At 43.4% G+C, this 57671-nt stretch carries 58 protein-coding genes, 1 other RNA gene and 1 other annotated feature (1 of these 60 running past the window's edge); of the genes, 13 read left to right on the top strand and 46 right to left on the bottom strand.

Features of this window, described 5'->3' with window-relative positions; all coding sequences use genetic code 11:
* The coding region (locus JOC94_RS16685) for a hypothetical protein (protein WP_205179935.1) at positions 1 to 335 on the top strand (335 nt) is incomplete at its 5' end.
* 132 nt (positions 336 to 467) lie between these two features.
* On the opposite strand, the gene mtnN is transcribed toward JOC94_RS16685, so the two are convergent.
* The 19 genes from mtnN to JOC94_RS16775 all read right to left on the bottom strand — a co-directional run bounded on the left by mtnN (position 468) and on the right by JOC94_RS16775 (position 19959).
* Entirely contained in the window at positions 468 to 1160 is a 693-nt protein-coding gene (gene mtnN / locus JOC94_RS16690; RefSeq protein WP_077110585.1) for a 5'-methylthioadenosine/S-adenosylhomocysteine nucleosidase, read from the bottom strand.
* Positions 1161 to 1182: 22 nt separating this feature from the next.
* A complete protein-coding gene (locus JOC94_RS16695; RefSeq protein ID WP_077110583.1) occupies positions 1183 to 1818 on the bottom strand; it encodes a YrrS family protein in 636 nt (211 codons plus the stop codon).
* Positions 1819 to 1880: 62 nt separating this feature from the next.
* Positions 1881 to 3644 (bottom strand): peptidoglycan D,D-transpeptidase FtsI family protein, encoded by a 1764-nt coding sequence (locus JOC94_RS16700; RefSeq protein ID WP_077110581.1) that lies wholly within the window; start codon positions 3642 to 3644, stop codon positions 1881 to 1883.
* A gap of 174 nt (positions 3645 to 3818) precedes the next feature.
* Positions 3819 to 4295, bottom strand: a complete 477-nt coding sequence (greA, locus tag JOC94_RS16705) for a transcription elongation factor GreA (RefSeq protein ID WP_077110579.1) — start codon at positions 4293 to 4295, stop codon at positions 3819 to 3821.
* Between the two features lie 181 nt (positions 4296 to 4476).
* Positions 4477 to 5112, bottom strand: coding sequence for an O-methyltransferase (locus JOC94_RS16710; RefSeq protein ID WP_077110577.1), 636 nt, complete (start codon positions 5110 to 5112; stop codon positions 4477 to 4479).
* Positions 5113 to 5124: 12 nt separating this feature from the next.
* The gene (mltG, locus tag JOC94_RS16715) at positions 5125 to 6231 is read right to left on the bottom strand and encodes an endolytic transglycosylase MltG (RefSeq protein WP_205179938.1); all 1107 of its coding nucleotides are present in this window, start codon (positions 6229 to 6231) and stop codon (positions 5125 to 5127) included.
* A gap of 922 nt (positions 6232 to 7153) precedes the next feature.
* Positions 7154 to 7438 carry a DUF1292 domain-containing protein gene (locus tag JOC94_RS16720; protein ID WP_077110575.1) on the bottom strand — a complete coding sequence of 95 codons (285 nt, stop codon included), beginning with the start codon at positions 7436 to 7438 and terminating at the stop codon, positions 7154 to 7156.
* A 5-nt stretch (positions 7439 to 7443) separates the two neighbouring features.
* Positions 7444 to 7869, bottom strand: a complete 426-nt coding sequence (gene ruvX, locus JOC94_RS16725; RefSeq protein WP_077110573.1) for a Holliday junction resolvase RuvX — start codon at positions 7867 to 7869, stop codon at positions 7444 to 7446.
* Positions 7870 to 8139, bottom strand: a complete 270-nt coding sequence (locus tag JOC94_RS16730; RefSeq protein ID WP_077110572.1) for an IreB family regulatory phosphoprotein — start codon at positions 8137 to 8139, stop codon at positions 7870 to 7872.
* Positions 8140 to 8210: 71 nt separating this feature from the next.
* A complete protein-coding gene (gene alaS, locus JOC94_RS16735) occupies positions 8211 to 10838 on the bottom strand; it encodes an alanine--tRNA ligase (RefSeq protein WP_077110570.1) in 2628 nt (875 codons plus the stop codon).
* A 328-nt stretch (positions 10839 to 11166) separates the two neighbouring features.
* Positions 11167 to 12237, bottom strand: a complete 1071-nt coding sequence (locus JOC94_RS16740; protein ID WP_077110568.1) for an AI-2E family transporter — start codon at positions 12235 to 12237, stop codon at positions 11167 to 11169.
* A 456-nt stretch (positions 12238 to 12693) separates the two neighbouring features.
* On the bottom strand, positions 12694 to 12882 hold the full coding sequence (locus tag JOC94_RS23005) for a hypothetical protein (RefSeq protein WP_077110566.1): 189 nt from the start codon (positions 12880 to 12882) through the stop codon (positions 12694 to 12696).
* Positions 12842 to 13372: a PRC-barrel domain-containing protein gene (locus JOC94_RS16745; RefSeq protein WP_077110564.1), complete on the bottom strand. Its 531-nt coding sequence runs from the start codon at positions 13370 to 13372 to the stop codon at positions 12842 to 12844. The genes JOC94_RS23005 and JOC94_RS16745 overlap by 41 nt, the downstream gene beginning before the upstream one ends.
* A 39-nt stretch (positions 13373 to 13411) precedes the next feature.
* The gene (gene recD2 / locus JOC94_RS16750) at positions 13412 to 15808 is read right to left on the bottom strand and encodes an SF1B family DNA helicase RecD2 (RefSeq protein ID WP_077110562.1); all 2397 of its coding nucleotides are present in this window, start codon (positions 15806 to 15808) and stop codon (positions 13412 to 13414) included.
* A gap of 29 nt (positions 15809 to 15837) precedes the next feature.
* Positions 15838 to 16500, bottom strand: a complete 663-nt coding sequence (locus tag JOC94_RS16755) for a tetratricopeptide repeat protein (RefSeq protein WP_077110560.1) — start codon at positions 16498 to 16500, stop codon at positions 15838 to 15840.
* 74 nt (positions 16501 to 16574) lie between these two features.
* Complete coding sequence (gene mnmA, locus JOC94_RS16760; RefSeq protein WP_077110558.1) at positions 16575 to 17690, bottom strand: tRNA 2-thiouridine(34) synthase MnmA; 1116 nt, start codon at positions 17688 to 17690, stop codon at positions 16575 to 16577.
* A 14-nt stretch (positions 17691 to 17704) separates the two neighbouring features.
* Positions 17705 to 18853 (bottom strand): cysteine desulfurase family protein, encoded by a 1149-nt coding sequence (locus JOC94_RS16765; protein WP_077110556.1) that lies wholly within the window; start codon positions 18851 to 18853, stop codon positions 17705 to 17707.
* Between the two features lie 21 nt (positions 18854 to 18874).
* Positions 18875 to 19294, bottom strand: a complete 420-nt coding sequence (gene cymR, locus JOC94_RS16770; RefSeq protein WP_077110554.1) for a cysteine metabolism transcriptional regulator CymR — start codon at positions 19292 to 19294, stop codon at positions 18875 to 18877.
* On the bottom strand, positions 19291 to 19959 hold the full coding sequence (locus JOC94_RS16775; RefSeq protein WP_077110552.1) for a YczE/YyaS/YitT family protein: 669 nt from the start codon (positions 19957 to 19959) through the stop codon (positions 19291 to 19293). The genes cymR and JOC94_RS16775 overlap by 4 nt, the downstream gene beginning before the upstream one ends.
* A 119-nt stretch (positions 19960 to 20078) precedes the next feature.
* On the opposite strand from JOC94_RS16775, the gene JOC94_RS16780 reads away from it, so the two are divergent.
* Positions 20079 to 21347, top strand: coding sequence for a replication-associated recombination protein A (locus tag JOC94_RS16780; RefSeq protein ID WP_077110718.1), 1269 nt, complete (start codon positions 20079 to 20081; stop codon positions 21345 to 21347).
* 42 nt (positions 21348 to 21389) lie between these two features.
* On the opposite strand, the gene JOC94_RS16785 is transcribed toward JOC94_RS16780, so the two are convergent.
* The 5 genes from JOC94_RS16785 to JOC94_RS16805 all read right to left on the bottom strand — a co-directional run bounded on the left by JOC94_RS16785 (position 21390) and on the right by JOC94_RS16805 (position 26387).
* Entirely contained in the window at positions 21390 to 22154 is a 765-nt protein-coding gene (locus tag JOC94_RS16785; RefSeq protein ID WP_077110550.1) for a tRNA threonylcarbamoyladenosine dehydratase, read from the bottom strand.
* Positions 22155 to 22443: 289 nt separating this feature from the next.
* Positions 22444 to 22630: non-coding RNA, 6S RNA (ssrS, locus tag JOC94_RS16790), on the bottom strand.
* Between the two features lie 106 nt (positions 22631 to 22736).
* Positions 22737 to 24566, bottom strand: a complete 1830-nt coding sequence (gene aspS, locus JOC94_RS16795; protein WP_077110548.1) for an aspartate--tRNA ligase — start codon at positions 24564 to 24566, stop codon at positions 22737 to 22739.
* A 17-nt stretch (positions 24567 to 24583) separates the two neighbouring features.
* A complete protein-coding gene (hisS, locus tag JOC94_RS16800) occupies positions 24584 to 25852 on the bottom strand; it encodes a histidine--tRNA ligase (protein ID WP_077110546.1) in 1269 nt (422 codons plus the stop codon).
* A gap of 77 nt (positions 25853 to 25929) precedes the next feature.
* Positions 25930 to 26158, bottom strand: a binding site (T-box leader).
* Positions 26159 to 26213: 55 nt separating this feature from the next.
* Positions 26214 to 26387, bottom strand: coding sequence for a hypothetical protein (locus JOC94_RS16805; RefSeq protein ID WP_171973848.1), 174 nt, complete (start codon positions 26385 to 26387; stop codon positions 26214 to 26216).
* Between the two features lie 160 nt (positions 26388 to 26547).
* On the opposite strand from JOC94_RS16805, the gene JOC94_RS16810 reads away from it, so the two are divergent.
* Complete coding sequence (locus JOC94_RS16810; RefSeq protein ID WP_083717377.1) at positions 26548 to 27813, top strand: N-acetylmuramoyl-L-alanine amidase; 1266 nt, start codon at positions 26548 to 26550, stop codon at positions 27811 to 27813.
* A gap of 765 nt (positions 27814 to 28578) precedes the next feature.
* Here the strand turns inward: JOC94_RS16810 and dtd are convergent.
* From dtd to JOC94_RS16845, 7 genes are all read right to left on the bottom strand, one after another.
* The gene (gene dtd / locus JOC94_RS16815; protein ID WP_077110544.1) at positions 28579 to 29034 is read right to left on the bottom strand and encodes a D-aminoacyl-tRNA deacylase; all 456 of its coding nucleotides are present in this window, start codon (positions 29032 to 29034) and stop codon (positions 28579 to 28581) included.
* 16 nt (positions 29035 to 29050) lie between these two features.
* Positions 29051 to 31240, bottom strand: coding sequence for a RelA/SpoT family protein (locus tag JOC94_RS16820; RefSeq protein WP_077110542.1), 2190 nt, complete (start codon positions 31238 to 31240; stop codon positions 29051 to 29053).
* Positions 31241 to 31712: 472 nt separating this feature from the next.
* The gene (locus JOC94_RS16825; protein WP_077110540.1) at positions 31713 to 32225 is read right to left on the bottom strand and encodes an adenine phosphoribosyltransferase; all 513 of its coding nucleotides are present in this window, start codon (positions 32223 to 32225) and stop codon (positions 31713 to 31715) included.
* Positions 32216 to 34582 carry a single-stranded-DNA-specific exonuclease RecJ gene (gene recJ / locus JOC94_RS16830; protein ID WP_077110538.1) on the bottom strand — a complete coding sequence of 789 codons (2367 nt, stop codon included), beginning with the start codon at positions 34580 to 34582 and terminating at the stop codon, positions 32216 to 32218. The genes JOC94_RS16825 and recJ overlap by 10 nt, the downstream gene beginning before the upstream one ends.
* A 77-nt stretch (positions 34583 to 34659) precedes the next feature.
* Positions 34660 to 35577, bottom strand: coding sequence for a cation diffusion facilitator family transporter (locus JOC94_RS16835; protein WP_077110536.1), 918 nt, complete (start codon positions 35575 to 35577; stop codon positions 34660 to 34662).
* Positions 35578 to 35664: 87 nt separating this feature from the next.
* On the bottom strand, positions 35665 to 37932 hold the full coding sequence (gene secDF, locus JOC94_RS16840) for a protein translocase subunit SecDF (RefSeq protein WP_077110535.1): 2268 nt from the start codon (positions 37930 to 37932) through the stop codon (positions 35665 to 35667).
* Between the two features lie 91 nt (positions 37933 to 38023).
* A complete protein-coding gene (locus JOC94_RS16845; RefSeq protein WP_077110533.1) occupies positions 38024 to 38338 on the bottom strand; it encodes a post-transcriptional regulator in 315 nt (104 codons plus the stop codon).
* Positions 38339 to 38455: 117 nt separating this feature from the next.
* On the opposite strand from JOC94_RS16845, the gene spoVB reads away from it, so the two are divergent.
* The gene (spoVB, locus tag JOC94_RS16850; protein WP_077110531.1) at positions 38456 to 40000 is read left to right on the top strand and encodes a stage V sporulation protein B; all 1545 of its coding nucleotides are present in this window, start codon (positions 38456 to 38458) and stop codon (positions 39998 to 40000) included.
* Between the two features lie 445 nt (positions 40001 to 40445).
* Here spoVB and JOC94_RS16855 read toward each other — a convergent pair whose 3' ends face one another.
* A complete protein-coding gene (locus JOC94_RS16855; protein ID WP_077110714.1) occupies positions 40446 to 41108 on the bottom strand; it encodes a DUF421 domain-containing protein in 663 nt (220 codons plus the stop codon).
* Positions 41109 to 41702: 594 nt separating this feature from the next.
* Here JOC94_RS16855 and JOC94_RS16860 point away from each other — a divergent pair.
* Positions 41703 to 42095 carry a TIGR04086 family membrane protein gene (locus tag JOC94_RS16860; protein ID WP_077110529.1) on the top strand — a complete coding sequence of 131 codons (393 nt, stop codon included), beginning with the start codon at positions 41703 to 41705 and terminating at the stop codon, positions 42093 to 42095.
* 67 nt (positions 42096 to 42162) lie between these two features.
* Here JOC94_RS16860 and yajC read toward each other — a convergent pair whose 3' ends face one another.
* Genes yajC through ruvA form a run of 6 tightly spaced genes read right to left on the bottom strand, consistent with a single transcriptional unit; the run spans position 42163 to position 46503 of the window.
* Positions 42163 to 42423 carry a preprotein translocase subunit YajC gene (gene yajC, locus JOC94_RS16865; RefSeq protein ID WP_077110527.1) on the bottom strand — a complete coding sequence of 87 codons (261 nt, stop codon included), beginning with the start codon at positions 42421 to 42423 and terminating at the stop codon, positions 42163 to 42165.
* A gap of 31 nt (positions 42424 to 42454) precedes the next feature.
* Positions 42455 to 43594, bottom strand: coding sequence for a tRNA guanosine(34) transglycosylase Tgt (gene tgt / locus JOC94_RS16870; RefSeq protein WP_077110526.1), 1140 nt, complete (start codon positions 43592 to 43594; stop codon positions 42455 to 42457).
* Between the two features lie 29 nt (positions 43595 to 43623).
* Positions 43624 to 44652: a tRNA preQ1(34) S-adenosylmethionine ribosyltransferase-isomerase QueA gene (queA, locus tag JOC94_RS16875; protein ID WP_077110524.1), complete on the bottom strand. Its 1029-nt coding sequence runs from the start codon at positions 44650 to 44652 to the stop codon at positions 43624 to 43626.
* Positions 44653 to 44655: 3 nt separating this feature from the next.
* Positions 44656 to 44853 carry a DUF2905 domain-containing protein gene (locus tag JOC94_RS16880; RefSeq protein ID WP_213089098.1) on the bottom strand — a complete coding sequence of 66 codons (198 nt, stop codon included), beginning with the start codon at positions 44851 to 44853 and terminating at the stop codon, positions 44656 to 44658.
* A 5-nt stretch (positions 44854 to 44858) separates the two neighbouring features.
* Entirely contained in the window at positions 44859 to 45860 is a 1002-nt protein-coding gene (ruvB, locus tag JOC94_RS16885) for a Holliday junction branch migration DNA helicase RuvB (RefSeq protein WP_077110520.1), read from the bottom strand.
* Between the two features lie 22 nt (positions 45861 to 45882).
* Positions 45883 to 46503: a Holliday junction branch migration protein RuvA gene (gene ruvA, locus JOC94_RS16890; protein ID WP_077110518.1), complete on the bottom strand. Its 621-nt coding sequence runs from the start codon at positions 46501 to 46503 to the stop codon at positions 45883 to 45885.
* Between the two features lie 276 nt (positions 46504 to 46779).
* On the opposite strand from ruvA, the gene JOC94_RS16895 reads away from it, so the two are divergent.
* Together JOC94_RS16895 and JOC94_RS16900 are read left to right on the top strand one after the other, a co-directional pair.
* Positions 46780 to 47187 (top strand): hypothetical protein, encoded by a 408-nt coding sequence (locus JOC94_RS16895; protein ID WP_077110516.1) that lies wholly within the window; start codon positions 46780 to 46782, stop codon positions 47185 to 47187.
* 569 nt (positions 47188 to 47756) lie between these two features.
* Positions 47757 to 48374, top strand: coding sequence for a YktB family protein (locus JOC94_RS16900; RefSeq protein WP_077110513.1), 618 nt, complete (start codon positions 47757 to 47759; stop codon positions 48372 to 48374).
* Positions 48375 to 48451: 77 nt separating this feature from the next.
* Here JOC94_RS16900 and JOC94_RS16905 read toward each other — a convergent pair whose 3' ends face one another.
* Entirely contained in the window at positions 48452 to 49252 is an 801-nt protein-coding gene (locus JOC94_RS16905; protein WP_077110712.1) for an ABC transporter ATP-binding protein, read from the bottom strand.
* 303 nt (positions 49253 to 49555) lie between these two features.
* A complete protein-coding gene (locus tag JOC94_RS16910) occupies positions 49556 to 50056 on the bottom strand; it encodes a spore coat protein (protein ID WP_077110511.1) in 501 nt (166 codons plus the stop codon).
* Positions 50057 to 50259: 203 nt separating this feature from the next.
* Between JOC94_RS16910 and JOC94_RS16915 the strand changes: the two genes are divergently transcribed.
* Positions 50260 to 50355, top strand: a complete 96-nt coding sequence (locus JOC94_RS16915) for a YjcZ family sporulation protein (RefSeq protein WP_077110509.1) — start codon at positions 50260 to 50262, stop codon at positions 50353 to 50355.
* Between the two features lie 60 nt (positions 50356 to 50415).
* Here JOC94_RS16915 and JOC94_RS16920 read toward each other — a convergent pair whose 3' ends face one another.
* Positions 50416 to 50589, bottom strand: coding sequence for a hypothetical protein (locus JOC94_RS16920; protein WP_171973845.1), 174 nt, complete (start codon positions 50587 to 50589; stop codon positions 50416 to 50418).
* 175 nt (positions 50590 to 50764) lie between these two features.
* Between JOC94_RS16920 and JOC94_RS16925 the strand changes: the two genes are divergently transcribed.
* The 3 genes from JOC94_RS16925 (at position 50765) to JOC94_RS16935 (ending at position 52750) form a co-directional block, all read left to right on the top strand.
* Complete coding sequence (locus tag JOC94_RS16925; protein ID WP_077110507.1) at positions 50765 to 51151, top strand: DUF2512 family protein; 387 nt, start codon at positions 50765 to 50767, stop codon at positions 51149 to 51151.
* A gap of 41 nt (positions 51152 to 51192) precedes the next feature.
* Positions 51193 to 52041, top strand: coding sequence for an MBL fold metallo-hydrolase (locus JOC94_RS16930; protein WP_077110505.1), 849 nt, complete (start codon positions 51193 to 51195; stop codon positions 52039 to 52041).
* Positions 52042 to 52474: 433 nt separating this feature from the next.
* Entirely contained in the window at positions 52475 to 52750 is a 276-nt protein-coding gene (locus tag JOC94_RS16935; RefSeq protein ID WP_077110501.1) for a YqhV family protein, read from the top strand.
* Positions 52751 to 52772: 22 nt separating this feature from the next.
* Here JOC94_RS16935 and JOC94_RS16940 read toward each other — a convergent pair whose 3' ends face one another.
* From JOC94_RS16940 to JOC94_RS16950, 3 genes are all read right to left on the bottom strand, one after another.
* On the bottom strand, positions 52773 to 53375 hold the full coding sequence (locus JOC94_RS16940) for a phosphatase PAP2 family protein (protein ID WP_077110499.1): 603 nt from the start codon (positions 53373 to 53375) through the stop codon (positions 52773 to 52775).
* A gap of 88 nt (positions 53376 to 53463) precedes the next feature.
* Complete coding sequence (locus JOC94_RS16945; protein ID WP_171973844.1) at positions 53464 to 53637, bottom strand: hypothetical protein; 174 nt, start codon at positions 53635 to 53637, stop codon at positions 53464 to 53466.
* A gap of 146 nt (positions 53638 to 53783) precedes the next feature.
* Positions 53784 to 55748: an aconitate hydratase gene (locus JOC94_RS16950; protein ID WP_077110497.1), complete on the bottom strand. Its 1965-nt coding sequence runs from the start codon at positions 55746 to 55748 to the stop codon at positions 53784 to 53786.
* A 425-nt stretch (positions 55749 to 56173) separates the two neighbouring features.
* Here JOC94_RS16950 and JOC94_RS16955 point away from each other — a divergent pair, with 425 nt between their 5' ends.
* On the top strand, positions 56174 to 56494 hold the full coding sequence (locus JOC94_RS16955) for a YbjQ family protein (RefSeq protein ID WP_077110495.1): 321 nt from the start codon (positions 56174 to 56176) through the stop codon (positions 56492 to 56494).
* Between the two features lie 4 nt (positions 56495 to 56498).
* Positions 56499 to 56726 carry a hypothetical protein gene (locus JOC94_RS16960; RefSeq protein ID WP_077110493.1) on the top strand — a complete coding sequence of 76 codons (228 nt, stop codon included), beginning with the start codon at positions 56499 to 56501 and terminating at the stop codon, positions 56724 to 56726.
* A 374-nt stretch (positions 56727 to 57100) separates the two neighbouring features.
* On the opposite strand, the gene JOC94_RS16965 is transcribed toward JOC94_RS16960, so the two are convergent.
* Positions 57101 to 57655 (bottom strand): phosphoribosyltransferase family protein, encoded by a 555-nt coding sequence (locus JOC94_RS16965; RefSeq protein WP_077110489.1) that lies wholly within the window; start codon positions 57653 to 57655, stop codon positions 57101 to 57103.
* A gap of 11 nt (positions 57656 to 57666) precedes the next feature.
* On the bottom strand, positions 57667 to 57671 hold the 3' portion of the coding sequence (locus JOC94_RS16970) for a guanine permease (protein WP_077110487.1). Its footprint extends 1066 nt past the window's final position; 5 of the gene's 1071 nt are visible here — the last part of the coding sequence; its start codon lies beyond the right edge, outside the window; the stop codon is at positions 57667 to 57669.

Raw genomic sequence — 57671 nt, forward strand, 5'->3', positions numbered from 1 at the left:
TTGATGATCGGTTCTACGGCCTCTTTTCGAGGATGAGGCATCATATACTAAAGCTTATTATCGAGCCATTCACACCGGATTCTCTCCATGTTCACGATCGTATTCCAAATATTGATGATCGGTTCTACGGCCTCTTTTCGAGGATGAGGCATCATATACTAAAGCTTATTATCGAGCCATTCACACCGGATTCTCTCCATGTTCACCACCGCATTTCAAATGTTGATGATCTTTTCTTCAAAAAGTTCTTCGAGATTAAGGCATCATATACCAAGCTTATTGAGCCATTCACCGGGTTTTCTTCCCAGGTTCGGCACCAACACCAACTTGGATAATATTTATCGAATCGGCAAGCATCATGAGTTATCTGAATAACCTTCCATTTTGGCCGCTATACTTATTTGGTTTCTCCCGAAAGAGAAAATAAAAAACGGGGCGACCCCTTTGGATCAAACCCCATTTCCTTTTTACAAAAGCTTGATCATTTCAATGACGAGTGCAGCGGAATTGGCCGATGCTCTTTCAATGAATTGATCAAAAGATATTTCAGATTTTTTTCCAGCGATGTCAGACAGTGACCGGATGATTACAAACGGCGTGTTAAATAGGAAAGCCGCTTGTGCTATGGCGGCGCCTTCCATTTCAACCGCCTGCAGATTTGGGAATTTCCCCCGGACAAATTCTACCTTTTCCGGGTCGCTCATGAACGAGTCTCCGGTTGCGACCAGCCCTTGTTCCGTAGTTATTCCCGTTATTTTTTTTGATGCTTTTAGGGCCGCTTCCATTAAAGCCGGATCAGCTTTAAAAGCAGCAGGCATTCGCGGCACCTGTCCATACTCATAACCGAAGGCGGTAGCATCCACATCATGGTGGCGCACTTCGTTTGATATGACCAGGTCTCCGATGTTTAAGTTCGGATTGTATCCTCCAGCAGACCCTGTATTAATGACTGCATCAGGCTTATATTTTTCTAATAAAATGGCAGCTGACATGGCTGCATTTACTTTTCCAATTCCCGACTTTAACAAGACGGCCTCTTTTCCCGCCAGCAGGCCTTCCGTAAATTCGAAACCGCCGATCACATCCGTTTTTGCATTGTCCACTTTTTTTCGCAATAAGGCAACTTCCTCTTCCATTGCCCCGATGATTCCTATTTTCATGGAAATATACTCCCGTCTGTCCTTATTTCTTATCGTTTTGTATTAATTTTTTTACTTCAGTCGGCTTCCAGCCTTCACCATCAACCCACTCAATCAAGACCCTGTATGTATCCGCACTGCCCTTGGCTGACACTGTGGCGATAGCCTGATTTTGCCTGTCAGCTCCACCTTCAATCCACCAAAGAATCATGTTGTCTTGCGGAATGTTAACAGCGTAGGAAACTGCATTCAACTTCTCGTTCCAATCCACTGTACCTTTGTTAAACGATGGCTGATGGCCATTGGCCTGTTCTGTCCCGACCGGTTCCCAACTCGGGTCAACGATGACCTTTTCTACGTTTGGTTCATCACTTTCTTTTTCAATTATTTCTTCGGATTCCTCTTCAGGATCTTCCTCGGGTTCTTCTTCTGTCGCTTCATTTTCTTCTGCAGGTTCATTTTTTTTATCACTGTTCTTTTGCTTAGCTGTATTTTTCGAGTCTGGCGGATTAGAAGCAACATCCGGTTCATTCGGGTTGTCCCCGCCGAAAAAAATTCTCCCGCCCACAATTAGAATAAGAATTATTACGATCGCGATAAGCGTATTTAAAATGATGTTTGTCTTTCTTCTCTTCGCCCTGAGTTCAGAGCGTGAACGTTGATTAAAGTCAACCGGCATGGTATCCCTCCGTTTCTCGTTGACAATATCATATCATGACCGGAGTTATACGTGAATTATTTTTATTGGGTTGAAAGATTAGAGTGAGCTTTATTCTCCTCGTAAACCATCGAAACGATATCACCAAATAGCATATTGATCCCCCCTTCATCTGAAGGGACATCCAAATTGACAACCACAAGGGCATATTTCGGGTTATTAAATGGAAAATAGCCCGCAAACCATTTGTGATGCAACTGCTCGCCATCTTTCTCCCTGGCAGTTTCAGCGGTTCCGCTTTTACCCGCCACCTCATAAGCCAGAGTTTGGAATACATTCCCCGTTCCGTTTTGTGCTGTTACAACCTTTCTTAAAAGCTGTTGTAATTGCATGGCAGTATAAGGGGACAGTTCTCTACCTTTTAATTTTTTTTCAGCAAATGTGGCCATCACCGTTCCATTTCCATATTGGATTTCGGAAGCAGTCTTAACGGCCATTTTTTGACCTCCACGGGCGATTGTCGCCATCATGTTTGCCACCGAAACGGGTGTTAAGCGAACCTCCTGCTGGCCAATACCAGTTTGAAAAACATAATTGCGATCACGTCTACTCTCCTCATTTGCGAAAACTCTTCCATTGTCATGGTCAAATTGTCGAAAATGTTCCATCTGAAAAAGTTGGTCTTCCCAAGAAACAGAACCAATGGCACCCATTTTTTCGGCATACTCCTCTAATTTTTCGGGATCTTCTTTAACCAATTTCCATGCCAGTTCCGCAAATGTAATATTGCAGCTTTGAGCAAAACTGTCCTCAAAATTCAAGTTGCCCAGTTGTCTGCTTGCGGCTTCCCCTCTGAGTCCCGCATTGCAATTATATAGTTCTTCCTTGTTAACAAGCCCTTCTTCTATCGCAGCGGCCGCTACGACTGTTTTAAATACTGATCCAGGGATAAGCTGCTTAAACATCCAGTTCACCGAGCCTTCATCAGAAAAAGGGGTTTTACGATCAATATGTGGCCGCGAAGCCGCCGCTAAAACTTCATTCGTCTGGACATCGAGCAAAATGGCTCCGCCTTTTTTAATATGGTGCAAATCAAGCAAGTCTTCTATCTTTTCCTGATATGGGCGACGAATCGTTGTTTTCACTTGCAAAGGGTAAAAAGGGTTTCCGTCTCCCGTATATTTTACTTGAATTCCGAATAATGGGTGGCCAATCCCGTCCACATGATAGACAAGTTTTGATTCACGCTCGGGAAGTAAAAATTCATCAAACTGTTTCTGTAAGCCGGTCAAACCAAGCTTTACATTCGATCTATCTTTTTTAGGGTAACGTTCTTGGAACATTTCCTCATTTTCACCGTAAATGCCAATCAACTGGGCAGCCAGCGGTTTTTCAGCAGGGAATTTTTTTTCTACGGCAAAAACACCCGGCACATCCAAACGCTCAATTTGTTCTGTTTGCTTTCCCGTCAGAATGTACGGCTGTTCCAATCCGGCCACAAACGGCTCTTCCGCATATTCCACCTGCTTTTGAAGTTCTGCTTGGGGAATATTTAAAATTTGGGCCAATTCCCCGCTTTTCCAATCAAGTGTTTTAATGAAAGGGAATAGTACGAGAACGGTTTTCTTTTCAAACGAGAGCGGGCTTCCTTCCGAATCCAAGAATTGCCCCCGTCCATCATCAAGCACAAGCTCCAACGTCCTCTGTTTTACGCTTTCCCTGATCAGGTTAACACGATGCTTTGAAAAATGTTCCGTTTGAAATAATTGTATTTGCATAAGCCTTCCCAGTAAAACCGCAAACATAAAAAATATGGCCATCACAATGACTAGAATCCGCTTTTTCATGGTACAGCACCTCATCCCCATTGTTGCCGCGGAATCCATGTGATAACCGTTGAATCTGAAAACTTTGCAGGTACCAACCCTTTAGACACAAGGTGCGATTGCCGACCAGAAGTTCACCAAGCATTTCAATGAAAAAAAACACGGCCGCCATTTTTTTAGCTGCCGTGCATTCCATTATTTGATCGAGATGATTCGAACCCGCATTTCACCACCCGGTGTTTGAACGGTTACTTCATCATTGACCTTTTGCCCGATTAAGCTCTTGGCAATCGGAGAGTCATTGGAAATTTTCCCTTCAAATGGATCCGCTTCCGCGCTGCCCACAATGGTATACGTCTCTTCATCACCATCGGGAAGTTCAATAAACGTTACCGTTTTTCCAAGCGTTACTTGATCTGAATTCAACTCATCATCTTCAATAATTTTCGCGTTGCGGATCATGTTCTCCAACGTGGTAATCCGCCCCTCGACAAACGCTTGCTCTTCTTTTGCCGAATCATACTCCGAGTTTTCGGATAGATCCCCGAAACTTCTGGCGACCTTAATCCGTTCAACGACTTCTTTTCGTCTCACAGATTTTAAATATTCAAGTTCTTTTTCAAGTTTCTCTTTTCCGTCCTTTGTCATTGGAAATACTTTTTCCGTTGCCATATCCCTCACTCCTTATTCTTCTCATTTCCCTTTTATAACCGGGAAATTGTCCTTTTAATACATGACAGCGCGCCAAATGAATGGCGCGCCTTCGTTTCCTGCCAATTTATATTATATTATCTATGCTATCGTAATATAAAAATGATTTTTGTTCAAGGAAATATCATCCTGTTTCCTGGATTCAAATTTTTTTACTGACTGCAAGCCCGTCGCCAATCGGAATAATGGTCGTTATAAAGTCTGTTTTATCCATTATCGACTGATTATATTCCTTTAATTTTTTTACGATTCCTTCTAGTCGCTTATTTTCAACATGGTCATTTGCAACGAGTCCTTTGAATAAAACGTTGTCTGAATACACACAACCGTCATTTGTCAGCAACGTGCTATACATGTTAAAAAAATTCATATATTGGCCCTTCGCCGCATCAATAAAAATGGCGTCAAAAGGGGCATATGACGCCACCTCATCAACCAAATCCAACGCATTTCCCTTGAGCAACGTGATTCTGTTTTCCATGCCAGCAAGACGAATATTTGCTAGAGCTTCCTCTGCCCGCTGCTCATCGAGTTCAATTGTGACAATACTTGTATCAGGCAGGGCGTAAGCCATTCTTAAAGCGGAATAACCGATGGCCGTTCCTATTTCCAAAATTCGTTCCGGATTTTGAATCCTCATAAATTGAAGCATCACATGAAGAGACATTAATTCCATGATCGGAACATTGTTTTTTTCTGCAATGCGTTCCATTTTCCGTAAAAGCTCATTTCTGGGCGGAAGAAAAGATTCCACATATTGATGGACGACTTCATTCATGGAAAAACCCCCTTAATCTCTTTTTTCCGTAATATACTTCGCCTTCAGCTTATTGTGCTCCTCCAATGTCTTGGAATAATGAACTTCCCCTGTGCCATATTCCGCCAAGAAATAAAGATATTGGCTTTCGGCGGGGTTCAATGCCGCTTTAATGGAAGCTTCTCCCGCATTGGCGATCGGACCGGGTGGGAGGCCTTTCACCTTGTATGTATTATACGGAGAATCGACCTCCAAATCTTTGTACATCGTTCTTTCTTTATGCTCGCCCAATGCATATAAAACAGTCGGGTCGGTTTGCAGAGGCATATCCTTTTGAATGCGATTATAAAATACGCTGGAAATAAGGTGGCGATCGGCTTTTTCTGTTGCCTCTTTTTCAATTAAAGAAGCCAGGGTAAGCAATTTGTGAACGTCCATCTTTTTTTCTTTCATTTGTTCATCATATTTGGTTACTACTTCGTATGTTTTTTGGATCATCGGATCAATGATAGATTCCAATGGCGGGTTTTCTTCATAATAAGAATAGGTCGCAGGAAACAAATATCCTTCCAGCGGATGTTTTATATTTTTATTCAACAGACTGTCAGTCAGAAGATCCGGATACTTTTCCTGTAACTGTTTAATCGTTTCTTGATCATCCAGTTTCTCCATGATCTCTTTCTTTGTGTAGTCGGTATGCTTTTCGATCGATTCGGCAATTTGCTCCAGTTGGTACCCTTCCGGGACAGCTATTTTAAAAATGGCCTCCCGGGCCAATGTCCCTGTTTGCAGTGTTTGAGCTATCTCACTCAGTGTCATAGATGGCGCCATGTCGTAAACACCCGCTTGAAAACCGGCAACATTATTCAATTTGACATAATATTTAAAGACGGTGGCATTTTTTATAATGCCTTTTTCCTTGAGCGTCTGTCCAATTGTGGATGTTGACGATCCTATGGGAACCTCAATTTTGACCGTTTTATTGTTTTCCGGATCAACCGGTTTTAAGGCTGATTTTATATAAATGATGCCTCCCAGAATGGTTACTGTCATCAAAATAACGGTAATAAGAGCGATAATAGCCACTATTTTTCTAATAATAATCGCCTCACTTTTTCTTTCTAGCAGATTTTCTCTCATCAATTCCGCCTTTTTTTCTTTATCGAGCTTGGTTCCTTCTTTTCTCACGACGGGAATCCCCTCCCGGTATTCTGTTTTTATACGTTTTCTATTATACAATAACTTTGTTATTTTTCACTCTTATCATCTAGTTGGATAAAAAATGCCAAGCCGGCAAAACATGAACAAATGGCGAAGGCGGCTTTCAGACATCCAGCAAAGCAGCTTGACTCTCATCACATATCGTGAGCACAATCTTTACATGCACTTCTCGGAGCGTTCCTGATAGTGAGTTTATTCGATGGGCAAACATCATTAATAGCTTTACCTGTTCCCTGCCTGCGATGAGGGCTCTTTTATTGTGCTAAAGCAATTGAACAGTATCTCCTGGTTGCCATGCAGGTTTACAGCGACGTTCTTGAAAAAATTTGCGCCTCTCCTTTGTACGATCATTTACTGTGGGGGTCACATTGGACAGGCGATTCACCATAGGGACGTACTCTCCGGAGGCAGACTCAACCCGCGACATTCTCGAACAGCTTGCACCTTTTCTTTGTGCAATCATTTACTGTTAAAGCCCTACTGGTCAGATGATTCACCATAGGGACGTACTCTCCGGAGGCAGACTCAACCTGCGACATTCTCGAACAGCTTGCACCTTTTCTTTGTGCAATCATTTACTGTTAAAGCCCTACTGGTCAGATGATTCACCATAGGGACGTACTCTCCGGAGGCAGACTCAACCCGCGACATTCTCGAAAAAGCTTGCACCTTTTCTTTGTACGATCATTTACTGTTAAAGCCCTACTGGTCAGATGATTCACCTACATATGGGTATACTGTCTTTCGAAGCTGGATTTCGTCACATCCTAATTGCCTCATTATATGATAAAAATGAATAAAACCGATCCCGTTAACGGGATCGGTTTGTTATAGATAACACTCACTCTTCCTCTTCAGCAAGAAAAGTGTTTAGCATTTCTTCGATCATATCCCATTCTTCTTCTGTTTCAATGGGCTGCAGGCTTCCTTCTTCGCCTTCTTCATTGGGAACAAAAGCGGAAGCATGAATTTCAATTTCCTCGGTTTCGTTCTCTTCAGTATCTACCGGAAAATACAGCACATATGACTTGTTAAATTCATCAGAGTCAAATGTAAATAGAATTTCATGCAATTCTTCATTTCCTTGTTCATCTACGACAGTAAAATATTTTTCATCATTTTCCATTTTTTTCACCTCATTATTTGTTGGCTGTCCAAGAAATTTTGCAGGATCATGGTTGCGGCCATTTTATCAATCACTTTTTTCCTCTTCTTTCTGCTTACGTCCGCTTCAAGCAAAACTCTTTCGGCGGCCATCGTACTCAGGCGCTCATCCCAAAGGATTACAGGCAGTTGAAATTTTTCGGCGAGAAGATCAGCATAGGCTTTGGTTGCCTCACCACGAGGACCAATTGTGTTATTCATATTTTTTGGCAGGCCCACGATGATTTTCTCAACACCGTATTCTTTAATAATTTCACCAATCCGCTTAAATCCAAACATGTTTTTTTCTTCATTGATCGATATTGTTTCAACTCCCTGGGCAGTCCATCCCATTTCGTCACTAATGGCCACGCCAACTGTCTTGGAGCCAACATCGAGGCCCATCACTCGCATTTATTTTCCCTCACGATGTTGTGTTAAATACGACTTGACCAGCTCTTCAATGATCTCGTCACGTTCCAATTTTCTCATAATATTCCGAGCATCCTGATGCCTGGGGATATAGGCCGGATCCCCGGAAAGCAAGTATCCGACGATTTGGTTAATTGGATTGTAACCTTTCTCCTGAAGCGCCCCGTACACATGGAGCAAAACACCTTTGACATCATGGTCCATTGGATCCTCTTGAAAATTAAACCTCATCGTTTCGTCAAAAGAGCCCATTTTACAACACCTCTCTCATGCGGCCGTTCATGAAATGACCTGTCTTCATTGTACATGATTTCGACTTGGAATCAAATGGATTTTATCCAATCCGTGACAAAAGATAAGGCCTCATCCAATTGACCGGGGTTTTTGCCTCCAGCTTGAGCCATATCGGGACGGCCGCCGCCTCCACCGCCGCAACGTGAAGCGACTTCTTTGACAAGTTTCCCCGCATGATATTTTTTTGTCAAATCTTTTGTAACGGCGGCAACGATATTTACTTTATCATTTTGTGCAGATCCGAGTACAACAATACCTGAACCAAGCTGTTGTTTCAAATCGTCTGCCATACTTCTTAACGCGTTCATATCGGCGCCTTGAACTTTGCTGGCGATCACTTGTATGCCATTCACTTCGACTGCCTTGTCCAACAAGCTTCCCGCTTCCAAATGGGCCAATTTATCTGTAAGAGATTCATTTTCCCGCTGAAGCTCCTTAAGGTCATTTAACAGGATTTGGGTTCTTTCGACAGCATTGCCCGGCTTCGTTTTCAGCATGTCGGCAATCATCCGAAGCTTTTGTATCTGCCCGTTCATGTAACGGTAGGCATGTTCACCTGTAACGGCTTCTATTCTCCTGATGCCTGCGCCAATGCCGCTTTCAACAACGATTTTAAAGAGCCCGATTTCGGCTGTATTCGATACGTGACAGCCACCGCATAATTCCAGGCTTTCTCCCGCCTGCACAACCCGGACCGTATCTCCGTATTTTTCTCCAAAAAGAGCCATTGCTCCCATCTTCTTCGCTTCTTCCAGACTTTTATATGAAATATGAACAGGGTCATTTGTCCAAATGTTTTCATTCACGAGCGTTTCAACTTTTTCAAGTTCCTCTTCCGTAACGGCTCCAAAATGCGAGAAGTCAAAGCGTAGGCGGTCAGGTCCCACATAAGATCCCGCCTGATTGACATGTTTGCCTAGGACATCTTTCAATGCCTTATGCAACAGATGGGTGGCGGTATGATTTTTAATCACTTGCCGTCTCATCTGCTCATCAATGACAGCCAGCACTTCCAAGCCTTTTTGAAGCGTTCCTTCTTCTATGACACCGGTATGAAGATGTTGTCCGTTTGGCGCTTTTTTGACCTCCGATACTTTTACTTTCAGGCCTTCTCCGACGACTATTCCTTCATCGGCAATTTGTCCGCCGCTTTCCGCATAAAATGGTGTTTTTGTTAAAATAAATTGTACAGTTTCCCCCGCACGAGCTTCCTCTACAAGTTCGCCTTCTTTTACAATTGCTTCAACGTTCGTTTTCACTTGAAGCGTATCGTAGCCGACAAACTCGCTTGCTACCTTCAGTTCACCAAGAACTCCTGATTGAACCTGCATGGATTCTGCTTCCTGCCGGGCTGAACGGGCCCTTTCCCTTTGCTCAGCCATTGCCTTTTCAAACCCTTCATGGTCCACCTTCATTTTCTCTTCTTCTGCATACTCTTCCGTTAGTTCCACTGGAAATCCGTAAGTGTCATATAATCTAAACACTTCTTCTCCCGGTATCGTGTCTTTTCCTTCCGCTTTTGCTCTTTGAATGAGTGAGGAAAATATCTCCAATCCTTCGTTTAACGTTTCGTGGAAACGTTCCTCCTCGTTCTGGATGACGCGTTGAATGAACTCCGTATTTTGTAACACATCCGGATAATAATCTTTCATGATGTCGCCGACAATGGGTACGAGCTTGTACATAAAAGGCTTATCAATATTGATTTCCTTTCCGTATCGGACTGCCCTTCGGAGCAGCCTTCTCAACACATATCCCCTTCCCTCATTTGAAGGAAGCGCGCCATCGGAAACAGCAAAAACAACTGTTCTGACATGGTCCGAAATGACTTTAAAAGCGGTGTCCTTATCTTTTTCCTTCCCATACGCCTGTCCGGATAGCTTTTCGGTTTCCCGAATAATTGGGATAAATAAGTCTGTATCAAAGTTGGTCGGCACATTTTGAACAACGGACACGATGCGCTCCAAGCCCATCCCCGTATCAATATTTTTTTTCGGAAGCGGTGTATAGGTGCCATCAGGGTTGTGGTTGAATTGGGAAAAAACCAAATTCCAAATCTCCAGATAGCGCTCATTCTCCCCTCCTGGATATAATTCAGGATCATTTGGATCATCTCCATATTCTGGTCCACGGTCATAAAAAATCTCAGAGTTCGGACCGCTTGGTCCTTCTCCAATATCCCAGAAGTTTTCTTTCAAGCGAATGATCCTTTCCTTTGGAAGTCCGACATGTTTGTTCCAAATCTCAAAAGCCTCATCATCTTCCGGGTGAATGGTCACTGACAATTTTTCATCTTCAAAACCGATCCATTTTTCACTCGTTAAAAATTCCCAGGCCCATTCGATCGCTTCTTTTTTAAAGTAATCGCCAATCGAGAAGTTGCCCAGCATTTCAAAAAAGGTGTGGTGTCTGGCTGTTTTTCCGACATTTTCAATATCATTCGTTCGAATGGACTTTTGGGCATTGACAATTCGCGGATTTTCGGGGATTTCCCTGCCATCAAAATATTTTTTCAATGTGGCTACCCCACTATTAATCCACAGTAAAGAAGGATCATCGTGGGGGATAAGTGAAGCGCTAGGCTCCACTTTATGTCCTTTCTCTTGGAAAAAATCAAGGAACATTTGTCTTATTTGCGACCCGGTCAACGTTTTCATGTTAATACCTCCAAATTATTTTCATAAAAAATAAAAAAACTTCTCCCCATACAGGGGCGAAGCTTCGTCACGGTACCACCCTGATTATCAAACCAATTCACTTGTTTGACATCTCTTGGTACCTTAACGCGGTTTACGGCAGTGATTAGCTGCTCTCGGGATTGGCTCATTGTCGCCCTTCATCTGGAATTTCTTTCAGCCTCGGAAATTCCTCTCTTACGCAGATTTCAACCTGCTCAGATGGTCAGCAACAAGAATGGATCCCTCATTGATTTTTCATTTTGATTGTTACAGAAATTATAGAGAATGGAAGATCGATTTGTCAATTCTAAGTTGATCTTGAATGGATAAGATAATCGCGGGTATGAATGATCGCCACTTTTAACACGGCCAACAACGGCACAGCAAGAAGCATACCCCATAGCCCGCCCGCTTCACCGCCGATAATGAGCGCGGCAATAATAAAAAGTGGATGAATATTGATTGATTTACCAACAATATACGGCGATAAAACATTCCCCTCCAAGAATTGCAGCAACATGACGATTCCCAAGGCAAACGCCGCTTGTTTGATTGATGACATGAGTGCAATGGCCAAGACGGGCACCGCTCCGATCACTGCTCCAAAATAGGGAATAATGTTTGTAAAAGCAATGATTAAACCGAGCATAATGGGATAATCAAGGCCTATCAACCAAAACAGGAGACTGGAAATGATCCCAAGGATAAAACAGACAAGCAATTGTCCGCGTATATATCCTCCAAGTGACACATTTACCGCCGACAAAAATACCTGGGCATTATTCCGCCACTTCTTAGGAGTCATATACCATGCCGCTTTTTTGACAAGTTCCAAATCTTTCAGAAAATAAAACGAAATAAAAGGAATCACAGCCAAAACGATCACGTAGTTGACGAGGCCCACAACCGAGGAAATGGCCTTCTCCATAAATTGGCCAATCCAAACTTCAAAGCTGTCCACCCGCTCCATTAATTCACTTTTCATCCCGTCAGGCCAACGCGAGGTTGAAGCATCCAACTCTCTGATTAAGCTTTTATAGTAATCCACAAGCTCGGGCACATGTTCGGAAAAGTGTCGCATCTGTCCTATTAATACCGGAATTCCCAAATAAAGGCCATAGCCGATCCCCCCAAAAAATAAAATATAGATGAAGCTAATGGCCACAGCCCGGTTCATTCCAAGGAGCTCCAGTTTCCCGACTATCGGATAAAGCAAATAAGCAATAAATCCCCCGGCCACAAAAGGGAGCATCCCAATACACAACACGGTCAGCAAAGGCTTCCACAGCGGTTTGATGAGCAGGAAAAAATAAAGCAGAACAAAGATGATCAAGATGATGCCGAATTGGTATAATAAGCGAGTTCTTGGTTCCCTCAACGAATGTCCCTCCCTAATAATAGTTTTTCGACTTTGGCCAATTCTAACCATCATGTCGAAAAAAGGAGGAAGGATAAGGAAAGCCGGAGCGGACAAACTTAAAAAAGAACAAGATTATTGCGAGGAGCCGTCCCAGGCACCTTCATTCTTTTAAAGCATTGCGGCATGGTCAAGGAGCAACTTTATCTTTAGAATATGCTTCAAGCTGGTGGCCCGTCCACACTAGAATCATTACACCGTTTTTCTTCATGTGGATGAAACAGGGACTGGGACATAAACAAATACGAAATAGCAAAAAATTATTTGTGTTAAAAATCCCTCTCAACTTAGCCCTCCTAGCTAGTAGGCAAGCTGATTTGGCAATACCATATCCCTTTTCCGACCTCCTGGCCACTGATCCCATTCACAACACCATAAGTTATGTAACGAAAAGAAGGCTGCCGTTTTCGGCAGCCTCTAAATCAACTTTCGTTGCTGTTCATCGAACAAATCATCTAAAGAACTTAAAGATCCGTCTTCTTCCACCTGGTGAGTATATATCATTTGCTTTCCAATGGACAGCTCGATGAAACAGTTCCAGCAATAATACTGGTTCACACCAATTTTACCCAGGTCCTTGCTCTGGCAGTTTGGACATTTCATCATGGGCTTTTCCACCTCGTCGATTTTTTACCGACACGATCATGGCGTCCTTTCCGATTTTTGGAGGGTGTGACGTGCGAATGACACGCTTTCCCTCTGTAATATCCGAAAAAAAGCCATCTGTCAGTTCGTATCCAACGATTGTGCCCACTTCTTCCATAAAATATACATCATCCAGAAGACCAAGTTTGTCACCTTGCTGGGATAAGGTATTTTTTTTGGCTAATGGCTGATTATGGTGCATCGTATATTCATCATGGAGCTCATAATATTTCACCAGGCTGTTTTTACTGTCGATCATGACCCCGTCATTGCCAAACGACGTAACAGATTGGATGGGAAGCCGGTACTTTTTTCCGATCAAACCTTTGCCAAGCAGCAAAAGATCTGTTACCAATCCGTCTTCTCCGATACAAATGTCGCAAACTTCCCCAATCAGCTCCCCGCCATTGTCAAACACCGGCTTTCCTTTTAACAAAGAAAATGTTCGCAAAGTAAACCCGCCTTTCCGAACATTTATATTGTCTGCCGATTAAAGAAAATCATAAGGCGTAACATTTTCCATGCCGATCATGGGATCAACCATAAAAAGCTTCTCTTCAAAAGACAAATCCGCTTGTTCTATTGTTTTATCTTTATCCACCGGCAAGCTGGCGGAAGCCGCCAATTTTTCATACAAAGTCGTTTGTCTCTTCTGATCATCCACCCTCGAAATGCCCATGCGAAAAGCTTCTTCCTCTCCGCACAAAATCAGAAATTCTTTGCTTCGGGTAATCGCTGTATATAATAAATTCCTTCGCAACATGCGATAATAACTTTTGACGACAGGAAGGATGACAATGGGAAATTCGCTTCCTTGCGATTTATGGATGGAACAGCAAAAAGCATGGGTGATTTGGTTAAAGTCCTGGCGATAATACGTGACTTCTGTTCCTTCAAAAGAAACGATCATCATATCCTGCTTCTCTACGTTTTCTCTTGCGTATAAAATCGAAATAATTTCCCCGATATCTCCGTTAAACACATTTTTCTCCGGTTGATTAACAAGTTGAAGCACCTTGTCGCCAATCCGGTATGAAACATCCCCAAATGTGACTTCTTTTCGTTTATTGCCGCTTCCTTTCGGATTAAGGACATTTTGCAAAATTTTGTTCAAATGGTCAATCCCAGCAGGTCCGCGGTACATTGGTGCGAGCACTTGAATATCTTTGGCCGCATAACCTTTTCTGACTGCGCTCCGAACAACTTTTTCGACAACCTCACTAATTTGAGTTCCTTGGCATTTGATAAAAGAACGGTCTGCCTGCGGTTCAGTGATCTTCTCCGGAATGTTTCCCTTTTTGATCGTATGGGCCAGTTCAATAATCGAGGAGCCGTCGGCTTGCCGATAAATGTCAGTAAGCTCCACTGTCGGAATGATGTTAGACTTCAATAAGTCCGTAAGAACTTGTCCCGGCCCGACGGACGGAAGCTGATCCTCATCTCCCACAAGGATGACTTGAATATCTTCCGGAAGTGCTTTAAAAAGTTGATGGGCAAGCCACGTGTCGACCATGGACATTTCATCAATGATGACGATTTTTCCTTCTATTTCCCGATCCCCGTCAGCATCCATATTTTCCTGCCCAGTCATACCGAGAAGACGGTGAATTGTTACGGCAGGAAGCCCGGTTGATTCTGCCATTCTTTTGGCGGCTCGTCCTGTCGGGGCGGCTAATACGAACGGAAAGGGTTGGTCTTTATAAGCGTGTATATCAAGCGAACACCCATGAAGCTCGGCATATAATTCCACAATCCCTTTTATGACCGTTGTTTTTCCCGTACCAGGTCCCCCGGTTAATATCATAAGCGGACTTGTCAGCGCCGTTTGAATAGCCTCTTTTTGAGATGGCGCATACTGGATGCCCAGTCTGTCCTCCAACTTGCCCAACGCCATTAAAAATTCCGACTCCGGAAATTGTTCCGCATACTGATTTTGCTCAAGCAAGCGTTCGATATTTGTTATGATCCCTCTTTCGGAAAAATAAAGGGAAGGAATATATACCCGCTTTTCTTCACCAATGATTTTCCCTTCTTCTTCAAGCTGTATGAAGCACTGGCTAATCATGTCATATGGAATTTCCACGGGTTGGCTGTCTTCCAATAGCTTCTTAACCTTTATCAGAAGCTCTTCCGCCTCTAAATAAACATGGCCGTTTTGCAGACAATCTTGCTCTAACGCATAAAGACACGCGGCCTTAATCCGGTCGGGGTGGACTCCATCAATGCCTATTTGCATCCCGAGTTCATCCGCCCGGCCAAACCCGATCCCCTCCACATCTGCAATCAATTGATACGGATTTGTCTCAATAATGTCCAGTGCATTTTCTTTATATGCTTGGTAAATTTTCATGGACAACTGTGGTCCAAAACCATGTTGATTGAGCCCGATCATAATTTGTTCCAATTCTTGATGTTCCAGGAGAGCGTCGTACAAATCTTTAGCCGTATCAGAAGCCAATCTCGGGATGGTTTCCAGTACGGACGGTTCTGCCAAAATGCGGCTAATTGCGTTTTCGCCAAGTGTTTCAACGATACGTTCGGCCGTTTTTTTACCGATCCCTTTAAAAAGGTCGCTTGAAAGATAGGCAACAAGTCCTTGCTTTGTTTGCGGAATTTCCTTTTTAAAATGCTTTGCATGAAACTGAAGACCAAATTTAGGGTGTTCTTTTAGGTTACCGTAAAAAAGATATGTCTCCTGTTCATGAATTTTAGGGAAATAACCCGTCACAACGGCTTCTTTTTCTTCATATGCGACGTTTGTTTCTTCCACCCGAATTCTGATAACGGAATAAAAGTTCGCCTCATTATGGAAAATAGTGACTAAATGGCGCCCCTTTATAAAATGTTCTTCATCCGTCCTTAAATCGAGAGAATTCTGTTGGTTCATGGCGATCTCCCTTTCGTTCAAGGGTACTCTTATTGTTCCAAGGCTTGCTGAACGACTTTTTTGGCGTTCGCGGCAAGAAGGTGATCCGGCTGAATGGAAAGTGCCTGTTCAAAACATTCCATCGCCTTGTCCGCATCATTCAAATGTCCTGCATAGGCCACACCCAGATTATAAAAAGCATCGGCATGATTCGGATCAAGTTCTATTACAGTTTTTAACTGGTTAATTGCTTCTTCCAGTACGCCCGCTCGGGCCAAAGCAAGTCCATATTGAAAAATTGCCTCTGGATCTTTCCTGTCCAACTCCACACTTCTTTGCAAGTAAGGAAGTGAAAGCTCGCTTCTCCCCATATTCACAAAGCACATTCCGAGCATATAGTGCACATCGTTGGACTCTTGTCCAAGAGAGATGGCTTTTTGAAACATATTCGCAGCTTCCCGGTATTTCTCCTGCTTAAAATATAAATTCCCAAAACAGTAATACACCGCAAATGCTTGTTCATCGAGTTCAACAGCCCGTTTTAAAAATTGTTCTGCCCGCGCAAACTCGTTCAACGATAGAAGAACGTTGGCAAAATTAACGTAAGCCACAGCATTCTTGGGATTTTCCTCTATAGCTTCTGTAAACATTTGAACCGCTTTTTCAAGCTTCCCTTCCTGTAAGTACTCAATGCCCTTTATATTTTTATCCATAGGTCACACTCCAAGCGTTTACAATCTTCATAAAGTGATGTACCCCTGTCACTTTGCTGACAGGGGTTTTTCAATCAGCCCACATACGTAAGCTGGCGATCGTTCCGATAAATCTTATCAATCGTTCCACCGCCCAGACACACTTCCCCATCATAAAAAACGACGGCCTGTCCAGGAGTTACAGCCCTTACCGGTTTTTCAAATAGCACTTTTGCCTCCTCGCCCGGCAAACGGACTACGGTTACATGTTCATCCGGCTGGCGGTAACGGAATTTAGCCGTGCAAGAAAATTCCCCGGGCTTTTCAATGTCGGATATCCAATTGACATCAACGGCCAAAATGGCATCCGAATATAATGCGGGATGATGAAAGCCTTGTTCAACGTATAGCACATTCCGTTTTAAGTCCTTACCTACGACAAACCATGGGTCGCCCGCGCCTCCGATGCCTAATCCGTGTCTTTGCCCGATTGTATAATACATTAAACCGTCATGGGTGCCGACCTTTTTACCATCCAATGTTTCCATATTTCCTTTTTGAGCGGGGAGGTAACCGCTAAGGAATTCTTTAAAGTTCCGCTCACCGATAAAGCAGATGCCGGTACTGTCTTTTTTTTCAGCGGTGGCCAAACCAGCTTTTTTGGCCATTTCTCTTACTTCTTTTTTATTCAGCCCGCCTAGTGGAAACATGACTTTTTGCAATTGTTGTTGGCTGAGCTGGTTCAGAAAATAGGTTTGATCTTTATTTTGGTCAATTCCCCTAAGCATGACGACTTCATCGCCCCTGCGCTCTACCCGGGCATAATGTCCGGTTGACAAATAATCTGCCCCTAGTTTCAGGGCGTGATCCAAAAAGGCTTTAAATTTAATTTCCTTGTTGCACATGACGTCCGGATTAGGTGTCCGGCCCGCCTTATATTCATCAAGAAAATAAGTAAATACTTTATCCCAATATTGTTTTTCAAAATTCACTGCATAATACGGGATGCCGATTTGATTGGCAACCCTGATGACGTCGTTGTAATCCTCCGTCGCGGTACATACGCCAAATTCATCGGTGTCGTCCCAATTCTTCATAAAAACACCAATGACATCATAACCTTGCTCTTTTAACAAAAGCGCCGCTACCGATGAGTCGACACCACCTGACATACCGACGACGACGCGTGTATCTTCCGGCGCTTTATTCATTCTAATACTTCCTTTCAATCAGAAAGAAGCTTGCGGACGATTTCCGCTGTTTTTTCGGCCGCTTCTTTCACTTGTTCTACCGTGTTTCCCAGTCCAAAACTAAATCGAACTGAATTATTGACTCTATCACTTTCCTTGCCAAACATGGCTGTAAGCACATGGGACGGGTCAAGCGTCCCGGCTGTGCACGCTGATCCACTTGAAGCGGCGATGCCTGCTAAATCAAGATTTACCAGAAGCGGCTCGACATCCGTTCCTGGAAAGCTGACATTCAAAACATGTGGTACGGACTGTTCCAAAGATCCATTAATGAAAAAATCGATCCCTTTCACTTTGAAGGTTTCCACAAAACTGTCCTTCAAATGTCTGTAATGAGCAATTCTTTCATTCAAAGAATGACCAGCAATCTTAGCGGCCTCGGCAAACCCGGCAATAGAAACCAGATTTTCCGTGCCAGGGCGTTTTTTTTGCTCCTGTTCTCCTCCATATTGCCTCGGAATCAAGCGGCTTCCCGATTTTACATACAGAAAACCGACGCCCTTCGGCCCGTTGATTTTATGGGAAGATGCTGATAAAAAATCTACTTGAAGTTCGTTTACATTGAGCTTTTCCGTCCCATAAGCCTGTACAGCATCCGTATGAAAATATGCTTGATGGCCAGAAAGGATCGCTCCGATTTCTTTTATCGGCTGAATAGTTCCCACTTCGTTATTGGCAAACATGATCGTGACTAATATGGTGTCATCACGAAGCGCTTTTTTAACATCTTCAGGGTGGATCATCCCGTTTATATCGGGATCAAGATAAGTGACGTCAAATCCTTCACGTTCCAAAAACTTACAGGCATCGAGTACAGCATGGTGCTCAAACGATGTTGTAATAATGTGCTGTCCTTTTTCCCGGTTTGCCAATGCCGCACCTAAAACAGCCAAGTTGTCGGATTCTGTACCGCCGCTTGTAAAGATGATTTCTTTCACATTCGCGCTAATTGTTTGCGCGATCACCATTCTCGCTTCATCCAAAATACGACGCGCTTCCCTTCCCGGTGTATGGATGCTTGATGGATTTCCGTACACATCTTTCATCAGTGTGAACATCTTCTCTGCCGCTTCGGGATGGACAGGCGTCGTTGCCGCATGGTCCAAATAGATCATTTTATTCATTCGCTCTCACCAGTTTCAATATTAAATATAAAACATATAAGGCTGTACATCGTTATCTTCTCGATGATTTGCCAAATCTTCCACCGTTGTGTGGTCAAGCACATCTTTGACCGCATCCCGGATCCTTATCCATAGTTCTCTTTTGGCCGGCTCCTCATCCTCTATGCCTTCAACCGGGCTGATAGGCCCCTCCAGCACTCTGATAATGTCTCCGGCCGTTATTTCTGACGGTTCCTTGGCGAGTATATAGCCTCCATAAGCTCCTCTGACGCTCTTTACCAGTCCCGCATTCCGAAGCGGGCCCGCCAACTGTTCTAAATAGTGTTCTGAAAGATTATGGGCCTGGGCGATCGATTTTAAAGAAATCGGCCCTTGGCCGAATTTTTTGGCGAGTTCGATCATAATCGTTAATCCGTAACGCCCTTTTGTCGATATTTTCATAAACTTGCACCTCGTTTTATTTCTTCCATCATTTGTATTTCTGATTTTTTATATACCCATTTGTTTGTCAGTGTACGACATTGCGGCAAAGCAATACCAATAAATGTCCCGACAGCCAAACTGAAAACGATCGTACCAATAAACACGGGTCCACCCAGCAGCCAGCCCATGATTAAAACGACGACTTCCATAAAGCGTCTCGCGTTGGATACTTTCCATTTCGTTTTGGCCGTAAGAGCGAGCATAAAACTATCCCTTGGGCCAGCCCCGAGTTCAGCAGATAAGTACATCCCCATCCCGTAGGAGTAAATGATCATTCCCACAATGAACATGATGATTTTTCCCATCCAGCCTTGTGGCTCTGTTAAAAAAGGAAGCATCATCAACATATCAATATAAAGACCAACGAGAATCATATTTAAATAAGCCCCAAGCTTGGGCCACTCACGCATCATGATTCCAGAGGCTCCTAAAATCGCAAATCCCACAATAACGCTCCACGTTCCAATCGAAAGCCCCAATTGATAATAGAGGCCGACATGAAGCACGTCCCACGGTGAAGCTCCAAAGTCGGACACAATGATTAGTACGATCCCTAACGACATAATGAGAAGTCCGAACGTAAAAATGAAAAAACGGGCGAGCAGATGATCTGATTTACGCATATACCGAAACCCCTTTGCATTGCTCCATTATATCATAACCAATATTCAATATGCATATTTGGCGGTGATTTGATATGATAGAAATATCGAAAACAGAACGGGAGTTTGGAGTGGATAATATGAGTACACAGCCATTGGCCTTTCGAATGAGGCCTCGTGAAATCACAGAGGTAATCGGACAAGAACATCTTGTCGGCGAAGGAAAGATCATCGCCAGAATGGTAAAGGCAAAACAGTTGTCCTCCATGATTTTATATGGCCCGCCCGGGATCGGTAAAACATCAATTGCCAATGCGATTGCCGGAAGCACCAAGTATGCGTTCCGATCCCTAAACGCCGTTACAAATAACAAAAAAGATATGGAAATCGTTGCGGCCGAAGCGAAAATGAGCGGAAAAGTCATTTTGCTTCTTGATGAAGTGCACCGCTTGGATAAAGCAAAACAAGATTTTCTTTTGCCATATCTCGAAAATGGCATGATCATACTAATTGGCGCAACAACAAGCAATCCATATCATGCGATTAATCCGGCCATCAGAAGCCGTTGCCAAATCTTTGAGCTTTTTCCTTTAACAGAACAGGATATGAAGAAAGCATTGCATCAGGCGCTTCATGACAAAGAGCGAGGACTCGGCCAATATGATATTTCCGTGAATGATGATGCCTTGAATCACTTTGCCGCCGCCTGCAACGGTGATGCAAGAAGTGCCTTGAATGCACTCGAGCTTGCCGTTCTTTCGACGGAGCCTTCCAACGACGGCGTCATCCATATCACACGCGAAATCGCTGAGGAATGCCTTCAGAAAAAAAGCCTTGCCCATGATAAAAATGGCGATGCTCACTATGATGTTTTAAGTGCTTTGCAAAAATCAATTCGGGGAAGTGACACAAATGCCGCCCTGCATTATTTGGGCAGATTGATCGAAGCGGGTGATTTGCCGAGCATTTCCAGAAGGCTCCTTGTCATTGCCTATGAGGACATCGGCCTTGCCAGCCCCCAAGCGGGCCAGAGGACATTGGCTGCTATTATGACGGCCGAAAAAATCGGCTTCCCCGAGGCGAGAATCCCGCTCGCCAATGCAGTAATTGAATTATGCCTATCCCCTAAATCAAATTCCGCCTACAAAGCTATTGATGAAGCTTTGCAAGATATTCGGACGGGAAAAAGCGGTGAAGTGCCGCTTCACCTGAAAGACGCCCATTATAAAGGGGCGAAAGCTTTGGGACGGGGTCTGGATTATAAATATCCGCACGATTACGAATCGGGCTGGGTAAAACAGCAATATTTGCCGGACAAACTAATGAATAAAACATACTATAAGCCAAAAAAGACAGGAAAGTTTGAACAAACTCTCGCGACCATATATGAAAAAATTAATAAAGCCTAAACGGGACGCTGTTGCTTGACGTCCCGTTTCATTTTTTTATTTTTACCCATCATGAACCCGATGAATGTGAATGTCCTTTAATAATTGCCGGACAACGTAACTGGCCATGATTAACCCTACTGTCGACGGTACGAACGCATTGGAAGAAGGGGGCATTTTAGCTTTTCGAATATCTGATTGCTCATTGCCTACCTCCTCAAGTACCTCTTCCCGTGCTACGATGGGACTTTCATCAGAAAAGACGACCGGGATCCCTTTTTGAATCCCTTCTTTTCTAAGCCTTGTCCGAATGACCTTTGCAATCGGGTCCGTATGTGTGTCTGAAATATCCTTAATCATAAATCTTGTTGGGTCCATCTTATTCGCCGCACCCATACTGGAAATCATAGGCACATTCCTCTTTAGGCACTCTTTCATTAAATGGATTTTATAAGAAATTGTATCTGAAGCATCTACAACAAAATCTAATGGCTGCTGAAAAAATTTTTCATACGTTTCTTCCGTGTAAAACATATTTAAGGCGATAACTTCACATTCAGGATTGATATCTTTAATCCGCTCTTTCATTAATTCTGCCTTGGACTGCCCCACCGTTGATAAAAGAGCAATAATTTGCCTGTTTACATTCGTAATATCCACAACATCTTTATCAACCAAAATTAATTTCCCCACGCCGGACCGTGCCAACGCTTCTGCTGAAAAAGACCCTACCCCGCCAATTCCCAAAACGGCAACGGAACTGTTTTTTAAAATATCAAGCCCCTCTTTGCCGATGGCCAATTCATTACGGGAAAACTGGTGCAACATCATCATCAACTCCAATTGTATAGAACTCGGAATAAGAATAATGGAAAATCGGTTTGCTGGCAAGAAAATGAGAAGACGGTATTGATTCAAAACAAAAAAGCCCGTCTGTCTATATGGGCTAGATGTATTATTTCCAAAAAATCTGTTGAACCAAACTAATCTCCTTTAACCCTTTCCCGCGTCTGAATGCCGCCCCCGCTAGCGGCTGGGAAATTGCCTATTATTCTCTGCAATAAAAAACAACCGGCAAGGCTTCTTACCGGTTGCTGATCTTTTTCCATATAAAACGAAAAGTCCCAATCGTGCCGTCTTTGAATCCTTTGTTTTGAACCCGCTCTCGGCAGGTGGGTGCCCTGTTCCAGGCTTCAAGCTTCCTTTTCACAAAGGCTTGCCATCAGCCGGGAAACGCCAGGCTCCCGTATTTAAAACTTGTCGGTCAAAACGATAAGGTATGGAGACGAACACATCAGGACTTTCCTTGTTGAATAAATACTAACACAGGGCTTTAAATATATCAATTAAAAACAAATGGGAAATGTGTCATCTTCTAGTCCGAAACCTGTTTTTTCACAAGCCATAAAATCAATCCTGGCTGGACATTCCCTTCATTGCGTTCTGTTCTCTTTTCGTTTCAAGCTCTTGAATGGCATGCTGATCCAACTGCAAATGCAACTCTGCCAACTGATCACCGCTTACCTCATCTGGTGCTTTCATGAGCAAGTCGCTGGCGCTGGCCGTTTTTGGAAAAGCAATCGTATCACGAAGGCTGGCCCGACTAGCAAGCACCATTACCATCCGGTCAAGACCAAGGGCAACACCACCGTGCGGGGGTGTTCCATACTCAAATGCTTCCAACAAAAAGCCAAACTGCTCTTTTGCCTCTTCATCTGTAAAACCGAGCACTTTGAACATTTTTTCTTGTACATCCCGTTCAAAAATCCGCAAAGAGCCTCCGCCCAGCTCATATCCGTTTAATACGAGGTCATAAGCATGGGCGCGAACTCGGGCTGGATCTGTTTCCAAAAGAGGCAAATCTTCCCGTACAGGCATTGTAAACGGGTGGTGTGCGGCTGTATAACGCTTTTCATCTTCGTTATACTCTAGGAGCGGCCAATCCGTTACCCATAGAAAATTGAATTTCGTTTCATCAATGAGATTCAATTCTTTGCCCAATTTCAATCTAAGAGCACCGAGTGAATCAGCTACAATGTCGCGTGTATCCGCCACATACAGAATTAAATCTCCGACTTCAGCTTGAAGCGCAGCCGTCAATTGTCCCGAAATATCTTCGTCAAAAAACTTGGCGATTGGACCCTTTATCCCGTCGTCTTCCACTTTCATCCACGCGAGCCCTTTAGCCCCGTATCTGCCTGCGTATTCTCCGAGCGCATCAATATCTTTTCTGGAATACTTTTCGGCACCGCCTTTGACGACGATTGCTTTTACTTGTCCTCCTTTTTGCACTGCACCGGCAAACACTTTAAAATCGGAGTGTTTGACGATCTCCGAGACATCGGTCAACTCCATGTCAAACCGTGTATCCGGTTTGTCCGAACCGAATCGCGCCATCGCGTCGTTATACGAAATTGTTGGAAATGGGGTGGAAACGTCGATTCCCTTTGCCTTTTTCATTACCTGGACCATCATTTTTTCAACCATGGCCATAATCTCATGCTGATCCTTAAAACTTGTTTCGATGTCCACCTGCGTAAACTCCGGCTGACGATCTGCCCTTAAATCCTCATCCCGAAAACAGCGGGCAATTTGATAATATTTATCAAATCCACTTACCATCAACAGTTGTTTAAAGATTTGCGGTGACTGGGGCAGCGCATAAAATTCTCCTGGATGAACTCTGCTTGGAACAAGGTAATCCCTTGCACCTTCTGGTGTGCTTTTTGTCAACAACGGTGTCTCGATTTCCAGGAAGCCTTCATCATTTAAAAAGCCGCGGATTGTATTGGTCACATCATGGCGCAATTTAAGTACGTCAAACATTTCCGGACGACGCAAATCCAAATAGCGGTACCGCAGGCGAATATCTTCTGCAGCTTCCGTATTGTCTTCAATCATGAACGGAGGGGTCTTCGCCTTGTTGATGATGGTCACTTCTTTGACAATGACCTCGATTGTTCCTGTCTTGATTTTAGGATTAAATGTGCTTTCTTCCCTTTTTACGACCGTCCCTTTTACATCAATAACATATTCATTGCGGATCGTCTCAGCTATATGTAAAGCTTCTTCTGAAGTTTCCGGGTTAAATACGATTTGTACGATTCCCGTCCGGTCACGCAGGTCTATAAAAATGAGTCCCCCCAAATCGCGGCGCCTTTGAACCCATCCTTTTAAAACAACGGATTCTCCAATCGCGCTTTCTTCTATTTCCCCGCAATAATGCGTTCTCCCATACATACCAATGATCCTCCTTGTTAAATACCAGATTTCAATTGTTCAACCATATTTTCAAGCTCCACACTTGTTTGCTCACCAGTTTCCAAGTGCTTCAGGAGCGCTTTTCCCTCTTTTAATTCATCTTCACCAATAATGACGGCATATTTGGCGTGAAGTCGCTCGGCCGCCTTAAATTGGGCTTTTAATTTTCGGCCCATATAATCTTTTTCTGCCGAAAAACCAGCGCGGCGTAATTGCTGTAAAAGCGGGACAGCATACTCCTCCGCTTCTTCCCCGAGAGCGATGATAAAATAATCAATGGACTCCTCTTGCGGGAGGGCAACACCTTCAGCATCCAAGGCACTTAAAAGCCGCTCCACACTCAAAGCGAAACCGATCCCCGGCTTGTCAGGACCCCCGACTTCCTCTACAAGCCCGTCATATCTTCCGCCGCCGCATAAAGTCGTAATGGCACCGAACCCTTCCGCTTCACTCATAATTTCAAAAGCCGTATGGTTATAATAATCCAATCCTCTAACAAGGTTGGGATCCACGACAAAGTCAATTCCCATCCCTTTGAGCAGCTTTTTCACTTTCTCGAAATATTCGGATGAAGCTTCATTCAAATAATCAAGAATGGAAGGCGCCGTTTGCATCAACTTGTGGCCACGGTCTTTTTTACAATCCAGAATCCGGAGTGGATTCGTTTTAAGCCTTTGCTGGCAGTCTTCGCAAAATTCTCCGATATTCGGTTGAAAATGAGCAACGAGCGCTTCCCGAAGAGCCGACCTGCTTGAACGGTCGCCTAGACTATTGATCACAAGACGAAGTTCTCTCAAGCCCAGATTCCTGTAAAACTCCATCGCAAGCGAAATTACCTCGGCATCTATCGCAGGATCGTCACTGCCAATTGCCTCGATGCCAAACTGGACAAACTGGCGGTAACGTCCGGCTTGTGGTCGCTCATACCGAAACATCGGGCCAATATAATACAATTTAACAGGTTGAATCGTTTGCCCGTACATTTTATTTTCAGCATAAGAGCGGACAACGGCAGCTGTTCCCTCCGGCCTCAATGTCAAGCTCCGGCCTCCTCTGTCCGTGAACGTGTACATCTCTTTTTGCACAATATCTGTTGAATCCCCAACACTTCTTTGGAACAGCTCAGTCTGTTCAAAAATAGGCGTTCGAATTTCTTTGTATTGATACTTTTGGCAAATGTCCCTTGCCGTTTTCTCAATATACTGCCACTTTTCCACTTCTCCCGGAAGTATGTCTTGAGTTCCTCTCGGAATTTGAATACCCAAGCTTACATCCCCCTTTTACAAGTTCATGATTTTTCCTAAATAAAAATAAAAAACCCTCGGTCTCTTGTTTGAACGAAACAAGGGACGAGAGTTGTTTCCCGCGGTGCCACCCTTATAAAAGCAAAATGCTTTCACTTTCACATATAACGCCTGTTGTGCGTCCATCCCCTACTGGGCATTAATGCCGTTCGAAGCGGATTCCTACGGAGTGTCTTTCATCGGGATATTTGTGGAAATATTTTCAGCCGGGATATTTCCTCTCTGCTCAAATAAAGTTCCGATTACTCTCTCCATCATCGGTTTTTTATTTTTGAATGTACTTCTTTAATCATACGAATGCGTAAAAACTTTGTCAACAAGTTTACCCTTTGGCCAGCTTTCTTTTTAAAGCATTTCGTTCTGAATGCGATAATCCCATTTCCTGCTCTTGTTTCGTTTCAAACACCCGGTCATTTTCCAGCAAATTCTGAAAGTCAAGCCCTATGTAATGGGGTATATTGACGGAAGCGAGATGACTTTTCTCGTTTGTCCTCATGCAAAAACCTCCAAAAATGATATTATTTCTATTGTTCCCTACAGAAACATTTTCTATAATTGATAGAGAATTTCTTTTTGAATGAAAGATGGGCAAACCCCCCCTTTTTAAAAATCCTCCCTCATGAGATAATGTGGCGAGAGAGAAAGGCGGTCATATTTTGGGGAAAAAAAAGCTGTTTATGATCTTTTTACTGCTGCTCCTCCTTGCAGTTATCGTAAATCTTCCTTCCTGGATCACTGCCGACTCCATCACTATTGAAATTACCGGTGATGTCGTCAATGTACGGGAAAAGCCAGGCACTTCCTATTCAATAATTACCCAAATTAGAAAAGGAGAATCTTACACTGTTGAAAAAGAACAGGGTGATTGGTACGAAATCAAGCTGCCATCCGGACAGACGGGCTGGATTGCCAATTGGCTTGCAGTAAAACAGACTAGTTCGGAAATGCAGTCAGGTACGGTAAATGTAGATAGTTTAAATGTTCGTGCTGACGCTAACGCGAATAGTGAAATTATAGGAAAATTAAATAGTGGCGAAAAAGTGAAAATGATTCAGGAAAGCAACGGGTGGTACGAAATCTCATACAAATCCGGGTCTGCATGGGTAAATGCGCAATATATAGAAAAATCCACATCCGAAAGCAGTTCACCCGAATCAGAAGGGCGCAATATATCCATTCTTCATGATGGGACAAACATTCGGAAAAAACCGGAATTGGCATCTCCAATCGTAGACACGGCACATTCCGGAGAAGTGTATGAAGTCATCGAGGAAAAAAATAACTGGTATAAAATTGAAGCAGCCAATGGGAAAACCGGCTTTATCGCCAGTTGGGTTGTATCATCAACAAACCGGCCAGTATTACATAATAAATCGGGAGACGGGATTTCCGGAAAAACGATCGTCGTCGATGCGGGACACGGAGGAGAGGATAAAGGAGCCACCGGCAGTTCTGGCGTAATTGAAAAAAAACTCACTCTTGAAACGGCTCGACTGCTGGAAAAAAAGTTGAAAAATGCGGGAGCCAATGTGATTATGACGAGAAGCCGTGACAGATATGTTCCGCTGCATAACAGGACAAACGCCGCCATTGAAAACCGGGCGGATGCCTTTGTCAGCCTGCACTACGACAGCATAAATGACCCTGTTACCAACGGGCATACAACTTACTATCACTATGCTTACGATAAACAATTGGCCGATGTTGTTCACTCACATTTGGGCAAGGAGATCGGCTTGAAAGACCGCGGCACCAAATTTGGCAACTACTATGTGCTCAGGGAGAACAGCCAGCCCTCCATATTGCTTGAACTGGGCTATTTGAGCAACGCCTCCGAAGAGCAGACCATTAACTCCAAACGATACCGTGATACGGTTACAACGGCAATTACCGACGGCTTGAAGGATTATTTTTCCAACTAGAAGCGCCGATCAAACGATAAAATAAGAACTGACAGGGGGACCTTTGCCACCACAACAATGGGCTAAGGTCCTTTCAACTGTGCAAACGCCTGAAAGCACCGTCCCGAAAAAAGCGATCGCTTCAGATTGATGAGACCCAATCGGATACATCGCCCCCCAGATGCCTTAGCCCGCTATCGTCGGCTGTATGATCATTTTTCGGCCGTTCGGATCTCCCATCTTCTTGAATATTATTTTCGGAATATATTATCAATTCGAATGCCGCTTTTCTGATTTTTTCATCTGCTCACACATTATAGACTGCCCCGTGGATGAGCAATTCTCGATTTCCCCGGCAAACGGGCGCGATCTAAACGCTTCGATAACTGTTTTCTTGATCAATCCGTGCAATCGTGCGTCTGGACCACTGTTAATGGCCGATTTTTTGATTGAAATGCCTGGTTACCGAAGTGTAGTCCCTTGTTGACGGGTCGCTCACTTTCTGTTTGTGCCGGTATAAAAAACCCAATCATCCTGCGGGACGATTGGGTTCGCGGTGCCACACCCTTCATTATTTCTAACAGAAATGTACAAACATACAAGGCTGCTCGGTGTGAAGCTCAAGAGTCCTTTCATCATTATCAGCTCTCGAGCAATGTGACATTACTTTTTACGATTGAAAAAAATTTTTATCTATAAAATCGAAACATGTTATTCTCAACACAAATATGCGATTTGTCGATCAAAGCTATCATTTTTTCCAATGGATCATTCTTTGCATTCATTTTAAAGTGGTTCCTGATGGTTTTTTTCTAAAATCAAGGTAACTGGCCCATCGTTGATCAAATCAACTTCCATCATTGCTCCAAAAATCCCCGTTTCTACACGTACACCTTTGTTTCGCAACATTTCGTTAAATTTCTCGTATAGTCCCTTTGCGTATTCGGGTCTGGCCGCCTCACCAAAGCTCGGGCGCCTACCCTTGCTGCAATCTGCATAAATCGTAAACTGGGAAACAGATAAGATGTCGCCGGCAACATCCATTAGGGAGCGGTTCATTTTACCGGCCTCATCTTCAAACACACGCAAATTGACAATTTTATCAGCCAGCCACTCTGCCTCTTTTTCTGTATCTTCATGAGTGATGCCGACAAGCAGTACAAAACCTTGTCCAATCCTGCCTGTCGCTTCACCATCAACCATTACTTTTGCTTGTTTGCATCTTTGCAAGACAATTTTCACAATCCGTCATGCCCCTTTAATTCATGATTCTGTGAACCGCATAAATATCTGGAATTTGTTTGATTTTATCCACCACTTTATGAAGGTGGCTAATATTGTGAATCGCGATCGTCATCATGATCGTTGCCACCTTATTGCGGTCGGTACGGCCACTGATGGCTGTTATATTTGTCCTCGTGCCACTGACCGTTTGTAACACTTCATTCAGCAGGCCATGCCGGTCGTAACCAAGGATTTCAATATCGACATTGTACTCTTTTCGGGAGTTGCGATTTGTTTCCCACTCAACCGGAATGAGGCGATTTTCATCTTGATTGGCTATCATATTCGGGCAATCGCGCCGATGGACAGAAACACCTCTGCCTTTTGTAATAAAGCCGATAATTTCATCCCCAGGAACCGGATTGCAGCAGCGGGACAGACGAATTAAAAGATTGTCAGCCCCTGCCACTTTCACGCCTGCTTCATGTTTCCTCGGCCGGCCCGTCGTCTTCGTTTCAGTCACAATCTCTTTGATCGCTTCTTCTTCGTCCCGTTTTTTTCTCCATTTTTCCGTCAGGCGGTTAGCCACTTGTTGTGCCGAAACGCCGTTATAGCCAACAGCTGCGTACATATCTTCCGCCGTGGAAAAATTAAATTTGTCGGCTGTTCTTTCAATATTTTCGGGAGTCAGGATCTCTTTTAAGTCAAAGTCCAGTTCTCTGATTTCTTTTTCTATCATTTCCCGGCCTTTTATAATGTTTTCTTCTTTTCGCTGCCGTTTAAAAAATTGCTTAATTTTGTTTTTCGCCTGGGAAGTTTGGGCAAGCTTCAGCCAATCCTGGCTTGGTCCATATGAATGCTTGGATGTTAAAATCTCAACAATATCACCGGTGTTTAGCTTGTAATCCAGTGTGACCATTTTCCCGTTGATTTTTGCGCCTATTGTTTTATTGCCGATTTCCGAATGGATTCGGTAGGCAAAATCAATAGGCACCGATCCCGCAGGCAACTCAATGACATCGCCTTTTGGCGTAAATACGAATACCATGTCAGAAAAGAGATCAATTTTTAACGATTCCATGAATTCTTCTGCGTTAGCGGATTCGTTTTGAAACTCTAATATTTCCCTGAACCAGGACAGTTTTTTATCAAAGGAAGCCTGCTGATGCGGGGATTTTCCTTCTTTATAAGCCCAATGGGCAGCAACCCCGTACTCGGCGATTCGATGCATTTCAAAGGTTCTGATTTGTACTTCGAGCGGCTCCCCGCCTGGCCCAATGACGGTAGTATGAAGCGATTGATACATGTTCGGTTTTGGCATGGCGATATAATCTTTAAATCGCCCGGGCATCGGTTTCCAGCAAGTATGAATGATGCCAAGGACAGCGTAACAGTCCTTGATGCTGTTGACGATAATTCTAACAGCGAGCAAGTCATAAATTTCATTGAACTGTTTATGCTGCAGGCTCATTTTCCTGTAGATCGAATAAATATGTTTCGGTCGTCCATACAGTTCGGCTTTAATATTCACTTCTTCCAGCCGCTCTTGCATTTCTTTAATCACATTGTCAAGATACTCTTCCCGCTCAGCCCTCTTTCTTTTCATCAGATTAACAATTCGATAGTATTGTTGGGGATTTAAATATCGAAGAGAAGTATCTTCCAGCTCCCATTTTATTTTGGAAATTCCGAGCCGGTGGGCAAGTGGAGCAAATATTTCGAGTGTCTCATTGGCAATTCTTCTTTGCTTTTCCGGAGGAAGGTGCTTAAGCGTTCGCATATTATGGAGCCTGTCCGCCAGCTTTATCAAAATAACTCGAATGTCTTTTGCCATTGCCACAAACATTTTTCGGTGATTTTCAGCTTGCTGTTCTTCATGAGATTTATATTTGATTTTCCCAAGCTTTGTAACGCCATCGACAAGCATCGCCACTTCACTATCAAACTCTTCTGCCAGTTGTCGGATGGTTACTGGCGTATCTTCAACAACATCATGAAGAAACCCCGCTGCGACTGTAGCCGGGTCCATTTCCAGATCAGCCAGTATTCCTGCCACCTGGATTGGATGCACAATATATGGTTCTCCCGATTTCCGATATTGATCCTTATGAGCCAAACGAGCAAACTCATATGCTTTTTTTACAAGCATTTCATGTTCCTCGTTCAAATATTTACGTGTACGTTCTATGACGTCATCTGCGGATAAGACATTATCATTTGCCACAAGGATCACCTTTTTAATGTAAAATTTATTGAGTAGTCATTTTCTATATATTATGGTGATAGATTGGAATCTTGTAAAGTGCAACGATCCCATTTCCAGTAATTATATCTAATTATAGCGAATGTTGATGAAAAAATGATCATCATCCAATAAAAACGCAAGTTGGCAGGTCCAACACTCCTCTAGCCGGGAAGTCGAAAACAAATGTCCGTTTTTCAACTCAATGTTTGGGCACGAGTATGTTCATACATCCAATCATTTCCCCACAACATTGCTTTCTAGAAAAAAAGCACTCGGATGAGTGCTTTGACCAAAGAATTTTGATCCTTCGTTCATGTTTACTGTCCGTAAGCCCATTCGAATTCAAGTATTTTGACCTGATCATCCAGACACCGCGCACTGTAGGCTTTCTCCCATTCGGGATGGACATGACAATCGTTTATTTTCGGAACCTGGCCACATGTGTGATGTATTAAAAATTGATTAACGATAATAAATCATAATCTTCAAGTTTTCGCCTTCCGTCTAAATACGTGAGCTCAATCAGAAAGGCAATTCCGACAACGATTCCTCCCAGCCGTTCAACGAGCTCAATGGTGGCTTCGATCGTTCCGCCGGTGGCGAGCAAGTCGTCCGTAATGAGAACCCTTTGCCCCTTTTTGATCGCGTCTTTATGGATCGTTAACGCATCTTTTCCGTATTCTTTCCCATAGTCCGCTTTAATCGTCTCCCTTGGAAGTTTGCCTTCCTTTCTGACCGGGGCAAATCCGACGCCGAGCGCATAGGCCACGGGACAACCGATAATAAATCCCCGGGCTTCCGGGCCGACAACGATATCCACTCTTTTTTCGCGGGCATATTGCACAATCAAATCGGTGGCGTATTTAAATGCTTTCCCATTATCCATCAATGTCGTTATATCTTTAAAAAGCACGCCTTCTTTCGGCCAATCCGGAACGATTGTAATATATTTTTTTAAGTCCATGCTTCCACTTCCTCCTCATGTGGAATAGAGTGCGCGACTCTCTCCTCAAACCATTTTTTTAATTCGGGATAAGATGAATATAACAAGATGTTTTCAAGTTTGATCATCTCTTGTTTTTTCTGAAACGAAGGCGAATCCGCCAAATCTTTTTTCATTTTTGCCTGTTTAAGAGAAATAATCCCTTCATCTATTTTAACAAAATCAAGTTCAAAAAACACTTGTGTCATAAACTGGACAGTTTCCTTGGACCAGCCCCGGTATGCCGCCAAATCTTCCCCGTATTTTTTCACATTGAATGTGCGCCTTTTTGCAAGAAAAGCATAATACCATTTAAAATGATCGCGAGTTGGAATTGTATGAAAAAAATGTTCTCGTTCATGAAAAAAGTGAACGTAGATCCGATCCGGTTTTTTACCTTTAACCAAGCCTTCAATAATGGCTGTTTCAAAAGGGAAATCAACCAATACGACATTCTTGCCGTCCATCCTATATTCTTGGGCTCGCTCTTCGCTTGGAATCAACACAGTACGCACATTCCGCAATTCGGGAACTCGACTTAATGTTTTTTCATGAAAGACGATGAATTCCGCATCTTTGCCGTGAAGGAGGGGCACCCAGGTTTTAAACGGCTTGTTGCCCCGAAAGTCGAACAACTGCCATTCGTTGATGGCCATATCCCTAATAAATATTTGTGGCTTTCTCCTATTATTCCATTCATTGATGGACAGTTCTCCAATAACCGACAGTTTGGCATCTGGCGATATATCATCGGCGAGCTTCCCGAGATGAAAGCCGACCCCATCTAATAACATATCGTTTTGACTTAAAGTCAATTTTAAATGGGCATCATTTCCGCCTATTTTTCTGACATGATTGACAGCGGCATTTTTAACCATGAATGCAGGCTTCGGGTTGGCTACTCCAAAAGGAGCAAGCCGCTCCACTTCTTTGATCGTGTCCAAAGTAATGTCATCGAGTGAAATGGAAGCTTCCAGCTCAGTAACGGGAACGAAATCTTTGGCACTAAGCTGGTTGTTCGCCGCCCGGTTCAGCCGCTTGCGAAGTTCATCGACATCTTTGATATCAAGTGTCATACCGGCTGCCATAGGGTGGCCGCCGAAATGAGGAAGGATGTCGGCACACTCCAATAAATTGGCAAACAAGTCAAACCCGGGAATACTTCGAGCGGAGCCTTTTGCCTGTCCAGTATGCGAATCATAACTTAATACAATCGCTGGCCGGTAAAACTGTTCGGTAATCCTTGAAGCGACAATGCCGATCACGCCGGCATTCCAACCTTCTTTGCCAATCACAAGTACTTTGTTTTCGGAAAGAGGATAAGACATGGAGATCATGTCAACCGCTTCTTTTGTCATTTCTGATACGAGAGTTTGCCGTTCTTTATTTAAAATCTCAATTTCATCAGCCAAAAGAGCCGCCTCATCGGCATGTTTCGCCATCAACAAGTTTGCCGCGGGAACGGCACTATCAAGCCTTCCCGCAGCATTCAGCCGGGGACCAATTGTAAAACCAAGCGTTTCTTCGCTCAGATCGGCAAACTGAATACCTGCCGTTTTGCCAAGGGCAAGCAACCCGGGCCTTTTTGTGGAAGAGAGGATCTGCAACCCTTTCTTGACAATAAGGCGATTTTCACCTATAAGTGGCACTAGATCACAGACCGTGCCAATGGCCACCAAATCCAGCAAGTCATACGGAACTTTTCCGTATAATGCATGAGCAAGCTTAAAGGCGACACCCACTCCGGCCAGATAGGGAAAAGGATAGGCGTCTTCCTTCAATTTGGGATGAATAATGGCATGGGCTTCCGGAATTTCGTCTCGCAATTCATGGTGATCCGTAATAATTAAATCAATACCAAGCTCTTTGGCCACTAGTGCTTCGTGTATGGCTGAAATGCCGGTATCAACTGTAATGATTAACTGAACGCCTTCGTCAAAAGCCTTTCGGAAAGCAGCTTCATTCGGTCCGTAGCCTTCTGTAAAACGGTTTGGTATGTAAAAATCAACTACGGCTCCCATTTCCTGTAAAACAGTTGTCAATAAAGATGTGCTGGTAACACCGTCCGCATCATAATCGCCAAATACAAGGATCGGTTCTTTGTTGTTAACCGCCCTCTTAATTCGTTCTACCGCTTTTTCCATATCAGGCATTAAAAATGGATCATGAAATTGGTTATCTTCCATATGTAAAAAAATGCTTGCTTCTTCAGGAGAATCAAATCCACGATTGACAAGCAATGTTGCGGCAAGTGTGCTAATTTCAAGCTGTTTGGCCAGTTTTTGAACCTTGTCTCTGTTTGTATCATGGACGATCCAGCGGGTTTTTGCTTGTAACATTTCTTCACCCCTCAGAGCATCTATTATACAGAAGAGACAGCGGCCTTTCAAAGGAAAGAAACAGCTTCTTCAAAGGACTAATGATCTTTTGTGGTACGATCCTCCGCAGCATAAAACGGATTAATATGCATGAAGACATTATGGACACTCGGGTGCTCCAGAAGCAATTTCTTCACCTTTTTTCCAACACGTTGGCCGTCCGCAACAGTCATGTTCGGATCAACCGCGATTTTTAAATCAATAATGACGTAATAGCCGTATTTCCTTGCATACAGTTCATCAATTCTTTTCACTTCGGGAACAGTCGAAATGATATTTCTCCATTCAACCGTTTCCTCTTCATCCAGCACGTGATCCAATGTATTATATATTGCTTCAGAGCCGAGTTTCCACGCCAGCCAGACGACCATCAAGGAAACAACCAAGCCTGCCACCGGGTCGCCGTAAACGAGCCAGTCAATTTGAAAGTATTTTCCCAGCAGAGAGGCACCAATCCCGACCAAAGCCGCCAGCGAAGAATAAACGTCGGAACGATGCTCAAATGCATTGACAATGAGCGCTTCACTATTCAGCTTTTTGCCAAGGCGATATTTATAGCGGAACAGGGCTTCCTTTACAACAATGGATATTACAACCGCATAAATTGCGAGCCCTCCGGGCGCTTCAACAGGGTTAAAAAAAGAAGATAATGATGATTTTCCAATTTGCAGCCCTACAAGAAATAATAGGATGGCAACGATGATGGCGGCGATCGATTCGGCCTTGCCATGGCCGTAGGGGTGCTCCTCATCAGGCGGCTGTTTTGCCGCACGGAGCCCTACATATGCCGCCAGTGAACCGACAATGTCTGATGCCGAGTGAACGGCGTCGGCTATAAGGGCTTTACTGTGTGACTGCAGCCCGATGACCCCTTTTACAAGCGTTAACAATATATTGACGATAATCCCAATCCAGGCGGCAAACTCTGCCTGCTGAAAGCGCCGGTTTACTTCCATACACAATTCTCCTTTTTTACCTTGCTCATACTATTCTGCCCTTTTAAAGGAAAAAAGCCGCTCATTGCGGCTTTTTTCGAGTAAACATTAAACTTGCGGTTCATCAGACCATTTCTTTTTTTCTTTTACCGTAACGATCGGGCCTTTTTTCTTTAACTCTTTTACTTTCAAGTCATACCAAAGCTGTGCAGAGATAAAAATGGATGAATAGGTTCCTGCAATCAGTCCCACCAGCAATGCCAGTGAAAAGCCCCTGATGGATTCACTGCCAAAAATAAGCAGCGCGACTACTGCCACAATAACCGTTAAAACAGTGTTGATCGAACGCGTTAAAGTTTGCCGGAGCCCGGTGTTGACGACCTCTGCGATATCTTCCTCGGTCCGGAGTCGTTTTTTCGCCCGCATATTTTCCCTGATCCGGTCAAATGTGACAATCGTATCATTGATCGAATAACCTACAATGGTCAAGACGGCGGCAATGAAAGTAATATCCACTTCAAACCTGGTCAAGCTGAAAAACGCAATGATGAAAAAAGCATCGTGGACCAGTCCAAGGACTGCCGACAACCCCATCGAAAACTCAAATCGGAGCGATACATAAATAATGATTCCAACGGCCGCAATCGCAAGGGCAAATAACGCATTTTTGGCCAATTCCTTGCCAACTGTCGGAGAAACGGTACTTACATTTGGCTCGGAACCGTATTGATCACTGAAGTGATCTTTCAATTGGGCTATTTCTTCATTTGTCATGACACCTTTATAGCGGGCAACACCTATTTCCTGATCGGCGCCCGACAGGACGATATCATCTGTTTCAATACCCGCAGAAGCCAATTCCGACTTCACTTCTTCCGCCGTTAACGGTTTGCCCGCATTAAATTCAATCCGGGTTCCGCTTGAAAAATCAATTCCCAGGTTCAATTTAAATATCCCGAGAACGATCGCGCCCGCCAATAACAATACGATGGACACTCCGTAAAATTTCTTTCTGTTTTGAACAAAATCAAAAAAGTCAAACGGTGTTTTTAAGTCATATGCCGTGAGGTTTTCCGCCAAATCGTGGATCTCTGATTTTTTTACGCCAAACCAGCCCGGTTTTTTGTTGAGAAATTTGCTGTTAATCCAAAGACCCAGCAAGAGCCTGGAACCATAAACAGCCGTGAGAAAACTCATCACGATGCTCAAAATCAGCATTGTTGCGAATCCTTTTACCGAGCTCGTCCCAAAATAAAATAGAACCGCGCCCGCCAACAAGGTCGTTATATTGGCGTCCAAAATGGCGACAAAAGACTGTTTGTTGCCTGCCTTAAAAGCGGAACGAAGTGAACGTCCCAGTTTGATCTCTTCTTTCAATCGCTCATACGTCAAAATATTGGCATCCACCGCCATTCCGACTCCGAGAATTAAAGCCGCGATTCCCGGAAGAGTCAGCACTCCATTCATTAATGAGAATACAAGTAAAATCAAATATATATAAATTGATAGCGTAATCGTCGCGATGACACCCGGAAAACGGTAATAAAATATCATGAACAGGAAAATGATCGCAATCCCGATCATGCCGGCGGTAACGGTTTTATCCATTGCCTGTTCACCAAATTGGGCTCCTACCGATGTTGAATACACCTCATTTAATTTGACAGGGAGAGCTCCTGCATTCAACAAGTTGGCAAGATTTTCAGCTTCTTCTTTTGTAAAGCTTCCTTCAATCGAAACATCCGTCTGATTGAACACCTGGTTGACGTTTGGGGCAGACAACAGTTTCTGATTGCCATTTGTGGACGCCTCTTTATAAGAGTCGACGCCTTCTTCAAAGTCCATCCAAATCGCAAGCTGGTTGTTCGGCGCCATGCTCAAGATTTTTTCGGTGACTTCTTTAAATTTCTTTTTATCTTTTAATTGCACAAGAACGACCGGCTGGTTTGAATCAGGAGAAAAGCTCATCTTGGCGGCTCCTTCAACAAGATCCGCCCCATCCAGCATCACATTGTCATTTACATCACGAAATGTGAGAGTAGCCTGGGTGCCAAGAATTTCCCGCGCCTGATTTTGGTCTTCCACCCCTGCCAGTTGAACCCTGATACGGTCATTTCCCTCAATTTGTATATTTGGTTCGCTTACCCCAAGCACGTTAACACGCCGATTCAACGCATCCGTAGTATGGACAAGCGTTTCACGGGTAATTTTTTGGCCTTCTTTGGCAGGTTCCACTTCATATAGAACTTCAAATCCGCCTTGCAGATCGAGGCCAAGCTTAATGTCATTGATGATATTGTTTGTAGTTGATCCGGTAACACCCGCCAAGCAAATGATGATTAGAAAAAAGGCGAGAATCCTGCTTCTTTTTACCATTTAAATATAAGTCCTCCCTCGGGAATAAAAACCTTCAAGAAATGAAAAAACTTCCAAATTAAATTATGAATCAAGAAAAATCAACTGTCAATTAAGACTCTTTATCTCCAAGTAATTGTTTCAAATCCTCGTTGTCCAAATCTTTCAGAAGATCAGGAGATCGAAAGGCTTCTACTGTTGCATAATTCATATAGTCGCCCGGCTTTACCGACATGATATCGGAGAAAAGCTCGTATATGCGGATCCCTTCCTTTGGATTTTTCCATCTTTTTTGTTTGAGAAAATGCCAAATATCTTCTTCACTGACCCTGTCATAACCGAGGATTTCAAACTCCTCCGCTTTACTCGACAAAGCCGGGCTTAATATATGGAAATAATCATCGTATATATGTTTATCTTTGGACATTCTTTGGCCACCTTTCTTTGCAAGGCGATAAGACGAGAACTTGTCATGCTTTGTCCCATATCTTGCATATACTTTATTGTAATCCAATTGACCATTTTTGAGAAGGCAGGGAAACAAATGTCAAAGTTTTTAAAGGGTACGATGATATTAATGGCTGCCGGGTTGATTACAAGGCTCCTAGGCTTTATTAATAGAATTGTCATCGCGCGGCTGATCGGAGAAGAGGGTGTCGGCCTGTACATGATGGCTTACCCCACACTTGTACTCGTCATTACCATTACCCAGCTCGGGCTCCCGGTAGCGATTTCAAAAGCGGTTGCCGAGGCGGATGCGCGCGGAGATCAGAGAAAAATTAAAAACATTCTTGTCGTTTCCCTGTCAGTGACCGGAACATTATCGCTTATTTTTACTCCGGCCCTGATCTTGCTGGCTCCACAGTTGTCAGAAACGTTATTCACTGACCAAAGAATTTACTATCCGCTTGTCGCCATTACCCCTATCATTCCGATCATCGCCATTTCTTCGGTCATCAGGGGCTATTTTCAGGGAAAACAAAATATGAAGCCTTCTGCCGTCTCCCAAGTAATTGAACAGCTTACTAGAATTACGTTAATAGCAGTAATGACAAAAGCATTTCTTCCACATGGCGTCGAATATGCCGCCGCAGCGGCAATGGTTGCTTCGGTAATTGGTGAATTGATTTCTCTTTGTTATTTATTTACCGTCTTTAAAGTAAAAAAGAAGTTCCCGGTGCGACGAAACTTTCTAGAAGGGCTAAAAGCCGGAAGAAAAACATTATCCGAGCTGATGGGTGTCGCCATTCCGACGACCGGAAGCCGGATGATCGGTTCGTTATCCTGGTTTTTTGAGCCGATTGTTGTTTCCCAAAGCTTGCTGATTGCCGGCATTGCGGCGGGAGTGGCAACAAAACAATACGGTCTGTTGACAGGTTATGCCCTTCCTTTGCTTACACTTCCCTCTTTTATCACTTTTGCTTTGGCTACTTCACTGGTCCCCGCCATCAGTGAGGCGAATATTATACGAAATTATAAACTGGTAGAACACCGACTTCAGCAGGCATTGCGCTTTGCGCTTTTGACCGGAGGATTGTCTGTAGTTGTGTTATTTACGTTTGCCGAACCATTAATGGCCACGATTTACGGGTCTGTCACTGGAGCTTATTTTATTAAATTAATGGCTCCTTTCTTCATTTTTCAATATTATCAAGGACCATTACAAGCCATTTTGCAGGCACTTGATTTGGCAAGAGCCGCCATGATCAATAGTATGATCGGCGCCGTCGTCAAGCTCGCCGTCATCTATGTTTTAGCTACAAGGCCGGAATTCGGCATTAACGGGGCAGCGTTGGGAATAGCCGCGGGAACCGTGTTGGTAACGATCCTCCATTACGCGACAGCTCTGAAAAAAGTCCAATTTACAGTTTATATAAATGATTATTTCAAGTTTTTGTTAGCAGCAATTTTATCAGGATGGAGCGGAAAAATTTGTTATGAGTTGTTAACAATCGAGCCCATGATGTTAAAGCTTTGTATCGGCATCAGCATGACATCGCTCATCTACTGCGCCCTATTATTTTTTTTAAAGCTGGCGACAAAAAGCGATATGCAAAAGATTCCGATCATCGGAGCGATCTTCAAATAAAGTGCCATCAGTGGAGATTAGGACTGAAAGACGCGGGTTATGCCATTGAAGAGCAACAGGACAAAGGCAAACGCCCTGTTGGCAAGCTCAGAAGCGGAGGCCTTGAAGCCTGCGCTTTTTCTACGCACGATGATGATGCTATGGAAAGCTTTCCTTCTCTTGGGAGCAGCTTGCACTCATACAACCATACGTCGCGCCATCCTTGAAACACATGGGATGTATCGCTACCAAAGTTTTTCTTTTCCTGTCAACTCAAACCAATCTAGACTTTATGGCCAATTGCTCCCACCTACCTTCATTGAGATGGAAGTTATACCCCGTAACAAAGGGGAACTTCAATCAGTAGGCATGCTCCTACTAATTGTTAACTGTTCTCCACTGGCCATACCCGTCTTCCCTCAAACTATTGAAATGGTGATTCCCTTCCTGTTAAAGCAAAATAGAATTATTTATTATTTTTTTCGTCAAAATAATCTACAAAAAATTGACCATCTTGATAACTGCAAAAAAGAATGTCTTCGATGTTTTCATGTCCCCTTTTCCTTAATTCCCTTTTGAGCCATTGTTCAGTTTGCTTCGTTTCTTGTAGTCCTTGCTGCTGTACTTTTCCTTCTACGATCAGCGGAATGGTAAATGAACCATGCTTTTTCTTTTGCTTGTTTCCTTTCTTAAATACCGATAATTCCCCTGATGTCTCTAAAATGGCAAACTCCACATCCTCGATGTTACGAATATCCTTTAAACGAAGCTGCATGAGTAGGTCATCAAAGTTATAGCGGTGCTTTCTCATCTCTCTTTCGTCAATTTTACCGTGTTGAATAATGATGGACGGCTTTCCATCAATCAAATTTCGAAACTTTTGGCTTTTTAATGATCCATATGCCATACCGATTTGGATGAGCAGCAACACGATCATAGGGACAATCGTATGCATAATGGGATCATCATGTTGCTCAATCGCGATAACGGCCATTTCACCCATCATGATAAAAACGACCAAATCAAGTACACTTAATTCCCCAATTTCCCTTTTGCCCATTAAGCGGAAAATGACAAGAATGAGACCGTACAAGATGATCGTTCGCATGATAATAACTGCAAAGTCCATCAAGTTTTATCGCTCCTTTTAAACCTTATTTGAATCATTTGAACAACGGGGGGATTAAAGGGAACTTTCAATCAGCGCATGCTTTTAGCCGATGATTGTTAGTTAAGCCAATCGGGCGTTTACTGGATGTTGATCCCCTATTTGATATTTCATCTTACAGTGATTTCCCATAATGGGGATCTTACAGACAGTTAATGCGGGATATAGCGAAACTTCAATCAGCGGTGGCTTTTAGCCGATGATTGTTAGTTAAGCCAATCGGGCATTTACTGGATGTTGAACCCCTATTTGATATTTCCATCTTACAGTGATTTCTCATAATGGGGATCTTACAAACAGTTAATGCGGGATATAGCGAAACTTCAATCAGCGCATGCTTTTAGCCGATGATTGTTAGTTAAGCCGATCGGGCATTTACTGGATGTTGATCCCCTATTTGATATTTCCATCTTACAGTGATTTCTCATAATGGGGATCTTATAGACAGTTAATGCGGGACAACATGCAGGAAAACATTCTAAAAAACCATTTCTTGAATATGTTGTAAAAAGGGACAGGCGTCATTTCCCCATGCTTAAAGGAAAGGAGTGAGAAATGATCGACATTAAAAAGTTTGGCGTTTCCGTTATATACGGGGTCTTTACGATCTTCTTGCTTGCTGTTATTTTCAGTTTGATTTTTTCTCTCATTTTAACTTTTACAGATACTCAAGAAAAATCCATTAAATTGTTGGTAACGATTATTTCTTTTTTTAGTGTGTTTGCGGGAGGGTTTATTTGCGGGGGCAAAGGTAAACATAAAGGGTGGGTTTTAGGAGGAGCAACAGGCCTTTTGTACAGCCTCATCATTTTCTTATACCAATATTTGGGACACGGCTCGATATTTTCTTTGGAACAACTTGTTTATTTTACTTGCTATACTTTGACCGCCATGATGGGAGGCGTTTTGGGAGTCAATCTCATGGGAGGTTCTCATCAGGATTATTGAAACAAAATAGCGCCATAAAAAAAGAAGCATGGTCTATGTGCACCGACACGCTTCTTTTTTTAGACTTCTATGCATCCACAACTTCCCGGATGGCATTGCGATCATATGTAAGCCGGCTTCCGTCGCCGCATAAAATCACGACTTTTCCTTCATCGATTGCATCAATCGTTCCATGAAGGCCGCCAATAGTGATCACTTTGTCCCCTTTTTTCAGGTTAGTTTGCATTGTTTGGATCGCTTTTTGCCGTTTTTGGTTCGGTCTGATCAGCAAAAAATAAAAAAGAACGAACATCAAAATAAACGGTGATACATTTACGAGCGTTTGCATTTATCTTCCCCCTTTCGTTTTATCATCAATATTAGAAATTTTTTGCGTCCGGACGGTTGAATCCGTAACGCTCAAAAAAATCTTCTTTGAAGTCACCGAGACGGTCATCTTGAATCGCATCTCTGACTTGCTTCATCAATTTTAACAGAAAATAGAGATTATGGTAAGTCGTAAGCCTAATTCCGAAAGTTTCATTGCACTTTATTAAATGCCTGATGTAAGCCCGCGAATAATTTCGGCATGTATAGCAGTCGCAATCGGGGTCGAGAGGCCCAAAATCCCGTGCATGGACAGCATTTTTAATGACAAGCCGTCCAGTACTCGTCATGACGGTACCGTTCCTCGCAATCCGCGTCGGAAGCACACAGTCAAACATGTCGATTCCCCTGATGGCTCCATCAACGAGAGAATCAGGCGAGCCCACTCCCATTAGATAGCGCGGTTTATTATCCGGCAAAAGGGGTGTCGTAAACTCCAATACCCGGTTCATCACATCCTTCGGTTCCCCGACAGACAGACCTCCTATCGCGTATCCCGGAAAATCGAGGGATACTAAATCCCTTGCACTCATTTTTCGCAAGTCTTCAAATTCTCCCCCTTGAACGATGCCAAACAAACCCTGATCTTCTGGACGCCTATGAGCATTTAGGCATCTTTCCGCCCAACGAGAGGTGCGCTCCACCGATTTATGAATATACTCATATGTAGCCGGATACGGAGGACATTCATCAAAGGCCATCATAATATCTGATCCAAGCGCATTTTGAATTTCCATCGCCTTCTCCGGAGAAAGAAACAGCCTGTCGCCGTTTAAATGATTCCGAAAATGCACGCCTTCTTCTTCAATTTTTCTAAATTCGCTTAAGCTAAAAACTTGAAATCCGCCCGAGTCGGTCAAGATCGCTTGATCCCAATTCATAAACCGATGAAGACCGCCGGCTTCTTTCACAATATCATGCCCCGGCCGCAGCCAAAGGTGGTACGTATTGCTCAGAATGATTCCGGCCCCCATTTCCTTCAGTTCTTCCGGACTCATTGTTTTGACCGTCGCCAGCGTTCCGACCGGCATAAACATGGGTGTTTCATATGAGCCGCGGGGTGTATGTATCCTTCCGAGTCGAGCGCCTGTCTGTTTGCAAGTCTTTATTAATTCATACGTAATCGCAGGCAAAAAATCTTGCTCCTTTCTAATGATGGAATTTATATCAACAGCATCGCATCGCCGAAACTGAAAAAGCGGTATTTTTCTTTAACTGCGCAACGGTAAGCTCGTAACACCGACTCACGTCCGGCAAATGCGCTTACCAGCATGATCAATGTTGATTTGGGCAGATGAAAATTCGTAATGATGCCATCAACCGCCTGAAAGTGGTACCCCGGATAAATAAAGATATCGGTCCAACCGCTCCCGGGCACAAAACGGCCCTCGTTCTGCCCGGCAATCGTTTCAAGCGTTCGTGTAGAAGTTGTCCCAACAGAGATAATTCTGCCCCCTTCTGTTCGAACACGATTTAAAGTGGCGGCCGCATCTTCGCTCATGCGATAAAATTCCGCGTGCATATCATGCTTTTCAATATCCTCCACTTTCACGGGACGAAACGTTCCGAGCCCGACATGCAACGTAATAAACACAACATGAACGCCGAGCGCCTTGATGGCCTCCAACATTTCTTCGGTAAAATGGAGCCCCGCAGTAGGGGCGGCCGCAGAACCCTGTTCACGAGCATACACGGTTTGGTATCTGCTTTGATCATCCAACTGTTCTTTTATATAAGGCGGAAGAGGCATTTTACCCAATTCATCCAATATCTCGTAAAAAATTCCTTCATAAATGAATTCAAACAACCGCCCACCGTGATCCTGGATACCCGTACAGACGGCCTTTAACTTCCCGCCGCCAAAGGCAATCTCAGTGCCAATCTTCACTCGCTTTGCAGGCTTGACAAGCGTTTCCCAGCAATCGCCTTCCACCTGCTTTAATAAAAGAATTTCCACATTCGCCCGTGTATCCGTTTTTTCTCCCATAAGCCTTGCTGGGAGCACTTTCGTGTCATTTAAAACTAGGCAGTCGCCTTTTTGTAAATAGGCAGTTATATGCCGAAACGCATCATGCGTCACTTCTCCCGTCTGCCTGTTTAACACCATCAATCGGCTCTCATCCCTGTTTTGCAGAGGAACCTGGGCGATTAATCGTTCGGGCAGTTCAAAATCAAATTCATCAATCTTCAAAACTTATTTAAGCCTCCCCATCACATAAAAAATAGCAGATAACAGAATGCTGATAATGATAGAGGTCATTAATGGGAAAAAAAATGTTGTATTGCCCTTTTTAATGACGATATCACCTGGAAGTTTGCCAAGCTTTAAAAACTGGATCAGGAAGCCAATGATAAAAATGCTAGCCCCCGCAATCATTAACAGCTTTGCCATCCCGCTCACTCGCAAGGCACCTCCATTTGAAAATGTTCATATACTTGATGGGTCACCATTCGCCCTCGCGGGGTTCTTTGTAAGAAACCGATTTGAAGCAAATATGGCTCGTACACATCTTCTATCGTAGTCGGCTCTTCTCCAATGCTGGCCGCAATCGTATCAATGCCTACGGGGCCTCCCCTGAACTTTTCAATGATTCCTCTTAATAATTTATGATCAATTTGATCGAGTCCCAATTTGTCGACCTGCAAAAGCTCTAGGGCTTCATCCGCCAACGCAAACGTGATCACACCATTAGATCGGACTTGCGCAAAATCACGCACCCTGCGAAGAAGGCGGTTGGCAATCCTCGGTGTTCCCCTCGATCTCTTGGCAATCTCAACAGCCCCATCCCCATCAATATCAGTATCGAGAATTTCGGCAGTTCTTATAACAATAGCTGTTAGTTGCTCAATTGTATAATATTCCAATCGGCATAAAACGCCAAACCGGTCACGCAATGGAGCGGATACAGCCCCTGCCCTTGTTGTCGCACCGACAAGTGTAAATGGAGGTAAATCGAGGCGTACGGAACGTGCTTCCGGGCCTTTTCCTATGACGATATCGAGGCAATAATCTTCCATCGCGGGGTATAACACTTCTTCTATCGCCCTAGGGAGACGATGAATCTCATCAATAAACAATACTTCACCAGGATCAAGTGAGGTCAGGATCGCCGCAAGGTCTCCCGGACGTTCAATCGCCGGTCCGGAAGTCATTCTGATATCCACACCCATTTCGTTTGCAATAACGGTTGCGAGTGTCGTTTTTCCCAATCCCGGAGGGCCGTACAACAATACATGGTCAAGCGTTTCCTTTCTCATTTTAGCCGCTTTTATAAATACTTCCAAATTATTCTTTAATTTGTCTTGGCCGATATATTGGGAAAGCATTTGTGGTCGGAGACTTTGCTCAAAAGAAATATCATGATCCATCGCTTCACTGGAAAGCACTCTCTCCTCCATCTCTCATTTGCTCCTTTCCGGTTCACTGTTTCATGAGCATTTGCAGTGCGCGTTTAATGTATTGATCGGTAGTCATTTTTTCTTTCCCGAGTTGCGTGCTGATTTTTCTCAATTCCCGTTCCGAATATCCCAAGGCCGCCAAGGCCAGCAGCGCTTCTTCCAATTCTTCGCCATAAGCTTGTTCCGCTGCTATCGTCTTTTTTTTCACCGGTCCGGGCTCTGCTTCCAATGATTCCGGCAAGATGTCTTCCAGTTTTCCTTTTAAATCCAAAATCATTTGCCTGGCGGTCTTTTTGCCGACACCGGGAAATTTCGTCAAAAATTTCTCATCCTCATTTTCGATCGCACGGACGACTTGTTCGGGCTCTCCGAAAGCCAAAATGGCCATCGCCCCTTTAGGACCGATCCCCGATACGCTGATCAGCTTTTTAAACATTTTCTTTTCCAATTGTGTTTCAAAACCGTACAGTGCGATTAAATCTTCGCGAACATGTTGATATGTATAAATGGTCAATTCTTTACCCTTTTTACCCGAGAAAACGAACGGATTCGGTGTTAATATTTGATACCCGATTCCATTACATTCTACAACTATATATTCCGGCCCAACGAGCTCTACTGTTCCTTTAATATATGCGTACAAGCGATTCTCTCCTCTTTCATGCTACCCATCATTGTAACATATAAATCTCTTTTCTTTTATAAAAAAACAACATACGTTCTAATATTTCATCCTCGGCGGTTTAATCATAAAAGCAGAGGGTAAAAAGTATTCAATCCCCATTGTGGTTGATCACTCATCAAAGGAGGCCATTATACATGAAAAAAAAATGTCGCGGGTATCTTTGTCTCCAGTTTTGAAGCTGTTCAACAAATCCAGTCCTTGATGCATAACGGCATTGGGAAGGACGATATCCACATGATCACGATGGATGATAAAAAAGCAAAGGAGGTAAGGGAGAGTACCGGAATTAACCGCTTACACGACTTTCGGAAAAAACATTTATACGAATCGGGATGGACAAAAGATGAAGTGGACCACTACTACCGGGAATTCAAATCGAGAAGACTATTCGTTTTAGTCGATGTTGATCACGATATGGGAAGAACGGTTATGCTAACAACAGAAAAGAGGCCGATTAAAACCGCTAAGATACAAGTGGACAATGGACAAGCCGCAGCCAGCTTCCAACCAGATCATCAAAAAAGCCGGGATCGCCGCCTTCCGGGAAAGCCAATTGAAAAAAACAAGGACGACAGCCAAATCCAAGAGATGAGAAAAGAATATGAGGAAGAAACGGACCCGTTTGAAAAGCGCGGCCGATAGGCCTGATCAAGGTTTGGCAGCAGCTCCAAACCTTGTTTTTATGGTTTTTAAATTGGATTCCCTATCGAGCCCTTTGTTAATAACTGGAGCCACCCTTTTAGGTTGTACAGGCAGGAATTTCACAATCCTAACTATTCACAAACTGGGTTGAAATGGAAGCCATTTGTAGCCGCTCTTCAGAGGTCGGAAAAAATATAGGTCCCCCAGGTTTTGCGAATGGCCTCTTTATAGGTTTCGCCTTGTAAATGAAGTCGCATCCGCTTTGGCATCTTTTTCAAGAACAATACAAGCGCATAGCGGGAGTTTTGCGGGGAAATGGTTTCAGGATTATCCTGAAAAACGCAGAAGAATATTCCTAGTATTATCCCACTTGTCATACATGTCAAACGTAATTCGATAGATTTTCCTTCTACATGAATATGTGCTGCAATCCACAAATCTAAAGCGAAACTTCAACGAACATACTGAGTCCACAAATGGAACCATCATTTATTTCAAATCAACCTATATCATATCGTCCGGCAAATTTGGTACACTAAACATAAAAAATGAAAGGAAGTTTGTCTTTGATGCGTTTTACCGGTTTTGTAGACAGTGACTTTGAAACCTTTCAAGTTGAAGGTTTGGATGAGCGAATGGAAGCGATAGAGGAGCGGATCAGGCCCAAATTTCGAGCATTGGGACAAGAACTTACAGATGATCTATCGGCAAAATTAGGAACGGAAATGTTTTTACATATTGCCAAACATGCTCGAAGAACCGTCAATCCACCCAAAGATACTTGGTTGGCGATAGCAGCCAATAAGCGCGGGTACAAAAAGCACCCTCATTTTCAAGTGGGCCTATTCGATGATTTTGTCTTTATCTGGCTCGCTTTTATTTACGAGCTGCCGAACAAACAAGAAATCGCCCAAACATTTTTACAGCATATCGATGACATCAAACAAAAAACCCCAAAGGATTTCGTTATTTCCATGGACCATATGAAAAAAGAAGCTGCGTCCATGGATGAGATTGACTTGGAAAAAGCGCTCAAACGTTTCCGCGATGTGAAAAAAGCTGAATTTCTCATAGGAAAACACATTTTAAAAGGCGATCCGCTCCTAAAAGATGGAGAAGGATTGATCAAAATGGTGAAAAATACATTTGATACACTCATTCCGATCTATAGATTAGCGTACAAATAAATATGGACATTCAACAACCGGAGTCCTATGCTCATATGGACTCCGGTGTGTAATTGTTGTCTATTGAATAGAGGGCATTACATTGGATTTTTCACTGTTTTTTTAACAGAAAGCCATGGCCTTTCATCTTCCCAGCGGACATGTACCGGGATTTCAAATGTTTGAGATAATAAGGAATCCGAAATCACTTCTTTCTTTGGCCCTGCGGCAACGATTTTCCCGCTGTTTAAAAGCAGTACATGGGTAATCCCTTCGACAAGCTCTTCTATATGATGGGTAACATAAATGACAAGACGTTCATTCCCCATAATCTCCTGGGTTAAAGACAGAAGCCCTTCCCTTGACTGAATATCCAGGCCGGAGCATGGTTCGTCCAAAATGAGCATTTTTGGGTCATTCATTAAGGCCCTGGCAATCAATACCCTTCTTCTCTCCCCTTCCGATAAGAGGTTATATGGCTTTCCTTTCAAGTACTGTAAACGAAATTGCTCCATTAACTTATCCGCCTTATCCCAATCATCTGGCAAAACCTCTTCATACAGCCCAAAAGAAGCAAATTTTCCGCTTACAATAATCTCTTCAATCGTTTCATGCTCCAATATATGGGAAAAGCGCCCAAGTGAGCTGCTGACAAACCCAATTTCTTTTCGCAGCTCCGGCAAGCTTGTTTCTCCAAAGCGGTTTCCGAGCACTGTTACTTTACCGGAAGAAGGATACTGGTATCCTGTAATGATATTAAGCAAAGATGTTTTCCCCGAGCCATTCAGCCCTAAAATGCCCCAATGCTCGCCAGCATGAACCGTCCAATTAATTCCGGTTAAAATATCTTTTCCACTTCTCTTCCATTCTACGTCCTGAAATGTGATCATTGTTTTCATCTTTTTCATCATACCAACCTCACCTTAATGAAAATAAATATTTTTTCGTTTTCTTGATTTGGTGGGAAGACCTCATTATCTGCCATTATATGTTATTGTACATTATACAATTTTTCGGCACCCTTTACTCAAAATGGGGGGATTACTTGCAAAAATAACAAAAACCAAGGAAGCCCAAAACTTGAAGGCAGGCGTCCTTGGTCGCGCGTATACTTGGAAATTGAACATGTTGTATCAACTTCTTCCATTTACTTCCTAAAGTAAAAAAGCCGCTTCACTTTCGATGAATGTTCAAAAAAACGTTTATTCGTACCTCATTGATAAAGCCTTTTGCGCATTTTGAAGATCATTTTTTAACAATCGTTCTAAGTCGTAGGAAGGGTACATTCCCTTGGAATACATATAACGATAGATCTCTTCATGGCCCTTTATGGCTCTTAACAAATGATTTGTCAACGTTTTTCTTAAAACAGGCGTTGCGGTTTCAGTGATCGCCAATGCATAATTTCTCACCAACGCCTTGCTTAATCCGAGCAATTCCCCGGCAAATAATGCGGATGTTTCTCGATCCGCATCATCTTCCCGTTGATGTGGAACGGGCGCAGAAGGATAAAATTGGATTAACTCCTGCAAATTGATTTCCATGTTCTGAATCGCGTTGTGATAGATACTTCTCAATTGGGCATCAGCTATTTTTTTCATGCTCATTTTCAGCCTCATCAATGCATTTGCTTGGCTGGCAACAAGCTCATGTATTTCCAGCGTTTCGTGCCAAGCTAGTGTTCTTCGTTCATCTAAAGACACCCTAACCCCTCCTCATTACTTTCTCTGCAAGTTACCATATTCATCTATCTGTGCATCAGTTAGCCAAAACCGGAAAAATAGGCTTGATGATCAAAGATGAACTTGGTCCTTCCGTATATTTTTTACAATACTTGGCTGTTTGTCCAAACACTGGCAGAGATGTCTACGTAATATATTTTAGAACGAGTAAAGGGGGTGTAGAGATGGGCGGTTATGGTGGAGGATACGGCAGCAACTTTGCCTTGATCCTTGTGTTATTTATCCTCTTGGTTATTGTTGGTGCCTTCTACGGGTACTAATTCCCTCTTCCAAAAGTATGTAGAACCCGGATGTATGCAACACCCGGGTTCTTTTTCTATTTATTGACCAGCTTTTTGCTTTTGCTGACCGCTACTTGCGCCTTGTCCTCCCACATTTGACAACTGGGGAATCATGTTTGACAATTGTCCTCCGCGTCCTGTCATCATGCTGTATGCGGCCGCCCCAATCCCGATCGAAGCGATAATGGGCAAAACTTGAATATTGTTACGCATGTTTTTCACCCGCTTTCAGTTATTGCTCTGTTTGGAGCATCTTTATATTTTGTAATGGACATGAAAATCACACAAGTAAATTTGTCCAAAAAAGTTGCTCCCCCTATTTTCCGGGTATAAAAAAAATGAAACACCAAAGTATAAAAGGGAAAAGAACTAAAAGGAGGTAACAACAATGAATGAAAATGTCAATCATGGCAGAGCTTTACTATGGAAGGCAATCATGGTTTTTCCAGTTGTATGGATAATATTGTCACTGTTTAATGACGTCACTTTTTTCCATTCCACCCTACTGGGAATTGTTCTATTGCTCTTGTCTTATTATATAGGCGACATGATGGTCTTGCCTAAAATGGGTAATATGACAGCGACTCTAGGGGATTTTGTACTCTCGCTTATCGTCATTTGGGGAGGACTCGTCCTGTTGGGTTACCGGGAAGCTTTTGGGGAGGCGTTGTTTGTTTCCATCGTTCTCGCCATCGGAGAATACTTTTATCATCTATGGCTGGAAAGAACACAATTCAGAAACAAAGCTGATGCTGACGATGTAAGACAATATTGATCGCATGTAACTTTCAAGCATTGTCGAAAGGAGTCATCATCATGGAAGGCCAATATTCATATGGAACAGACTATAAGTATATTCCCGCCACTTCATTGGGCAGTGGAACAGGCGCTGAAATATTGCCTGACATTTATTATCATACGATTCAAATCGTCAATATTTGCTTTGTCGGAAAACCGAAAACAGCAGACTTCGTACTCATTGATGCGGGCATGCCGCATTCGGCTGACAAAATCATTTCCATTACAGAGGAACGATTTGGTACTGGACGAAAGCCGAAAGGAATTATTCTAACCCACGGTCATTTTGATCATGTCGGGGCGATCGTCGATTTATTAGCTCATTGGAAGGATGTTCCTGTCTATGCTCATGAATTGGAGCTGCCGTATCTGGTTGGGGAAAAAAGTTATCCGGCGCCGGATGCCTCCGTTGAAGGCGGAATGATTGCAAAAATGTCTCCGATGTTTCCGGTTGAGCCCATTGATTTGGGAAACAAAGTACAAGCCCTGCCTGAAGATGGCAGCATTCCTGACCTCCCGGGATTCCGGTGGGTCCATACCCCAGGCCATACGCCCGGACATATATCTCTTTTTCGGGATCAAGATCGGGCTCTGATTGCAGGCGATGCTTTTGTGACAGTAAAACAGGAATATCTTTACAGGGTCTTTACCCAAGAACAGGAAATAAGCGGCCCGCCGCGTTACTTGACTCCCGATTGGCAGGCTTCATGGGACTCGGTAAAGAAATTACAAGCATTAAAGCCAACCGTTGCCATCACCGGTCATGGCCTTCCAATGAAAGGGGAAGCTTTGACCCTTAATCTGAACAAACTCGCACAACAGTTTGATCAAATCGCCATACCAGACTATGGAAAATATATAAATTAAAAGCATTAGGCAGGCAATTTGCTCCTCTTAAAGGTCGACAGATGAAAAAATCTGTTTATAAGTCCTTAGGAGGAGCTTCTTTTATGAAATTGGTTGGATTCCTGAAAATTTTATCAGAGATAGGCGGACTGGGACGATGAACCGAATAACAAAAACCGACCGACTCTGGCTCTGCCCATGCCAGGTCAGCAGTGGTGCCTGACGCCCAATTATACCGCCTCAGCCCGTTTGCCCTTAGGACGCGAAAGCTTGCAAGTTGAACGCCCCCCCAAGCAGAAGGTGAGCTTTTGGACATCCTCCTCTTCTTTTAAGCGTAGTGATATGAACATTTTGCAAGGATATATCCTTTTGGGACTTACATTTTTGGGGAACTTGTACTTATGTGCATCAGTTGCTTCATATAATGAAGAAAGAACGGCTTAGGAGGCAAGAAATGATTACTTTATTAGAAAAGGCTGTTATCGGCATGGCGCTTTTACGACTATTATCTGGTGGGATTGAAATTTTCGCGGCATTTTTGATGATTCGCTTCAATGAAGTGGAAAAAGCGCTGATCATCAACAGCTCCCTTGCACTCATCGGTCCCATGGTTTTGATTATCACCACAACAATTGGTGTTTTCGGACTGGCCGACAAAATTTCCTTTGGTAAATTTATTTGGATTTTTCTCGGCGTAGCCTGTATTTTATACGGTGTAAAGAGCAATTAGGGGATGTAACCAACTAAAGCCATCAACTCTTGCCAATATCCCAGTGTTTGTATAAAGAAACAAATATCAGCATCCAAATGATTCCCGCAACAAACCCGCCAATAATATCTGTTACATAATGTACACCCAAGTAAATCCGGCTAACTCCAATCAAAGCAACAAGAAGGACTGTCACACCGATGATCGCCTTCCTAAATGCTTTGCTTTTAAAATGAATCAATAAAAGAAAGCATATAAATCCTAGCACCGCGGTTGAATTCATAGTATGGCCGCTAGGGAAGCTAAAGCCGGCCGAATGAATGATGGGGTTTATTTCCGGCCTGTCTCTTTCAATCCAATTTTTCAATAAATAGTTTGATCCTCTTGATCCCCAAAAGACAAACATGAGAAAAAGAACATCGGTAAAGCGCTTTTTATATATCAGGTAAACGGTAAGTAGCGCAGTAATAAACAGCAGCCCTTTAATGGAGCCAACATCCGAAATAAACAGAAATGCATCTGTTACAGATTCACTGCGGATTTGTTCAAATTGCAGAACGATCTTTTGATCGAAATTTGCCAGCAATTCGATCTCTACAATCCATGTAAGTAAAAGAAATATCGCGCCAAAAAGTAACCATTTCATTTTTCATCATTCCATTATTTTTTGTTGCTTTACTACTATGTGATCAAATTCGGATATAAAAACGGGCAGCGTTAACTGCCCGGCATGTTTAATCCAATAACCGATTGTTTTCATCCACTTCCATCACTTTTGCATTTGGATGTTCGCCGGAGATCAAACCGGCCCCACGGCAAACACTGCAATTATATTGCCAGCCTTCATCATCTGCGAGCATCCCTGTTCCTCCACAAGCCCTGCATATGTTTTCACGGTCTACTGTCATAAAAATCCTCCTTCCTTAAAGGTACATAATCTCTTGAATTCTCACCTAATCTTAAAATGTCATGACTATTTCAATTTCGCCTTAAAACGGATATAGGATGAATTTTTTGCAAGGTCTGGCCCATCCTCCCTTTTTATTTACCCGTTCTAGTGTTTGGATGAACCTCTTTTTTGCCGCTCCTTTACCCAGTTAATCATCCCGCCTTTTAATAACACATCAACCTGGCGTTGAGATAACGCATGGTTTACTTCAATAGTGAGGTTTTTGTTTTTGACACGGATAGTCAGTTCATTACCTTGTTTAATGCTCGTTCTCACATTCTCCAATTGAAGGACATCTCCTTGGTCCAGATGTTCATAATCTTCCTGATGCTTAAACGTTAACGGGAGGATGCCAAAGTTCACGAGATTTTGCCAGTGAATGCGTGCAAAATCCTTCACTAATGCCACTCGAAGTCCTAAATATCTAGGTGCGAGCGCAGCGTGCTCCCGGCTGGAGCCTTGTCCATAGTTAATACCGCCCACAATAGCATGCCCGCCTTTAACGACGGATTCCATTGCTCGCGGATAATACGTATGGTCAATGATTTCAAATGCAAATTTGCTGATTTCAGGCAGATTGCTTCTATAAGGGAGCACACGGGCTCCCCCGGCTAAAATTTCGTCTGTCGAGATGTTGTCGCCCATCTTTAGCAATACAGGTATTTCCATCTGATCCGGAAGCTCATCCATAGCCGGGATAGACGCAACGTTCGGTCCTTTATATAGCGCAACCTTTTTTGCTTCTTCAAATGGGAGGGGGGCATCGAGCAGTGTGTCATCAATTGTTGGATTTTTCGGTTCTTTCACTTTTGGATAAGTCATTTCAAATGTTCTTGGATCAGTAATTTCCCCCGTCAAGGCGGAAATCGCGGCTGTTTCCGGGCTGCATAAGAACACACTATCCTCCTGAGTACCGGATCGCCCAGGAAAGTTTCTCGGGGTCGTACGCAGGCTGTTTCTTCCTGTAGCAGGAGCCTGCCCCATGCCGATACAGCCATTGCACCCTGCTTGATGTAACCGGGCACCGGCTTGAAGAAGGCTTGCTATATGACTCTCCTTCACCAAATCAGTCAGCATTTGCCTGGAAGTCGGATTAATATCGAATGAGACGCCTGCCGCGACCTTTTTCCCTTTTACAATTTCTGCCGCAATGGCAAAATCACGGAAACCCGGATTAGCCGATGAGCCGATATAAGACTGATAAATCGGTGTTCCGGCAACTTCTGATACAGGAACTACATTGCCTGGGCTGGAAGGTTTGGCAATAAGCGGCTCCAACTCGGATAAATTGATTTCTTCTTCCAAATCGTACGTTGCTCCTTTATCCGCTTTTAGTTCTATCCAATCATCTTCCCTTCCCTGCTCTGTCAAGAAACGCCTGATTTCCTGGTCGGATGGAAAAACGGTAGAGGTCGCCCCTAATTCCGCCCCCATATTCGCTATAACATGCCGGTCCATCGCACTTAACTCATCCAAGCCCGGACCGTAATATTCAATGACCTTGCCAACTCCCCCTTTTACGTCATGCCGGCGAAGCAATTCAAGAATCACATCCTTCGCGCTGACCCAATCCGGTAATTTTCCAGTCAACTTGATACCCCACACTTGAGGCATTTTTACGTAAAAAGGTTCTCCGGCTATTGCAAGAGCAACATCCATTCCACCCGCTCCCATAGCAAGCATTCCCATGCACCCATTGGCACAAGTGTGACTATCCGAACCGAGCAACGTTTTTCCCGGCTTGGCCAAACGTTGCATATGAACAGGATGGCTTACCCCGTTGCCCGGCCGGCTATAATACAGACCAAATCGACGAGTGGCGCTTTGCAAAAATAAATGGTCATCGGCATTTTTGTTATCAACCTGTATGACGTTATGATCGACATACTGGGCGGATGCTTCCGTTTTTGCCCGATCGAGTCCCATTGCCTCAAGCTCCAGCATCACCATCGTACCAGTCGCATCTTGAGTAAGGGTTTGATCAATCTTCAAGCCGATTTCTGTGCCCGGAACCATTTCACCGGATACAAGATGTGATTGAATTAATTTCTGGGTAATATTTAATGGCATCTATTTTCCTCCTGTACAAAGCTTAAAATCCATGCTTTCCATTTATGTTTGTTAATTCAGCAAGGAAATATACACCAATCCTGATGATGAAGCGATATACAATCATTTAAGGAAAAAGCCCTGTCTCTTTGATTCTCCAGGAATCTCTTTCTTCAAAAAGGAGCCGAACAAAATTGGATGAAACCGAAATAAAAAGGGGAGAATAGCTCATAATACTTTTCCCTGATCACTTCTCTCAACAGCATACTTTGGTAAAAGAACAAACGTGTATGTTCCGCCAGATGCGGCAATGGCAGTGACAGTGTCCCATTCTTTTCAGTTTCTGACTTTTCATTCCTCTTGATCTTTATTTTAAAAGTTTGAAACCTTACATGATGCGATTACGTAGTAGTGTAGCAACTTTAATTAGAAAGGATGATAGCAACATGATAATCGTGACGACAGAAAATATAGCCAACTATAAAATTGTTGAAATGAAAGGTCCTGTATTTGGCATAACAGTAAGGGCAAGGGGAATTGGAAAAGACATTGTTGCATCATTTAAGGGTTTATTAGGAGGAGAAATCAGCCAGTATACAGAAATGCTTGAAGACGCAAGAAAACAGGCCATAGACCGAATGGTAGAAAACGCCAAAGCCATGGAAGCCAATGCTGTAACGATGATGCGCTTTGATTCGGGAGAAATCGGCCAAAACATGAGTGAAATCATTGCATATGGTACAGCAGTAGTTATAGAAAAGGCTTAGTCTCGTGAAGTGGATTATTGGATTTTACGGCATTCAAATATTGCTATTTATCGCGATAATAATCATTTCTTGGCTCATTTGGGATAAACGTTTCAAACGTAAACACGGGCGGGAAGTTCCTAAAGGCTTTATTCCAACGAATGAGGTAAACATCGATCCGACTACCAAGAAAAAATTAATTGTTTATTACAATCCTGATACTGGCGAGCGCTTTTATAAAGAGGAAGATTAACAAACCGGCGCAGTGTTACCGATACTTCTGGAGGAAACTGCCCCTGATCGGCGCTTCCACCGGGCTTGGGGCCTCATATGACTCTTTATTGGACTGTTTTTGTCATTCCAGAATTTCTTTCGGGCGCCTTGAAAAAATCCAGTATGTGCTCCCCCCAACAATGTTATAACTTGGGATTAATGAATGTTTTAGAGGGGAGCTAGTCAGCTTTGAATCATTCCGACCATTCATTCCGTACAATGAATATTTTTCACCCTGCCTAATCGGCAGCCCGGCAGCCGGAAGATTTGCAATTGATATCCTTATAGTATGCGGAATTATTTCATCATAATAAAGCATGAACAGGTATCTTTCCGTTCACGCCTTTTAAAAGTCTATTTTTTTGACCGTTTATTCCTAAAAAGTGGCAGCTTTTTCAAATAAATAATGTCATCACGAGTAGCTGCATTACCTTCCGCCAAAATTGCCGCTCTGGCCACAACTTGGCCGCCAGCCTTTTCAACCAGCTCCTCCAGGCCACGAATAGACTGCCCGGTACTGATGACATCATCAATAATGGCTACCCGCTTATTTTTTATGTGCTCGACATCATTGGTGTCGAGACATAAGACTTGCTTTTTCTGGGTTGTAATGGATACCACCTCATTGACCAAAGGAGTTTCCATATACGGCTTGATGCTTTTTCGCGCAACAACATATTGCTTCATGCCAAGTTGTTTAGATACCTCATATACAAGCGGTATCCCCTTTGCCTCCGCTGTGACAAGCACGTCTACTTCGGGGAGCTTGTCCGCTAGTAAAGGCGCGGTATAAGCGACCAGCTCCGTGTCGCCCAAAATGACAAAACTGGCAATGCTCAGCTCATCTGAAATCGAAACGATCGGCAGTTCTCTTTGGATAGCGCCAATCACCAATGTATAAGTTTCCATTTACATCCCCCTTAAA

It is taken from the genome of Siminovitchia thermophila (assembly GCF_016909185.1).
Taxonomy (GTDB): domain Bacteria; phylum Bacillota; class Bacilli; order Bacillales; family Bacillaceae_C; genus Siminovitchia; species Siminovitchia thermophila.

Coding starts and splice junctions, on each gene's coding strand:
- mtnN (WP_077110585.1), bottom strand. CDS start 1,160: ATGAAAATAGGAATCATCGGGGCAATGGAAGAGGAAGTTGCCTTATTG.
- JOC94_RS16695 (WP_077110583.1), bottom strand. CDS start 1,818: ATGCCGGTTGACTTTAATCAACGTTCACGCTCTGAACTCAGGGCGAAG.
- JOC94_RS16700 (WP_077110581.1), bottom strand. CDS start 3,644: ATGAAAAAGCGGATTCTAGTCATTGTGATGGCCATATTTTTTATGTTT.
- greA (WP_077110579.1), bottom strand. CDS start 4,295: ATGGCAACGGAAAAAGTATTTCCAATGACAAAGGACGGAAAAGAGAAA.
- JOC94_RS16710 (WP_077110577.1), bottom strand. CDS start 5,112: ATGAATGAAGTCGTCCATCAATATGTGGAATCTTTTCTTCCGCCCAGA.
- mltG (WP_205179938.1), bottom strand. CDS start 6,231: ATGAGAGAAAATCTGCTAGAAAGAAAAAGTGAGGCGATTATTATTAGA.
- JOC94_RS16720 (WP_077110575.1), bottom strand. CDS start 7,438: ATGGAAAATGATGAAAAATATTTTACTGTCGTAGATGAACAAGGAAAT.
- ruvX (WP_077110573.1), bottom strand. CDS start 7,869: ATGCGAGTGATGGGCCTCGATGTTGGCTCCAAGACAGTTGGCGTGGCC.
- JOC94_RS16730 (WP_077110572.1), bottom strand. CDS start 8,139: ATGGGCTCTTTTGACGAAACGATGAGGTTTAATTTTCAAGAGGATCCA.
- alaS (WP_077110570.1), bottom strand. CDS start 10,838: ATGAAAACGTTGACCGGGTCGCAAATAAGACAAATGTTCCTTGATTTT.
- JOC94_RS23005 (WP_077110566.1), bottom strand. CDS start 12,882: ATGATGAAATGTCCAAACTGCCAGAGCAAGGACCTGGGTAAAATTGGT.
- recD2 (WP_077110562.1), bottom strand. CDS start 15,808: ATGAACCAACAGAATTCTCTCGATTTAAGGACGGATGAAGAACATTTT.
- JOC94_RS16755 (WP_077110560.1), bottom strand. CDS start 16,500: ATGGATAAAAATATAAAGGGCATTGAGTACTTACAGGAAGGGAAGCTT.
- mnmA (WP_077110558.1), bottom strand. CDS start 17,690: ATGAATAAAGCGCCGGAAGATACACGCGTCGTCGTCGGTATGTCAGGT.
- JOC94_RS16765 (WP_077110556.1), bottom strand. CDS start 18,853: ATGAATAAAATGATCTATTTGGACCATGCGGCAACGACGCCTGTCCAT.
- cymR (WP_077110554.1), bottom strand. CDS start 19,294: ATGAAAATATCGACAAAAGGGCGTTACGGATTAACGATTATGATCGAA.
- JOC94_RS16775 (WP_077110552.1), bottom strand. CDS start 19,959: ATGCGTAAATCAGATCATCTGCTCGCCCGTTTTTTCATTTTTACGTTC.
- JOC94_RS16780 (WP_077110718.1), top strand. CDS start 20,079: ATGAGTACACAGCCATTGGCCTTTCGAATGAGGCCTCGTGAAATCACA.
- JOC94_RS16785 (WP_077110550.1), bottom strand. CDS start 22,154: ATGTTGCACCAGTTTTCCCGTAATGAATTGGCCATCGGCAAAGAGGGG.
- aspS (WP_077110548.1), bottom strand. CDS start 24,566: ATGTATGGGAGAACGCATTATTGCGGGGAAATAGAAGAAAGCGCGATT.
- JOC94_RS16805 (WP_171973848.1), bottom strand. CDS start 26,387: ATGAGGACAAACGAGAAAAGTCATCTCGCTTCCGTCAATATACCCCAT.
- JOC94_RS16825 (WP_077110540.1), bottom strand. CDS start 32,225: ATGGACTTAAAAAAATATATTACAATCGTTCCGGATTGGCCGAAAGAA.
- recJ (WP_077110538.1), bottom strand. CDS start 34,582: ATGTTACAAGCAAAAACCCGCTGGATCGTCCATGATACAAACAGAGAC.
- JOC94_RS16835 (WP_077110536.1), bottom strand. CDS start 35,577: ATGGAAGTAAACCGGCGCTTTCAGCAGGCAGAGTTTGCCGCCTGGATT.
- secDF (WP_077110535.1), bottom strand. CDS start 37,932: ATGGTAAAAAGAAGCAGGATTCTCGCCTTTTTTCTAATCATCATTTGC.
- JOC94_RS16845 (WP_077110533.1), bottom strand. CDS start 38,338: ATGTCCAAAGATAAACATATATACGATGATTATTTCCATATATTAAGC.
- spoVB (WP_077110531.1), top strand. CDS start 38,456: ATGTCAAAGTTTTTAAAGGGTACGATGATATTAATGGCTGCCGGGTTG.
- JOC94_RS16855 (WP_077110714.1), bottom strand. CDS start 41,108: ATGGACTTTGCAGTTATTATCATGCGAACGATCATCTTGTACGGTCTC.
- JOC94_RS16860 (WP_077110529.1), top strand. CDS start 41,703: ATGATCGACATTAAAAAGTTTGGCGTTTCCGTTATATACGGGGTCTTT.
- yajC (WP_077110527.1), bottom strand. CDS start 42,423: ATGCAAACGCTCGTAAATGTATCACCGTTTATTTTGATGTTCGTTCTT.
- JOC94_RS16880 (WP_213089098.1), bottom strand. CDS start 44,853: ATGGCAAAGCTGTTAATGATTGCGGGGGCTAGCATTTTTATCATTGGC.
- ruvB (WP_077110520.1), bottom strand. CDS start 45,860: ATGGAGGAGAGAGTGCTTTCCAGTGAAGCGATGGATCATGATATTTCT.
- JOC94_RS16895 (WP_077110516.1), top strand. CDS start 46,780: ATGATCACGATGGATGATAAAAAAGCAAAGGAGGTAAGGGAGAGTACC.
- JOC94_RS16900 (WP_077110513.1), top strand. CDS start 47,757: ATGCGTTTTACCGGTTTTGTAGACAGTGACTTTGAAACCTTTCAAGTT.
- JOC94_RS16905 (WP_077110712.1), bottom strand. CDS start 49,252: ATGAAAACAATGATCACATTTCAGGACGTAGAATGGAAGAGAAGTGGA.
- JOC94_RS16915 (WP_077110509.1), top strand. CDS start 50,260: ATGGGCGGTTATGGTGGAGGATACGGCAGCAACTTTGCCTTGATCCTT.
- JOC94_RS16920 (WP_171973845.1), bottom strand. CDS start 50,589: ATGCGTAACAATATTCAAGTTTTGCCCATTATCGCTTCGATCGGGATT.
- JOC94_RS16925 (WP_077110507.1), top strand. CDS start 50,765: ATGAATGAAAATGTCAATCATGGCAGAGCTTTACTATGGAAGGCAATC.
- JOC94_RS16930 (WP_077110505.1), top strand. CDS start 51,193: ATGGAAGGCCAATATTCATATGGAACAGACTATAAGTATATTCCCGCC.
- JOC94_RS16935 (WP_077110501.1), top strand. CDS start 52,475: ATGATTACTTTATTAGAAAAGGCTGTTATCGGCATGGCGCTTTTACGA.
- JOC94_RS16940 (WP_077110499.1), bottom strand. CDS start 53,375: ATGAAATGGTTACTTTTTGGCGCGATATTTCTTTTACTTACATGGATT.
- JOC94_RS16945 (WP_171973844.1), bottom strand. CDS start 53,637: ATGACAGTAGACCGTGAAAACATATGCAGGGCTTGTGGAGGAACAGGG.
- JOC94_RS16950 (WP_077110497.1), bottom strand. CDS start 55,748: ATGCCATTAAATATTACCCAGAAATTAATTCAATCACATCTTGTATCC.
- JOC94_RS16955 (WP_077110495.1), top strand. CDS start 56,174: ATGATAATCGTGACGACAGAAAATATAGCCAACTATAAAATTGTTGAA.
- JOC94_RS16965 (WP_077110489.1), bottom strand. CDS start 57,655: ATGGAAACTTATACATTGGTGATTGGCGCTATCCAAAGAGAACTGCCG.